General features: G+C 73.0%; 48 protein-coding genes and 1 pseudogene (2 of these 49 running past the window's edge). 26 read left to right on the plus strand and 23 right to left on the minus strand.

Annotated features, from left to right (window positions below):
- On the plus strand, positions 1-384 hold the 3' portion of the coding sequence (locus B4N89_RS28950) for an ABC transporter ATP-binding protein (RefSeq protein WP_078978711.1). The gene continues 474 nt to the left of window position 1, outside the view; 384 of the gene's 858 nt are visible here — the last part of the coding sequence; the start codon falls outside the window, past its left edge; the stop codon is at positions 382-384.
- 2 nt (positions 385-386) lie between these two features.
- Entirely contained in the window at positions 387-2,855 is a 2,469-nt protein-coding gene (locus tag B4N89_RS28955) for an FtsX-like permease family protein (protein WP_201260927.1), read from the plus strand.
- A 1,060-nt stretch (positions 2,856-3,915) separates the two neighbouring features.
- On the opposite strand, the gene B4N89_RS28960 is transcribed toward B4N89_RS28955, so the two are convergent.
- The gene (locus B4N89_RS28960) at positions 3,916-4,590 is read right to left on the minus strand and encodes a response regulator (protein WP_078978712.1); all 675 of its coding nucleotides are present in this window, start codon (positions 4,588-4,590) and stop codon (positions 3,916-3,918) included.
- Positions 4,587-5,972 carry a sensor histidine kinase gene (locus tag B4N89_RS28965; protein ID WP_078978713.1) on the minus strand — a complete coding sequence of 462 codons (1,386 nt, stop codon included), beginning with the start codon at positions 5,970-5,972 and terminating at the stop codon, positions 4,587-4,589. The genes B4N89_RS28960 and B4N89_RS28965 overlap by 4 nt, the downstream gene beginning before the upstream one ends.
- A gap of 317 nt (positions 5,973-6,289) precedes the next feature.
- Between B4N89_RS28965 and B4N89_RS28970 the strand changes: the two genes are divergently transcribed.
- Genes B4N89_RS28970 through B4N89_RS52715 form a run of 3 tightly spaced genes read left to right on the plus strand, consistent with a single transcriptional unit; the run spans position 6,290 to position 10,305 of the window.
- Positions 6,290-6,916, plus strand: a complete 627-nt coding sequence (locus tag B4N89_RS28970; RefSeq protein ID WP_078978714.1) for a DUF2269 family protein — start codon at positions 6,290-6,292, stop codon at positions 6,914-6,916.
- A 59-nt stretch (positions 6,917-6,975) separates the two neighbouring features.
- On the plus strand, positions 6,976-7,758 hold the full coding sequence (locus B4N89_RS28975) for an ABC transporter ATP-binding protein (protein ID WP_078978715.1): 783 nt from the start codon (positions 6,976-6,978) through the stop codon (positions 7,756-7,758).
- 6 nt (positions 7,759-7,764) lie between these two features.
- Positions 7,765-10,305: an FtsX-like permease family protein gene (locus B4N89_RS52715; protein ID WP_078978716.1), complete on the plus strand. Its 2,541-nt coding sequence runs from the start codon at positions 7,765-7,767 to the stop codon at positions 10,303-10,305.
- Between the two features lie 2,806 nt (positions 10,306-13,111).
- On the opposite strand, the gene B4N89_RS28990 is transcribed toward B4N89_RS52715, so the two are convergent.
- A complete protein-coding gene (locus tag B4N89_RS28990) occupies positions 13,112-16,930 on the minus strand; it encodes an ABC transporter ATP-binding protein (RefSeq protein ID WP_078978718.1) in 3,819 nt (1,272 codons plus the stop codon).
- Positions 16,931-17,075: 145 nt separating this feature from the next.
- Between B4N89_RS28990 and B4N89_RS28995 the strand changes: the two genes are divergently transcribed.
- Positions 17,076-18,428 carry a GH1 family beta-glucosidase gene (locus tag B4N89_RS28995; protein ID WP_078978719.1) on the plus strand — a complete coding sequence of 451 codons (1,353 nt, stop codon included), beginning with the start codon at positions 17,076-17,078 and terminating at the stop codon, positions 18,426-18,428.
- A 251-nt stretch (positions 18,429-18,679) separates the two neighbouring features.
- Positions 18,680-18,898 carry a hypothetical protein gene (locus B4N89_RS48005; protein ID WP_101897204.1) on the plus strand — a complete coding sequence of 73 codons (219 nt, stop codon included), beginning with the start codon at positions 18,680-18,682 and terminating at the stop codon, positions 18,896-18,898.
- Positions 18,899-19,727: 829 nt separating this feature from the next.
- Here the strand turns inward: B4N89_RS48005 and B4N89_RS29005 are convergent.
- Complete coding sequence (locus tag B4N89_RS29005) at positions 19,728-20,285, minus strand: GlcG/HbpS family heme-binding protein (RefSeq protein WP_078978721.1); 558 nt, start codon at positions 20,283-20,285, stop codon at positions 19,728-19,730.
- Positions 20,286-20,552: 267 nt separating this feature from the next.
- Between B4N89_RS29005 and B4N89_RS29010 the strand changes: the two genes are divergently transcribed.
- The 7 genes from B4N89_RS29010 (at position 20,553) to B4N89_RS29035 (ending at position 29,293) form a co-directional block, all read left to right on the plus strand.
- Positions 20,553-21,764: a sensor histidine kinase gene (locus B4N89_RS29010; RefSeq protein ID WP_078979714.1), complete on the plus strand. Its 1,212-nt coding sequence runs from the start codon at positions 20,553-20,555 to the stop codon at positions 21,762-21,764.
- The gene (locus B4N89_RS29015; protein WP_078978722.1) at positions 21,761-22,393 is read left to right on the plus strand and encodes a response regulator; all 633 of its coding nucleotides are present in this window, start codon (positions 21,761-21,763) and stop codon (positions 22,391-22,393) included. Before B4N89_RS29010 ends, B4N89_RS29015 begins: the two co-directional genes overlap by 4 nt.
- A 95-nt stretch (positions 22,394-22,488) precedes the next feature.
- Positions 22,489-23,394 (plus strand): SDR family NAD(P)-dependent oxidoreductase, encoded by a 906-nt coding sequence (locus B4N89_RS29020; RefSeq protein WP_078978723.1) that lies wholly within the window; start codon positions 22,489-22,491, stop codon positions 23,392-23,394.
- Positions 23,391-24,413, plus strand: coding sequence for a TIGR03617 family F420-dependent LLM class oxidoreductase (locus B4N89_RS29025; RefSeq protein ID WP_078978724.1), 1,023 nt, complete (start codon positions 23,391-23,393; stop codon positions 24,411-24,413). The genes B4N89_RS29020 and B4N89_RS29025 overlap by 4 nt, the downstream gene beginning before the upstream one ends.
- A 354-nt stretch (positions 24,414-24,767) precedes the next feature.
- The gene (locus B4N89_RS52720; protein WP_268812529.1) at positions 24,768-24,896 is read left to right on the plus strand and encodes a hypothetical protein; all 129 of its coding nucleotides are present in this window, start codon (positions 24,768-24,770) and stop codon (positions 24,894-24,896) included.
- A 287-nt stretch (positions 24,897-25,183) separates the two neighbouring features.
- Positions 25,184-26,746: a putative Ig domain-containing protein gene (locus tag B4N89_RS29030; RefSeq protein WP_078978725.1), complete on the plus strand. Its 1,563-nt coding sequence runs from the start codon at positions 25,184-25,186 to the stop codon at positions 26,744-26,746.
- A gap of 318 nt (positions 26,747-27,064) precedes the next feature.
- Positions 27,065-29,293 carry a HelD family protein gene (locus B4N89_RS29035; protein ID WP_078978726.1) on the plus strand — a complete coding sequence of 743 codons (2,229 nt, stop codon included), beginning with the start codon at positions 27,065-27,067 and terminating at the stop codon, positions 29,291-29,293.
- A gap of 105 nt (positions 29,294-29,398) precedes the next feature.
- Here the strand turns inward: B4N89_RS29035 and B4N89_RS29040 are convergent, their stop codons facing one another.
- Positions 29,399-30,334 (minus strand): alpha/beta fold hydrolase, encoded by a 936-nt coding sequence (locus tag B4N89_RS29040; protein WP_078978727.1) that lies wholly within the window; start codon positions 30,332-30,334, stop codon positions 29,399-29,401.
- A 35-nt stretch (positions 30,335-30,369) separates the two neighbouring features.
- On the minus strand, positions 30,370-31,293 hold the full coding sequence (locus B4N89_RS29045; RefSeq protein ID WP_201260928.1) for an SDR family NAD(P)-dependent oxidoreductase: 924 nt from the start codon (positions 31,291-31,293) through the stop codon (positions 30,370-30,372).
- Positions 31,294-31,670: 377 nt separating this feature from the next.
- Here B4N89_RS29045 and B4N89_RS29050 point away from each other — a divergent pair, with 377 nt between their 5' ends.
- A complete protein-coding gene (locus B4N89_RS29050) occupies positions 31,671-31,994 on the plus strand; it encodes a ubiquitin carboxyl-terminal hydrolase 14 (protein WP_078978728.1) in 324 nt (107 codons plus the stop codon).
- A gap of 110 nt (positions 31,995-32,104) precedes the next feature.
- Positions 32,105-33,094, plus strand: coding sequence for a sigma-70 family RNA polymerase sigma factor (locus B4N89_RS29055; protein ID WP_078978729.1), 990 nt, complete (start codon positions 32,105-32,107; stop codon positions 33,092-33,094).
- Here B4N89_RS29055 and B4N89_RS29060 read toward each other — a convergent pair.
- Positions 33,005-33,427, minus strand: coding sequence for an STAS domain-containing protein (locus B4N89_RS29060; protein WP_078978730.1), 423 nt, complete (start codon positions 33,425-33,427; stop codon positions 33,005-33,007). The two genes, B4N89_RS29055 and B4N89_RS29060, sit on opposite strands and share 90 nt — an antisense overlap.
- Before the next feature lie 177 nt (positions 33,428-33,604).
- Here B4N89_RS29060 and B4N89_RS29065 point away from each other — a divergent pair, with 177 nt between their 5' ends.
- Positions 33,605-34,420 (plus strand): SAM-dependent methyltransferase, encoded by an 816-nt coding sequence (locus B4N89_RS29065; RefSeq protein ID WP_078978731.1) that lies wholly within the window; start codon positions 33,605-33,607, stop codon positions 34,418-34,420.
- Positions 34,421-34,507: 87 nt separating this feature from the next.
- Here the strand turns inward: B4N89_RS29065 and B4N89_RS29070 are convergent, their stop codons facing one another.
- The 4 genes from B4N89_RS29070 to B4N89_RS29085 all read right to left on the minus strand — a co-directional run bounded on the left by B4N89_RS29070 (position 34,508) and on the right by B4N89_RS29085 (position 37,957).
- A complete protein-coding gene (locus B4N89_RS29070) occupies positions 34,508-35,617 on the minus strand; it encodes a methyltransferase domain-containing protein (RefSeq protein WP_235618837.1) in 1,110 nt (369 codons plus the stop codon).
- Positions 35,614-35,745, minus strand: coding sequence for a hypothetical protein (locus B4N89_RS52725; RefSeq protein WP_268812530.1), 132 nt, complete (start codon positions 35,743-35,745; stop codon positions 35,614-35,616). Before B4N89_RS52725 ends, B4N89_RS29070 begins: the two co-directional genes overlap by 4 nt.
- Positions 35,746-35,906: 161 nt before the next feature.
- Positions 35,907-36,428 (minus strand): hypothetical protein, encoded by a 522-nt coding sequence (locus B4N89_RS29080; RefSeq protein ID WP_078978733.1) that lies wholly within the window; start codon positions 36,426-36,428, stop codon positions 35,907-35,909.
- A 155-nt stretch (positions 36,429-36,583) separates the two neighbouring features.
- Positions 36,584-37,957 (minus strand): CoA transferase, encoded by a 1,374-nt coding sequence (locus B4N89_RS29085; RefSeq protein WP_078978734.1) that lies wholly within the window; start codon positions 37,955-37,957, stop codon positions 36,584-36,586.
- 197 nt (positions 37,958-38,154) lie between these two features.
- On the opposite strand from B4N89_RS29085, the gene B4N89_RS29090 reads away from it, so the two are divergent.
- The gene (locus tag B4N89_RS29090; RefSeq protein ID WP_078978735.1) at positions 38,155-38,514 is read left to right on the plus strand and encodes a hypothetical protein; all 360 of its coding nucleotides are present in this window, start codon (positions 38,155-38,157) and stop codon (positions 38,512-38,514) included.
- Positions 38,515-38,536: 22 nt separating this feature from the next.
- On the opposite strand, the gene B4N89_RS29095 is transcribed toward B4N89_RS29090, so the two are convergent.
- On the minus strand, positions 38,537-39,343 hold the full coding sequence (locus tag B4N89_RS29095) for an enoyl-CoA hydratase/isomerase family protein (protein ID WP_078978736.1): 807 nt from the start codon (positions 39,341-39,343) through the stop codon (positions 38,537-38,539).
- 99 nt (positions 39,344-39,442) lie between these two features.
- Between B4N89_RS29095 and B4N89_RS29100 the strand changes: the two genes are divergently transcribed.
- The gene (locus B4N89_RS29100; RefSeq protein ID WP_078978737.1) at positions 39,443-39,907 is read left to right on the plus strand and encodes a DUF4442 domain-containing protein; all 465 of its coding nucleotides are present in this window, start codon (positions 39,443-39,445) and stop codon (positions 39,905-39,907) included.
- A gap of 76 nt (positions 39,908-39,983) precedes the next feature.
- Positions 39,984-42,263 (plus strand): hypothetical protein, encoded by a 2,280-nt coding sequence (locus B4N89_RS50045; RefSeq protein WP_414646431.1) that lies wholly within the window; start codon positions 39,984-39,986, stop codon positions 42,261-42,263.
- Positions 42,264-42,292: 29 nt separating this feature from the next.
- Here the strand turns inward: B4N89_RS50045 and B4N89_RS29110 are convergent, their stop codons facing one another.
- The 3 genes from B4N89_RS29110 to B4N89_RS29120 all read right to left on the minus strand — a co-directional run bounded on the left by B4N89_RS29110 (position 42,293) and on the right by B4N89_RS29120 (position 44,178).
- Positions 42,293-42,757, minus strand: coding sequence for a hypothetical protein (locus B4N89_RS29110; RefSeq protein WP_078978739.1), 465 nt, complete (start codon positions 42,755-42,757; stop codon positions 42,293-42,295).
- Between the two features lie 111 nt (positions 42,758-42,868).
- Entirely contained in the window at positions 42,869-43,459 is a 591-nt protein-coding gene (locus B4N89_RS29115) for a hypothetical protein (protein WP_078978740.1), read from the minus strand.
- The gene (locus B4N89_RS29120) at positions 43,456-44,178 is read right to left on the minus strand and encodes a DUF3558 family protein (protein WP_161500851.1); all 723 of its coding nucleotides are present in this window, start codon (positions 44,176-44,178) and stop codon (positions 43,456-43,458) included. Before B4N89_RS29120 ends, B4N89_RS29115 begins: the two co-directional genes overlap by 4 nt.
- Before the next feature lie 138 nt (positions 44,179-44,316).
- Between B4N89_RS29120 and B4N89_RS29125 the strand changes: the two genes are divergently transcribed.
- Positions 44,317-45,063: a nucleotidyltransferase family protein gene (locus B4N89_RS29125; RefSeq protein ID WP_078978742.1), complete on the plus strand. Its 747-nt coding sequence runs from the start codon at positions 44,317-44,319 to the stop codon at positions 45,061-45,063.
- 193 nt (positions 45,064-45,256) lie between these two features.
- Here the strand turns inward: B4N89_RS29125 and B4N89_RS29130 are convergent, their stop codons facing one another.
- Both B4N89_RS29130 and B4N89_RS29135 read right to left on the minus strand, forming a co-directional pair.
- Positions 45,257-45,766: a MarR family winged helix-turn-helix transcriptional regulator gene (locus tag B4N89_RS29130; protein WP_235618838.1), complete on the minus strand. Its 510-nt coding sequence runs from the start codon at positions 45,764-45,766 to the stop codon at positions 45,257-45,259.
- Positions 45,767-45,920: 154 nt separating this feature from the next.
- On the minus strand, positions 45,921-47,120 hold the full coding sequence (locus B4N89_RS29135) for a DegT/DnrJ/EryC1/StrS family aminotransferase (RefSeq protein WP_078978744.1): 1,200 nt from the start codon (positions 47,118-47,120) through the stop codon (positions 45,921-45,923).
- 118 nt (positions 47,121-47,238) lie between these two features.
- Here B4N89_RS29135 and B4N89_RS29140 point away from each other — a divergent pair, with 118 nt between their 5' ends.
- Together B4N89_RS29140 and B4N89_RS29145 are read left to right on the plus strand one after the other, a co-directional pair.
- A complete protein-coding gene (locus tag B4N89_RS29140) occupies positions 47,239-48,174 on the plus strand; it encodes an aldo/keto reductase (protein ID WP_235618839.1) in 936 nt (311 codons plus the stop codon).
- Positions 48,171-48,947 (plus strand): FadR/GntR family transcriptional regulator, encoded by a 777-nt coding sequence (locus B4N89_RS29145; RefSeq protein ID WP_078978745.1) that lies wholly within the window; start codon positions 48,171-48,173, stop codon positions 48,945-48,947. The genes B4N89_RS29140 and B4N89_RS29145 overlap by 4 nt, the downstream gene beginning before the upstream one ends.
- A 78-nt stretch (positions 48,948-49,025) precedes the next feature.
- Here B4N89_RS29145 and B4N89_RS29150 read toward each other — a convergent pair whose 3' ends face one another.
- The 3 genes from B4N89_RS29150 to B4N89_RS29160 are packed head-to-tail and all read right to left on the minus strand — an operon-like array spanning position 49,026 to position 52,473.
- Positions 49,026-49,772: a succinate dehydrogenase/fumarate reductase iron-sulfur subunit gene (locus B4N89_RS29150; RefSeq protein ID WP_078978746.1), complete on the minus strand. Its 747-nt coding sequence runs from the start codon at positions 49,770-49,772 to the stop codon at positions 49,026-49,028.
- Positions 49,769-51,754 (minus strand): fumarate reductase/succinate dehydrogenase flavoprotein subunit, encoded by a 1,986-nt coding sequence (locus B4N89_RS29155; RefSeq protein WP_201260929.1) that lies wholly within the window; start codon positions 51,752-51,754, stop codon positions 49,769-49,771. Before B4N89_RS29155 ends, B4N89_RS29150 begins: the two co-directional genes overlap by 4 nt.
- Before the next feature lie 5 nt (positions 51,755-51,759).
- A complete protein-coding gene (locus tag B4N89_RS29160; RefSeq protein ID WP_201260930.1) occupies positions 51,760-52,473 on the minus strand; it encodes a succinate dehydrogenase cytochrome b subunit in 714 nt (237 codons plus the stop codon).
- Positions 52,474-52,561: 88 nt separating this feature from the next.
- Between B4N89_RS29160 and B4N89_RS29165 the strand changes: the two genes are divergently transcribed.
- Positions 52,562-53,488 carry a LysR family transcriptional regulator gene (locus B4N89_RS29165; protein ID WP_078978747.1) on the plus strand — a complete coding sequence of 309 codons (927 nt, stop codon included), beginning with the start codon at positions 52,562-52,564 and terminating at the stop codon, positions 53,486-53,488.
- Positions 53,489-53,506: 18 nt separating this feature from the next.
- Here B4N89_RS29165 and B4N89_RS29170 read toward each other — a convergent pair whose 3' ends face one another.
- Positions 53,507-53,956 carry a PaaI family thioesterase gene (locus tag B4N89_RS29170; protein ID WP_235618840.1) on the minus strand — a complete coding sequence of 150 codons (450 nt, stop codon included), beginning with the start codon at positions 53,954-53,956 and terminating at the stop codon, positions 53,507-53,509.
- A 69-nt stretch (positions 53,957-54,025) separates the two neighbouring features.
- Between B4N89_RS29170 and B4N89_RS48020 the strand changes: the two genes are divergently transcribed.
- The gene (locus B4N89_RS48020) at positions 54,026-54,376 is read left to right on the plus strand and encodes a helix-turn-helix domain-containing protein (protein ID WP_161500852.1); all 351 of its coding nucleotides are present in this window, start codon (positions 54,026-54,028) and stop codon (positions 54,374-54,376) included.
- Positions 54,310-54,756 (plus strand): TetR-like C-terminal domain-containing protein, encoded by a 447-nt coding sequence (locus B4N89_RS48025; protein WP_101897207.1) that lies wholly within the window; start codon positions 54,310-54,312, stop codon positions 54,754-54,756. Before B4N89_RS48020 ends, B4N89_RS48025 begins: the two co-directional genes overlap by 67 nt.
- Positions 54,757-55,153: 397 nt before the next feature.
- Here the strand turns inward: B4N89_RS48025 and B4N89_RS29180 are convergent, their stop codons facing one another.
- Positions 55,154-55,729 (minus strand): TerD family protein, encoded by a 576-nt coding sequence (locus tag B4N89_RS29180; RefSeq protein ID WP_020548622.1) that lies wholly within the window; start codon positions 55,727-55,729, stop codon positions 55,154-55,156.
- 706 nt (positions 55,730-56,435) lie between these two features.
- Positions 56,436-57,324 (minus strand): annotated as a pseudogene (locus B4N89_RS51730) (histidine kinase); its annotated part runs 632 nt beyond the window's last position; the annotation flags it as partial.

The following is a 57,324-nucleotide window of genomic DNA, read 5'->3' on the forward strand; positions in this document are numbered from 1 at the left end:
GCCGAGGTGCTGGCGATGGTCGGACTGGACCGGCACACCCGGCGGCGGCCAGCGCAGCTGTCCGGTGGTCAGCAGCAGCGGGTGGCGATCGCCCGTGCCCTGGTCACCCGGCCCGACGTGCTGTTCGCGGACGAGCCGACCGGCGCGCTGGACACCACCACCGCCGCCGAGGTGCTGGCGCTGCTGCGCCGGGCCGTCGACGACACCGGGGCCACCGTCGTGATGGTCACCCACGACCCGGTCGCCGCCTCCTACGCGGACCGGGTGGTCTTCCTGGCCGAGGGCAACCTCGCCGGGGAGCTGTACCGGCCCACCCCCGAGGCGATCGCGGCCCGGATGGTCGACCTGTCCCAGGGCAACACGCGGCAGCGACAGGCGGCCTGATCATGTCGCTGCTTCGACCCAACGGGCTCGCGCGCACCTCCGTGCGCTTTCGGCCCGCGTCCTTCGCGGGCTCCTTCGTGGCGCTGGTGTTCGCCGCGATGCTGGTCACCATGTGCGGTGTGCTCCTGGAGAGCGGGGTCCGCGCGCACTCCACGCCCGAGCGGTACGCCGACACGCCGGTCCTGGTCACCGGGCCCGCCAAGGTGAGCAAACAACTGGGCAAGGGCGAGGGCAAGTACACCGAGTCCGCGCCGCTGCCCGAGCGCACCCGGATCGACGCCGGACTCGCCGGTCGGATCGCCGCCGTACCGGGGGTGCGCGGGGTCATTCCCGACGTGACCTTCCCGGCGCAGACGGGGCGCGCCGTGCTGGACGGGCACGGCTGGTCCTCGGCGACGCTGGCGGGTACCCGCGAGGGCACCGCGCCGGGCGCCGGGCAGGTCGTGCTGACGAGCGCGGCGGCCGATGGCGCGTACAAGGTCGGCGACACCGTATCGCTGACCACGCCCGGCGGTGAGGCCGAGCTGCGGGTGAGCGCGGTGGTGCCGGGTCGAGGCGCGCACCTGTACGTGTCCGACGTGGACGCGCAGCGGCTGGCCGGGCATCCCGGCTCGGTCACCGCGATCGGCGTACTGACGGCCGCCGGCGCGGACCCGGGCACGGTGGCCCGCGACGTCCGCGCCGCGGTGACCGGCACCGACGCCAAGGTGTCCACGGGGGACGGCCGCGGCGCGGCCGAGGACATCGCGTTCGGCGACACCCAGGAGATGCTGACCTCGATCGGCGGCACCCTCGGCGGCATCGTGCTCCTGGTGGCGGTCTTCGTGGTCGCCGGCGCCACCGCGCTGTCCGTGGGTCAGCGCCGGCGCGACATCGCGCTGCTGCGTGCGGTCGGGGCCACGCCCTGGCAGATCCGCCGGATGATCGCCACCGAGACCGGCCTGGTGGCGCTCGCGGCGGGTGTGGTCGGGGTGCTGCCCGGCGCGCTGCTCGCCCGCTGGTGGTTCGGCGCGATGGACAGCCGGGGCCTGATCGCGCACGGCGTCACCGTGTCGGTGAGCTGGATTCCGATGGTGGTCGCGATCGGGGCGGGGGCGCTGACCGCGCTGGGCGCGGGACTGCTCGCGGCCCGACGCAGCGCGAAGATCAAGCCGACCGAGGCGCTGGGTGACGCGGCCTCCGAGCGGGTGTTCGTCGGCTGGTTCCGGCTGCTGCTCGGACTCGGCACGCTCGGCGGCGCGATCGCGGTGACCCGGTTCGCGCTGCACGCGACCGGCGAACAGGCGGTCGCCGCGTCCGGCGGCGTGATCATGCTGTTCATGGTCGCGATCGGGCTGCTCGGGCCGATCCTGGCGCACGTACTGGTGTCGGTGATCGGCTGGTTCGGGAGCCGGTTCGGCGCCATGGGGCAACTCGCGTTCGACAACGCCCGGGCCAACTCGCGGCGTCTGGCGTCGGCGATCACCCCGATCGCCCTGGCCGTCGCCTTCGCGGCCACGCTGACCTTCATGTTCGCGGCCGAGGACCACCACGCGAGCGTGCAGTCCCGGGACGCGGTCACCGCCGACCGGGTTGTGGCCGGGCCGGGCTTCGCGCCGCAGACCACCCAGCGGGTGGCCGCCGCTCCCGGAGTCGCGTCGGTGACGTCGGTGCTGAACACCTCCGTGGTGGTCGTGCGCGACGGCGGCCTCCAGAAGGAGAGCGCCCAGGGCGTCGGCGGCACCACGCGGGATCTGGCGACCACCCTGGACCTCGGGGTGCGCGAGGGCAGCACCGACGCGCTGCGGGCCGGTGCGCCGCAACCCGAGGGCGGGGCCATCGCATTGGATCGGCAGTTGGCGTCGGCGCTGCACGGCAAGATCGGCAAGCCGGTGTCGTTGTGGCTGGGCGACGGTACGCCGATCACGCCGGTCCTGGTGGCGATCTACGACCGGGGCCTGGGCACCGCGGCGGCGACCCTGCCGCGCGCCGCGGTGGAGCGGCACGTGGAGACGCCGTGGGACGCGCGGCTCCTGGTGCGGTTCGCCCCCGGCGCCGACGTACGGGCCGCGGACGCCGCGCTCGCCGGGCTGACCCGGCAACACCCGGGGACGTCGGTCGACGACCGGGCGGGCTACGCGGCCCGGGTGGACAAGGACCGCGAGGTGAACAAGTGGCTGAACTACATCATGCTGGTCATCCTCGCGGGGTTCGCGACGATCGCCGCGATCAACACGATGATCGTCACCACGGCGGCCCGCAGCCGGGAACTGGGCCTGATGCGGATGATCGGCAGCACCCACGGCCAGGTCCGAGCGGTGATCCGGCGTGAGGCGATCCTGGTCGGGGTGATCGGCCTGGGTCTGGGCCTGTCGGTGGCGATGGCCAGCCTGGTGCCGTTCAACAAGGGCGCGTTCGACACCACGACCCCCTACGTCCCGCTCCCCCTGTGCCTGGCGATCAGCGCGGCAGCCCTTCTCCTGGCCCCCTGACGGTGGCCCCGGTGACCCGCAGACTCCTACGCGCCACCCCGATCGACGCAGTAGGCGCAAAGGAGTAACCCACCCAAACCCGTAAGGGCGAGGCGGCGGCCGAAGGCCCCCACCTCGCCCTTCCGGGCACCCTCCACCGAACACACGCCAACACAGCCACTTCGCCCCACCACCACCTGCGCCCCGCGATCCCCACACCCGCCCGCAACCGCCGACCCGCTCGCGCACCCACCCGCCGGCACGCGCGACCACCAGCCGCCCACCGCCCATCCGGCCCACCTGCCTGCCGGCCCAGCCCGCCCACCTGCCCGCCCACCTGGCTGCTGGCCTGCCGGCCCACCTGCCTGTCTGCCGGCCCGCCTCCCTGCCGGTCGGCCTGGCCGGGCCACCTTGTCCGCCTGCTGCTTGCCGGCCCGCCTCCCTGCCGGCCTGCTCGCTCCACCACCACCTGCGCCCCGCGATCCCCACACCCGCCCGCCCGCAACCGCCGACCCGCTCGCGCACCCACCCGCCGGCACGCGCGGCCACCAGCCACCCACCGCCCAGCCCGCCCACTGCCGGCCCAGCCCGCCCACCTGCCTGCCGGCCCGCCTCCCTGCCGGTCGGCCTGGCCGGGCCACCTTGTCCGCCTGCTGCTTGCCGGCCCGCCTCCCTGCCGGCCTGCTCGTTTGCTTGCCTGCCCATCGGCTCGCCCGGTGGTCACCCGCTCGCTTGCCCGCTTGCTTGTTTGCGCACCGGCTCGCCCGCTTGCCCGCTCGCCCAGGGGCCGCCCGCCCACCCGCGCGCTTGCCCGCCCCCTGCCTGCTCGCTTGTCCGGCCGCCCATCGGCTCGCCCGGGGGCCGGGTCGCTCGCTTGCCTGTCCACCCACCCACCCACCCACTCGCCCGCCCGTTTGCCTGCTCGCTCGTCTGGCCGCCCTCCGGCCCACTGGCACCCCGGCCCGTTCGCTTGGTTTGCGCCCGCACGCCCGGACACCCGCCTGCCCCTCTGCCTGGTTGTGGGCCTGCGGGCGGGTGTCTGTTTGCTTGGCTGTTGGTTCGGTTGGTGGGGCCGTGGGGGTCAGGGGGTGGTGTGGCCCGGGGTGACCAGGGCGGTTTCGTAGGCGAAGACCACGAGTTGGGCCCTGTCGCGGACGGACAGTTTGGTCATTGCCCGGCTTACATGGGTTTTGGCGGTGAGGGGGCTGAGCACCAGGCGTTCGGCGATCTCGTCGTTGGACAGACCACGGCCGACCAGGGTGACGATTTCCCGCTCCCGATCGGTCAGCAGCGCGAGTTCGGCCATCGGCGCGGCGGTCGGACGCAGCGCGCCGGCCGCGTATTCCTCGATCAATCGGCGGGTCACGTTCGGCGACAGCAGCGCGTCGCCCGCCGAGACCACCCGGACGCCGCGCAGCAGTTCGGCCGGTTCGGTGTCCTTGACCAGGAAGCCGCTCGCGCCGTTGCGCAGCGCCTCGAAGACGTACTCGTCGAGGTCGAACGTGGTCAGGATGACCACCCGCACGGCGGTGAGCGCCGGATCCGCCGCGATCAGCCGGGCCGCCTCCAAGCCGTCCATGCCCGGCATGCGGATGTCCATCAGCACCACATCGGGGCGCAGTTCGCGGGTGAGCCGCAGCGCCTCGCCGCCCTCACCCGCCTCGCCGACGACCTCCATGTCGGGCTGTGCGGAGAGCAGGGCCCGAAAGCCCGCGCGCACCAGCGCCTGGTCGTCGGCCAGCACCAACCTGATCATGCGTCCCCCTCGTTGGGCCGCGCCGCACCGCCGGCGGTCGCCGCCGACTCGACCGGCGAATCCGCGTCGCCATCATGCCCGTCGGCGCGCTCACCGTAGGGGAGGTGTGCCTGCACGTGGAAGCCGCGCCCCGGCACCGGCCCGGCCACGCAGCGCCCGCCGAGCGCGGCGGCCCGCTGGCGCATGCCGTGCAGACCGTTGCCACCGGAGGTGAGCGCGTCGTCGTCGGCCGGCCGCGGCGCCCCGACGGCGCCCCGGCCGTTGTCCCGGATGGTCAAATCCAGGCCGGACTTCCCATAGCCGACCCGCACCACCGCCTCGCTCGCCGCGGCGTGCCGCAAGGTGTTGGTCAGCGCCTCCTGGACGATCCGGTACGCGGCGAGGTCCACCGCCGCGATCAACGGTCGGGTGGTGCCGGTGCGCTCGACCCGCACGGTGAGGCCGCCCGCCGAGGTGCGCGCGACCAACTCGTCGAGCAGGTCCAGCCCCGCGGTGGGCGCACGCGGGGCGCCGTCGGGACCCGAACGGTCCACCGCGTCGCCCTTGAGGATCTCCAGCACCGAGCGCAGTTCGCCCAACGCCTCGCGACTGGCGTACTTCACCGCGGTCAGCGCCTCACGCGCCTGCTCCGGGGACGAGTCCATCAACTCCAGTCCCACCGACGCCTGCACGTTCATCAGCGAGATGTGATGGGCGAGCACGTCGTGCAACTCACGGGCGATCCGCAGCCGTTCGTCGCCCGCCCGGCGGCGCTCGGCCTCGGCCAACCCGAGCGACTGCACCCGGGCCCGCTGTTCCTCGGCGGCGAGGTAGGCGCGGCGCAGTCGCACCACCTCGCCGATGCCCGCGAGCACCAGCATCCACGCGGCGAGACCCAGCGCGAGGCCCGGTGCGGGTATCGACTCGGCGGTCACCAGCGGGGAGATCCAGACGAAGCTCGTGTAGCCCACCGCGAGCACCACATACGCCAGCAGGCGCAGGCCGGCGGCGAAGGCGCTCCACAGCGCGATGATCATCGCGAGGAAGAGCGGCCCGCGCGGATAGTCGAGCATCGTGTAGAGCAACCCCGCGCCGACCGCCACCAGGAGTACCGCGGCCGGATACCGCCGGCGCACGATCAGCGCCAGCGGACCGAGCGCGACCAACAGCACGCCCCACGCGTCCAGGCCCCGGGGGGCGTCCGACTGGTGTCGGGCCGCGAACACCATCGTGACCACCTGGATCGCACAGACCACCAGCGCGAGCGCGACATCGCGCGCCGCGCGGGGGATCGGGCGCAGGGCGTGTGCGAGCCAGCGCGCGCCTGGGCCGGAAGCGCGCAGCCACGGCGGCCCCGGGCGGGAGCCCGGGTGCCGGGGCGAGAGGTTCGAGGGGCTCGTCATGTGATCAACGGTAGGGGGAGTCGGGGGCGTCGCGCGTCGGCTGAGCGTGGGCTTGTCGGATGCTCCCGAGGGAGCAGATCAAGCCCCGTGGACTGCTTCCCAGGGAGCAGGAAATCACCGGTCGACCCGCCCTTCGACCTGCCGGCGCAGCAGGCACGGTGCATCCCCCGGCCGGACGCCGGCCGGCCCGCGAATCGGAAGAGTTGAACCCGTCGACGAGGCCGCGAATCCCACCGGATCCCACCCCTCGCCGGCGCTGCCCGGGCCTACCCGCCCGACCGCGCGTCCCCAACCGTCGGCCTGCCAGGAGGCACACCGTGAACGCGTCCCCGACAACCGGGACCAGGCGCTACTCGAAGTCCGTCCGTCGAGGCGTCAACTCCGCACACGTCGTCTTCGCCGTCGGGCTCCTGGGCATCGAGTGGGTGATGCTGGCGATCGCGGTCGTGGGCCGCACGACCGACGACCGCGCGCTGCAACACAGCGCCTATCGGCTCATGCGCGTCTTCGTCTTCACCGGCGGCATACCGTTCGCCGTGCTCGCGCTGGTCACCGGCGTGCTGTTGTGCCTGAAGACGCCGTGGGGGCTGTGGCGCCACCTGTGGATCAAGGTCAAGATCGTGCTGCTCATCGCGGTGATCGTGGCCGGAGCGGGCGTGATCAGCCAGTTCGCGCACCGGATGATCGCGCACAGCGCCCCCGACGGAAACGCGGACGCGCTGCCGCCGCTGCAGACCTGGCACATCGTCCTGGTGGTCTTCCAGGTGATCGCGCTGATCGTTGCCACGGCGCTGTCCGTCTTCAAGCCGTCCGGCGATCGATCCCGCGGCCGGTCCGGGCCGCGTCGACGCCCCGGCGGCGCCGAGGGCACGACCACCGCCGCGGAGCGATCCGGCCCGACCTCCGCCTCCATCCCCACGCGCCGGCGCGTGGGCGCCGGCTGATCCGCGCCGCACGCCACCCGTTCCTTTCCGTCCACCCGCAACTCCTCGCGAGGATCGTCATGACCACGAACATCGACCCCACCGTCGTCCCCGACGCGGCCCGAGCCGTGCGCGTGTCCCGCGTACACGGCGAAGGGGACACCACCGTGCGCGCCCTGGACGACATCACCATCGGCTTCCCCCGCGGCAGATTCACCGCCGTGATGGGCCCCTCGGGATCCGGGAAGTCCACGCTGCTGCACTGCCTGGCCGGCCTCGACGCCGTCACCGACGGCGCGGTCTACCTGGGCGACACCGAACTCGGTTCGTTGAGCGACCGACAGCTCACCCGGCTGCGCCGGGACCGGATCGGCTTCGTCTTCCAGGCGTTCAACCTGCTGCCGACCATGACCGCCCTGGAGAACATCGTGCTTCCCGCGTCGCTCGCCGGGCGCAGGTCCGACCCGGCCTGGCTGGATCGGGTGGTGGCCGCGGTCGGACTGGAGCAGCGGTTGCAGCACCGACCCGGCGAGTTGTCGGGTGGCCAGCAGCAGCGCGTCGCGGTGGCCCGGGCGCTGGTCGGCCGGCCGGAGATCGTGATGGCGGACGAGCCGACCGGCAACCTCGACTCGCGCGCCGGCGCCGAGGTGCTGGCGCTGCTGCGCAACGCCGTGGACGAACTCGGGCAGACCGTGCTGATGGTCACCCACGACCCCGTCGCGGCGGGCTACGCGGACAGTGTGGTGTTCCTGGCCGACGGTCGCATAGCGGACCACATGGAGGCGCCGACGCCGGACCGGGTGCTGGACCGGATGAAGGCGTTCGATCGAGTCGCCGCCGGTGCCGGCAGCCGAGGGGAGTGACGTCCGATGCTGATCCGTCTCTCGCTCGCCAACCTGTGGGCCCGCAAACGCCGGCTCGTGGGACTGTCCCTCGCGGTGCTGCTCGGCACCGCGTTCCTCTCCGGCGCGCTCGTGCTCGCCGACACCTTGAGCTCGTCCATCGGCGGGCTGATCCGTGACAGCGGCGCCGGCACCGACGTGGTGGTGCGCAACGCGACCGCGGTCACCGACCGGCCCGGCAGCCAGCGCGGCGGCATCGACGCGGCGCTGGTGGACCGGGTCCGGGCGGTGCCGGGGGTCGCCGCCGCCGAGCCGGTCATCCAGGGCTACGGCCAGGTGGTCGGCAAGGACGGCAAGGCGCTCACCGGCAACGGCCCCCGGACGGCGGGCAATTGGGTGCCGGATCCGGCACTGACGCCGTACCGGCTGGCCACCGGGCGCGCCCCCGCCAAGCCCGACGAGGTGGTGATCGACCGGGCCACCGCCAAGCAGGGACACCTCGCCCCCGGCGACCGGGTCACCGTGCTGACCCCGGGGCCGGTCCCGGTCACGATCGTCGGCGTCGCCACCTTCGGCGACGAGGATGCCTTCGGTGGCGGCTCGTACACCGCCTTCGACCTCGAGGGCGCGCGGCAACACGTGCAGCGCGATCCGGGCAAGGTCGGCACGATCGCCGTGCGGGCCGTGGCCGGCACCGACCAGAAGGAATTGGCCGCGCGGATCCAGCGGGCACTGCCCGCCGACACCCAGGCACTGCCCGGCAAGGCGGCCACGGGGGAGGCGGTCGATGCCGTCGAGGACGGCTTCCTGAAGGTCTTCCGCACCTTCCTGACCGTGTTCGCGGTGATCGCGCTGGTGGTCGCGGCCTTCTCGATCAACCACACCTTCTCCGTGGTGGCCGCGCAGCGCACCCGCGAGGTCGCGCTGATGCGGGCATTGGGCGCGAGTCGAGGGCAGGTGCTGCGGCAGGCGCTGATCGAGGCGTTGCTGATCGGTGTGGTGGCGTCCGCCGCCGGGCTGGCCGCCGGGCTCGGACTGGCCGCCGGGCTGAGGGAGTTGTTCGCCTCGATCGGCTTCACGCTGCCCGCTCGGGGGCTGGTGTTCAAGGCGGCCACGGCGCTGACGGTATTGCCGGTGGGCATCCTGGTGACGGCGTTCGCGGCGCTGGTGCCGGCCCTGCGCGGCTCGCGGGTGGCGCCGGTGACGGCGCTGCGCGGTGCGGGAGCCGAGCAGGTGCGGTTGCCGCGGCGTCGACTCGTCGCGGGGCTGGCGCTGCTCGCGGCCGGGCTTGGAATGGGCATTGTCGGCGGTGGCATGGTGGGCCTGGCCGTCGCGGCGCCGGCGGTGCTCGCGGGGGTCCTGCTGGTCGCCCCGGCGGGGATCCGGGCCGCGGGCGGACCGCTGACCGCTCTGCTGCCGCGACTGCGCGGTGCGCCCGGTGCGTTGGCGCGGGGCAACCTGCTGCGCAGTCCGCGTCGGACCGCCGGTGCGGCGACGGCGATGCTGCTCGGGATCGCGATCGTGACGGTGTTCGCGGTGTTCGCGGCCTCGTTCAAGGAGGGCTCCGGGGCGGAGACCCGCAAGGTGGTCGCCGGGCAACTGGTGATCGGCGGCTCCTCGCCCGCCGGCTGGGCCGGTGGCGGACACAGCCCCGAACTCACGCGCCGGACGGCGCAGATACCGGGTGTCGAGGCGGTGAGCGGGCTGCGCAACGCGACCTCGCTCGTGGACGGGCAGAGCCGGCAGATGCTCGCCGTCGACTCGGCCCGGCTGGACCGGTTGTTCAACCTCGACGTGACCCGCGGGCGGGTGACGGCACTGGGCCCGGCCGGGATGGCCGTGTCGGAGAGCGCCGCGAAGGATCGCGGCTGGGTGCTCGGCTCGACGACCGAGGTCACCTTCCCCGACGGCGCCCGGCAGCGCTTCACGGTGACGGGGCTGTACGACCGCACGGCGATCGTCGGCGACTACCTGATCGATCGCACGGCGTGGGAGTCGCACGCGGACGCGGCCCTGGACGCGGCGACGGTGTTGCGGCTGGCGCCGGGTGTGGCCACGGGGACGGTCAAGGCCGAGGTGCAGCGGATCGCCAAGGACTACGGCGCGCCCACGGTACGTGACAAGGAGGGGTTCGTGGCGGCCCGGGCGAAGATGCTGCAGACGCTGGTCGCGGTGGTCTACGTGCTCCTGGCGCTGGCGCTGCTGATCGCGCTGGGCGGGATCGCCAACACACTGTCCCTGGCGGCCCACGAACGCACCCGCGAACTGGGCCTGTTGCGCGCGATCGGCGCGGCCCGGGCCCAGGTGCGGTCGGCGCTGCGCTGGGAGTCGACGCTCGTGGCGGTGATCGGAGCCGCGACCGGGCTCGTGGTCGGACTGTTCCTGGGATGGGTGGCGATCCGCGCCATCGGCGGCCCGAACGCGGGGGCGGCACTGCCGTTCGCGGTGCCCTCGACGCAGTTGGCGGTGCTGGTGGTGGTGGGCGCGCTCGGCGGATTGCTGGCCGGAGCACGTCCCGCCGCACGGGCAGCCCGACTGCCGGTCCTACGCTCGATCTCGGCCGAGTAGACACAACCCCGACCGCCGGCCGAGCCGAAACACCTCGGCCGGCGGTCGGGTTTTGCTCGACTTCGGCCTCAAGCGCCGGCCGGGCTGGGATGTGTCGGCCGGCGGTTGGGTTTTGTTGGGCTTGGCTTCGGGTGCCGGTCGGGTTGGGGTGTGTGGGCCGGCGGTTGGGTTGTGGTTTGGCTTTGGCCGCAAGCGCCGGTCGGGCTGGGATGTTTCGGTAGGCGGTTGGGTTTCGCTTTGGCTTTGGCTTTGGGTGCCGGCCGGGTTAGGTGGGTCGGTCGGTGGTTGGGTCTTGTTCGGCTTTGGGTTCGAGTGCCGGCGGCCGGGTTCAGGTGTGTCAGCCGGTGGTTGGGTTGTGGTTTGGTGCCGGTACGGGTCGATCCGGCACGTGTGATGGGCCGCCGCCGGCGTTCGGGGCTCCAAGACTCCGGGCCTCCGGCGAGACGGGTGCATGGCCTGGCGAAAACCGGCCGGCAGCGGGGAGCGGGTGGGTGGTTGGGTCCGGTTCCCCGGAGGGCCTTTTCGAGTGGGTCGGGCGCTTCCGGCGAGAATCGTGCTTCGGCTGCGTGGGCCGGTGCGGGGTCTGTCCGAGTCGGTGGTGGGTTGCGGCCGGCGTTCGGGGCTCCGGGTTTTGGGGCTTTCGGTGAGGCGGGTGTGTTGGTTGGGGAAAGCGGCCAACGGCGGCCGGCCGGGGAGGGGACTCGGGTTGTGTCTGCCGGGCTTGCGCTCCCGAGTGGGCCGGCTGTTCTCGACGGGCGTCGCGCCTTCGGCTGCGGGTGGCCGGTCCGGCGCCGGCCCGAGTCGGTGGCGGGTTGCCGCCGTCGTTCGGGCCCGAGAGACTGCGGCTTTCGGCGAGGCGGGTGCGTTGGTTGGGGAAAAGCGGCCAACGGCGGCGGGCGGGGTGGGCGCTCGGGTCCTGTTTGCCGGGCTTGCGTTCGCGAGTGGATCGGGTGGTCCTCGGCGGGCGTTGCGCCTGTGGCTGCGTGCAGCTGGTGCGGGGTTGGTCCGAGTCGGTAACGGGTCGCCGCCGGCGTCCGGGACTGCGGGCTTCCGGCGAGACGGGCGTGTTGCTTGGCGAAAACCGGCCGGCAACAGGGAGCAGGGAGGGCGCTCGGGTCGAGTCCTCCGGAGAGGCTTCCCGGGTGGGCCGGTGTTTCCGGCGGCCGGTGGCATGTGGGTGGCGAAGGTTCACGAACCCGGATCGTGTGGGGTGTTGTTTCCCTGTTCTGAGAGAAAACCGCAGGTCGATGCAGGCGGGCGGCTGTTGGGGGTGTCTCGGGATCCGGGTTCGGCTCCTACTGGGCACTTTCGGTCTTCTCGACGGCCTCTGTGGGGTCGCAGTGCCTGAATCTGGCTCCGATCGGGCGGTTTCGGTCGCCGCCCCTGCGTGGAGGGGGGCCGGAGCGTACGAAACCGGCACTCGACACCCGACTTTCCATCCCGGCCGCACAAAACCGCAGGTCACCGAAGCTCGAAGCCCGCAACCACCCCGCTGGGATCCGGTTTCGAGCCCCAACTCCTTTCCAACACCCCCCGAAACGCCCAGACCCACTCGGAAAGGCTCCCCGACGGACTCAACCGGCCCCCCCGCCGCTGCCGGCCGGTTTTCGCCGAGTAACGCACTCGTCTCGCTGAGAGCCCCCGGTCTTGGAGCCCCGAACTCCGCGGCGGCCCACCACCGACCCGGACCGGCCCCGAAACGGCCCCGGAACGGCCACCCGCAGCCACAGGCCCAACGCCCGCCGAGGACTACCGGCCCTCTACGGAACGCAAGCCCGGCGGACACGACCCGAGCCCCCTCCTCGGCCCGCCGCCGTTGGCCGCTTTTCCCCAACCAACACACCCGCCTCGTCGAAAGCCCCAGATCCCACGCCGGCGGCGGCACACCACCGACTCGGACAGACCCGCATTGGCTCCTCGTCACCGAAGCGCAACGCTCGTCCAGAACACTCGGCCCATTCGGGGAGGCTCTTCGGCGGACTCGACCGGACCGCCCTCCCCGCCCGCCGCTGCCGGCCGGTTTTCGCCGACCCACGCGCTCATCTCGTCGGGAGCTCTGTGTCTTGGAGCCCCGAACGCCGGCGGCGGCCCACCTCCGACTCGGGCAAACCCCGCACCGGCCACCCGCAGCCAAGGCGTAACGCCCGCAGTGGACTACCCGGCCCACTCGGGTACGCAAGCCCGGCAGGCGCGACCCGAGCCCCCTCCTCGGCCCGCCGCCGTTGGCCGCTTTTCCCCGACCAACACGCCCGCCTCGTCGAAAGCCCCAGGTCCCGGAGCCCCGAACGCCGGCGGCGGCCCACCTCCGACTCGGACAGACCCCGCTCCGGCCACCCGCAGCCCAAGGCGCAACGCTCGTTGGGGACACTCGGCCCACTCGGGAAGGCTCTTCGGCGGACGGGACCGGACCGACCGCCCTCCCGGCCCGTCGCTGCCCGCCGGTTTTCATCGAGCAATGCACCCGTATTGTCGGGCACCGCTTGGTCTCGGAGTCCGGGACGTTGGCGGCGTTCCACGACCGTACTCGGGCGGACCTCGCGCCGGCCGCCGCAACCAGAAGCGCGCAATTCGGTAAGCGCGGACTGGGCTGGTGGGGGTGTGTCGGTCGGTGGTGGCTCGGGTGGTGCTTGGGGGTTGCCGATGTTTGGTTTCAAGTGCCGGTCAGGGCTACGTGGTTCGGCGGGGGAGCGTGGGCTGCTGCTTGGGTGGGGTGATGTGGTGTGTTTGTCCGAGGGGGACTGTGTTTGCGTGGGGCGCTCCGGGGTTTTCGGGACCATTGGGTGGTACTTATTTGGTGGGGTTTGGGTCAGGCGGCGCGTTTGGTGGTGGCGGTGAAGGCTGCCCATAGGGAGGCGTAGGGGCCGGATTTGGTGAGGAGTTCGGTGTGGGTGCCGAGTTCGACCAGGCGGCCGCGGTCGATTACCGCGATGCGGTCGGCTCGGGCGGCGGTGGTGAGGCGGTGGGCCACGACCAGGGTGGTGCGGCGGCCGGTGAGGGTTTCCGTGGCTCGGGTGACCGCGGCCTCCGTGGCGAGGTCGAGGGCGGCGGTGGCCTCGTCGAGCAAGAGGATGTCCGGGTCGACCAGATAGGCCCGGGCGAGCGCGATCAACTGGCGTTGCCCCGCCGACAGGTTGCGGCCGCGTTCGCCGACGTCGTGCAGATAGCCCCCGGCCAGGTCGGCGATCGCCGCGTGTGCGCCGACCGCGCGGGCCGCCGCCTCGACCTCGGCGTCGTCGGCGTCCGGGCGGCCGTACGCGATGGCGTCCCGGACGCTGCCGGGGGCCAGATACGCCTCCTGTGGGACGATGCCGAGCCGGTGTCGGTAGGCCGCGAGGTCGTAGTCGCGGACGTCCACCCCGTCCACCGTCACCGCACCGGACGTCACGTCGTAGAACCGGGCCACCAGCTTGACCAGCGTCGACTTGCCCGCACCCGTCTGTCCGACCAGCGCGAGCGTCTCACCCGGCTCGATCCGCAACGTCACTCCCGACAACACCTCGGGCGACCCCGCGGCCACCGACCCCGCCTCCGATCCGGCCTCCGCCTCCGCGAACGCGGGTGCGTTGTACGCGAAGTGCACGTTCTCGAAGGCGATCGCGCCCTTGAGCCCGCCCACCGGCACCGGCACCGCGGTGGCCGGCGGCGGTGTCGTGGTGGGCGTACGCAGCAGATCCCGGATTCGGCGCAGCCCCACCGCCGCCTGCTGATACCCGTCGAACACCTGCGACAGCTGCTGGATCGGCGAGAAGAACATGTCGATGTAGAGCAGGTACGCGATCAACGCACCGGCCGACAACGTCCCGCCGCCCACGCGATGCGCCCCGACGATCAGCGCGAGCGCCGCCGCGAGGCTGGACAGGAACTGCCCGAACGGGAAGTACAGCGCGATGTAGCGCTGCGCCCGAAGCCGGGACGCGCGGTAGTCGTCGCTGCGCTCGGCGAACCGCTCCGAGTTGCGCCCCTCGCGCCGAAACGCCTGCGACACCCGCAACCCCGCGACGTTCTCCTGGAGATCGGCGTTGACCACGCTGACCTTCTCGCGCGCCTCGGTGTACGCCTTCGACGACCGCGACCGGAACACCACCGTCGCCGCGATCAACACCGGCAGCACGCTCATCACGATCAGCCCGAGCTCCCAGTCGAGCACGAGCAGCGCGACCATGATCCCGAAGAAGGTCAGCACACTGACCACCGCGCTGATCAGCCCGGTCTGCAAGAACGTGGACAGCGCGTCCACGTCGGTGGTCATCCGGGTCATGATCCGCCCGGACAACTCGCGTTCGTAGTAGTCCAGACCGAGCCGTTGCAGATGCGCGAACGTCTTCACCCGCAGCGTGTACAGCAACCGCTCGCCGGTACGGCCCGCGACCATCGCCTGTCCGACGTTGACGAACCAGTCCGCCATCACGATCACGATGGCGATCAGCGACACCGTCATGATCGCGCCGGTGGCCCCGTCGTCGATGCCCCGGTCGATCCCGTCCCGGATCAGCGCCGGCAACGCGAGCTGGGCGCCGGTGTCCAGGATCACCAGCACGAACCCGAGCAGCAGCGCCCAGCGGAACGGCCGCAGCAGCGACCGCAGATCGAACGCCGTGTCCGAGCGCCGCGCCGCCGCGTCGTCCACATCGGGCGTATCCGTCGCCGGGGGCAACTTCTGCACCTGGGCCAGCAGTTCGGGCGTGGCCTGGAGCATCGCCGCCCAATTCCCCGGACCACCACCGGTCCGGGTACGGGCCATCGCACTCGTACTCGGCGCCGGGCGATCGGACGACGCCGTCGCGCGATCCCACAACCCGGGCGTCACCCCGTTCGCGCCGCCCGAGGCCGCCCCCGCCTCGGCGAGCGGCGACGGAAGGTGCGCGTCCACCCCCTCGGCGTCGTCGCCCGGACCGGACAGCAGCAGGCGATACAGCGAACACCGCGCGGTCAACTGGTCGTGCGTGCCCACGTCCACCAGCCGGCCCCGGTCCAACACCGCGATCCGGTCGGCCAGTTCCAACGTCGAGCGGCGGTGCGCGACCAGGATCGTGGTCCGCCCCGCCATCACCCGGTGCAGCGTGGCGTGGATCTCCGCCTCGACCTTGGGGTCCACCGCCGAAGTGGCGTCGTCGAGCAGCAGGATGCGCGGGTCGGTGAGCAACGCCCGCGCCAGCGCCACCCGTTGCCGCTGCCCGCCGGACAGGGTCAGCCCCTGCTCGCCGACCACCGTGGCGTAGCCGTCGGGCAGTTCGCGGATGAACTCGTCCGCCTCGGCCGCCCGCGCCGCCGCGCGCACCTGCTCGTCGGTCGCGTCCGGCCGGCCGTAGGCGATGTTCGCGCGCACCGAGTCGGAGAACAGGAAGCTGTCCTCCATCACCAGCCCGATCGCCGCGCGCAGCGAATCGAAGGTCAGGTCCCGCACGTCGCGCCCGTCCACCCGGATCGCGCCCGACTGCACGTCGTAGAACCGGGGGAGCAGCATCGACACGGTGGACTTGCCCGATCCGGACGTGCCCACAAGCGCCAAGGTCTCGCCCGGCTCCACCCGCAGCGACAGCCCGTCCAGCACCGGCCGCGAGGCGACGTAGCCGAACCGCACGTTCGCCAACTCGACCGAGGCGGCGACCGCCGGCAACACCTCGGCGTCCGGCCTCTCGGTCACGACCGGCTGCGAGTCGATCACCTCGAAGATGCGCTCCACGCTGGCCCGCGCCTGCTGGCCGAAGGTCAGCAGGCCGGACAACATCCGCACCGGGCCGACCAACTGGCCCAGATAGGCGGAGAACGCGAGGAACGTACCGAGGGTGATCTCGCCGCGCACCGCCAACCACCCGCCGAGCGCGAGCACGCCGACCTGACCGAGCGCGGGGATCGCGGACAACGTCGGGGTGTACCGGCTGTTCAACCGCACCGAGCGCAACCGGGACGCGAACAGCGTGCGGCCGGCCGCCTCGAGCCGGGCCAACTCCTGCTCCTCCTGCCCGAAACCCTTGACCACCCGCACCCCGGTGACCGCGCTCTCCACCACCCCGGCCAGCGCGGCGGCGTCCTGCTGGGCCTGCCACGTGGCCGGGAATAGTCGCTTCCTGGACAGGTAGGCCACCGCGAACAGCCCCGGACCCACCGCCAGCGAGACCACCGTGAGCAGCGGGGACAGCCAGAACATCACGCCGAGCGAGATGACGAACAGCAGTACGTTGCCGGTCATCATCGGGATCATCGCCATGAAGCCCTGGACCATGGTCACGTCGGAGATGCCCCGGCTGACGATCTGTCCGGTCTGCAACTCGTCCTGCCGGGCCCCGTCCAGGCGGGAGAGCGCGCCGAAGATCCGGGTGCGCAGGTCGTACTGCACGTCGAGGGACAACTTGCCGCCGACATAGCGCCGGGCGTAGGCACACCCGAAGGTCACCAGGGCCGCGCCCACGAGCAGGATCGACAGCGGCACGAGGCCGCCCGTCTCACCCGCGACCGCGTCGTCGACCACCCGGCGCTGGACGAGCGGTACGAGCGCGGTCACGGCCATTCCCACGAGGGAGGCGCCGAACGCGATCAGAACGCTGCTCCGATACCGCCACGAGGCCGCCATGAGTCGGCGGAGCCAGCCGTGTTCGGGGCGGCCTGGCGCGGGTCCGGTTGTCATAGCCAACCATTCTAATTGTTAACCCAGGAAACGATGTTCGGACAAGCACACCGAGCCCTGGACCCCGTACACCCACCGGGCCATCATGGGCCGCGCCCCGGCGCGCCGGGCCGACCTCCGCCCACCGCCGACCCACGGAGCCGCCATGACGTCCCCCGCCACGTCCCCCGCCACCCCCTGGGACCTGCCCGCCGGATTCTCCTGGGGCACCGCCACCGCTGCCTACCAGATCGAGGGCGCGGTCGACGAGGACGGCCGCGGCCCCTCGGTCTGGGACACCTTCTGCGCCGAGCCCGGCCGGATCCGCGACGGCCACACCGGCGCGGTGGCGTGCGACCATTACCACCGCTGGGCCGAGGACGTCGACCTGATGGCCGGCCTGGGCGTGGACGCCTATCGCTTCTCCATCGCCTGGCCCCGCGTACAACCCGACGGCCGGGGCCGGCCCAACCCGGCCGGCCTGGACTTCTACGACCGTCTCGTCGACGCGCTGATCGCCCGCGGCATCACCCCCACCCCCACGCTGTTCCACTGGGACCTGCCGCAGGCCCTGGAGGACGACGGCGGCTGGCTCGCCCGGGACACCGCCACCCGATTCGCCGACTACGCCGGACACGTGGCGGACCGCCTCGGCGACCGGGTGCGCACCTGGATCACCCTCAACGAGCCCTTCATCCACATGGCCTGGGGCTACGCGCTCGGCGTGCACGCACCCGGTCACGCGCTGCTCCTGGACGCGCTGCCGGCCGCGCATCACCAACTGCTCGGTCACGGACTGGCCGCACGGCTGCTGCGCGAGGCCGGCGCCGAGCGCATCCTGGTGTCCAACAACCTGACCCCGGTGACCGCCGCGAGCGAGAGCGAGGCCGATCGCGCCGCCGCGGCCGCCTACGACACCCTGCACAACCGGCTGTTCACCGATCCGCTGCTGCTCGGCCGCTACCCGGACCTGGCCGCCTACGGCCACGACCGCGACGCGCTGCCGTTCGTCGAACCCGGCGACCTCGACCTGATCGGCGGCTCGCTCACCGGCCTGGGCGTCAACTACTACAACCCGACGGTGATCGCCGCGGCCGAGCCGGACGCGGCGCTGCCGTTCACCACGGTGGAGATCACCGGTGTGCCGCGCACCGCGTTCGACTGGCCGGTGGTGCCGGAGGGGCTGACCACCCTGCTGACCGGACTCGGGGCGCGCTACGGCGACGCGCTGCCGCCGATCTGGATCACCGAGAACGGTTGCTCGACCGCCGAGGGCCGGGACGATCCGGAACGCATCGCGTTCCTCGACGGCCATATCGCCGCGGTGGCGGCGGCGGGCAAAGCGGGAATCGACGTGCGCGGCTATTACGTGTGGTCCCTGCTCGACAACTTCGAATGGGCCGAGGGCTATTCCCAGCGCTTCGGCCTGATCCATGTCGACTTCGCGACCGGGACCCGCACGCCGAGGGCGTCGTATCACTGGCTGCGCGAGCGCATCGGCGCCGGGCGGCCCGGATAACGCCCGGCACGGGACATGGACACGTGTGGGAGCGCGCAGGCGCACAATCCTCACCCTTCCGAGTGAAATTGCGTGTCCTGGGCCCTGGGCCAACCGATGACGTCACCCGGGAGGGCGAACGGCGTCTTTTTCTTCGCCGACAAAACCCTAGAGTTGCCGCGCCGCCATGAAATCCCCGGGCGGCGCGGCGGAGCCGTGCCCGGAATTCCCCGGTGCGGCGGGACGCCGATTCGATAACCCCGACGTCCCCGGTGAAGGGCAATTCCATGGTCAAGCACGGATTTCGCAAGGCGGCAGTGATCGCGACCGCGGTCATCTTCGGCTCGATGGCCTCGCTCTACATTCCGGCGGCACGCGCCGCGCAGACGCCCCGAGAGCCGCTGACGCCGGACAGCTTCCTGCCCGCGCAACTGCTGTTGCCCTTCCAGAGCGCGGTCTTCAACACCCAGGGGGCGGTGCGCTTCGGCTGACCGCCCCGGGTGGCGGGGGGCCACGATCCGGTGTACGGGCGGGGGCCGACGGCGCGCGGGCCGGCGTGGGCGGTGCGCGGATCGGCGTGCGCGGACCGGGGGCGGCGTGCGAGCCGCCGCGGGCGGTGCGGGGCCGCCGCCGTCGGTGCGGGGCCGCCACCGGCGGTGCGCAGGCCGACCCGGGTGGTGCGCGGGCCGGTGTGGGCGGTACGGGCCGGTGTGGGCGTCGTGCGGGCCGGTATGGCGGTGTGCGGGCCGGCGTTGGCCGTGTGCGGGCCGACGCGGGCGGTGCGCGGACCGTGGTCGGTGTTCGGGCCGATGCGGGCGGTGCGCAGACCGGTGTGGGCGGTGCGCGAGCCGACGTGGGCGGTGTGCGGGCCGGTGGGCGGTGCGCTGGCGGGTGTGGGTCGGTGTTCGGGCCGACCCGGGCGGTGTTCGGGCCGGTGTGGGCGGTTCAGGCCGGTGTGGGCGGTGCGCGAGCTGACGTGGGCGGTGTGCGGGCCGGTGGTCGGTGTTCGGGCCGGCCCCGGCGGTGCGCGGGCCGTGTGCGGGCCGGTGGGCGGTGCGCCGGCGGGTGTGGGTCGGTGTTCGGGCCGACGCGGGCGGGGCGCCGACCGGTCTGGTTGGTGTTCGGGCCGACCCGGGCGGTGCTCCGGCCGACCCGGGCGGTGTGCGGGCCGGTGTGGGCGGTTCAGGCCGGTGTGGGTGTTGGGCGGACCCACGCCGGTCGGGCCGGTTGCGCCAGGCGGGCGATCCCGGTGTCGGGGAAGTCGCGGCGGTGCGGGCCGCGACCTCCCCCACCACCCCGGGATCGCCCCGCGCCGGTCGGCTACTTCAGCTGACCGGCGATCGCGGCCAGGCCCTCGGCGGCGTACTTCTCGTCCAGGTCGCCGGCGGGGGCACCGGCCACCCCGATGCCCACGATCGGGGCGCCGTCCACCGCCACCGGTACCGCGCCGGCCAGGAACAGCGTGCCGGGGATGTCCCGGAGCGAGGCGCCCGGCGCGGTCACCCGCTGGGCCAGCGCCGAGGTCGGCGCGTTCCACGACACGGCGGTGTACGCCTTGCGCCGGGCCGACTCCTCCGACTGCGGGCCCGCGCCGTCGCCCTTGAGCACCACGCGCGTCGAGCCGTCGCGGGCCACCACGACCACGGTGACCTTCTGGCCGTCCTTCTCGGCGGCGTCGAGCGCGGCCTGCGCGGCCTTGCTCGCGGCGTCCACGCCCAGCGTCTTGACCTGCACCACGGCCGGCGCCGGCCGCGCGTCGTGCCGGGCCTCGGTCGCGCTCGGCACCTGGGCCGCCGCGACGCCGGCGGTGACCGCGCCGACCGCCGCCAGCGAGAAGACCCCGGTCAGTACCCGACCACGCGTGGAAAAGTTGCTCATCGTCCTACCTCTTTCGCATCTCCCGCGACAGTCCCGCGCCGTTCCCGAGCGGTCGTCGTCGGGTTGTTGTCCCGATGCCTCCACCCTCCCGGCCGCGCGCCCGCCCGCCATCGGCAAAGCCGCCGGTCCCGGCACGCCGGTCGGGGGGTGCGAAGATCAACCGATCGGCCGATCCGCGCCCGGGCGAGCCGGCCCACGGTGGAGACGACCGTCGGTCCGCGCGCGTCGCGCGTGATCGAGCCGACCGGGACAGGGAACAGGTACGTCGTGCCCCGACAGCGAACACAACCGTGGCCGGTCCGGCACGCCGGACTGGTGATCCACGCGGGATTCCTGCTGCTGCTCACCGCGTCGCTGGGCCGCTACACGGTCCGGCACGGCACCGACGGCCGGGCCCCGTGGGTGTTCGCGCTGGCCGCACTGCTCGCCGCGCTCTACCTGGCCGGCCTGGCGCTGCCGCCGGAGCGTTCGCCCGCCCGGCTGGCCTGGCTGGCCGCGGTGCTCGCCGCGTGGCTGGCGCTGGTCACCGCCGCGCCCAGCTTCGCGTGGTGCGCGGTGCCGCTGCTGTACACCGGTCTGCGGGTGCTGCCGACCCGCGCGGCGATCGGCACGGTCGTCCTGCTGACGACGGCCGTGGTGATCGCCCAGTATCGGCTCGCCGACACGATCGACCCCAGCCTGTTCCTCGGCCCGCCCGCGGTCGCCGCGATCGCCACCGCCGTGTTCACCCGCATGCGCAGCGACCAGGAACGGCTGCGCGCCACGGCCGCGGAACTCGCGGTCAGCGAGCGCCGGGCGGGCACGCTGGCCGAACGCGAGCGGTTGTCCCGGGAGATCCACGACACCATCGCCCAGGGCACCTCCAGCCTGCGCATGTTGCTCCAGGCCGCCGACCGCGCCTGGGACACCGACCCGGCGGCGGCCCGCGCGCACGTACGCCGGGCCGAGCGGGTGGCGGCGCTCGGCGTGGAGGAGACCCGCCGCTTCGTCCGGGACCTGGCGCCCGTCGAACTGGCCGACGCACCCGGCCTCGCGGGCGGCCTGGCCCGGGTCGTCGACCGCTTCCGGGCCGACGACGGGCCCGACGTCACGCTCGCCGTGGACGGACGACCCCGCCCGCTGCCCGCGCCGGTCGAGGCCGCGCTCACCCGGACCGCCCAGGGCGCGCTGGCCAACGTGCGCGAGCACGCCGGGGCCCGGTCGGTGCACGTGACCCTCACGTACCTGCCGGACCGGGTCGCCCTGGACATCCGCGACGACGGCGACGGCTTCGACCCGACCCTGCCCCGCGGCGGCGACCTGCGCGGCTACGGCCTGCCCTCGCTGCGCCGCCGCCTGGCCGAGGTCGGCGGCGAACTCACCGTCGAAAGCGCCCCCGGCGAGGGCACCGCCCTGGCCGCCACCGTCCCGGACGCCGCGGCCCCCACGACCCGCACCTCGCCCCCGCTCGCCGACCCCGACCCCGGAGCCGCCCCGTGACGCCGATCCGTCTCGTCGTCTGTGACGACCACGCCGTGGTGCGGGCCGGGCTGCTCGCCCTGTTCGCCGGTGAGGACGGGATCGAGGTGATCGGGGAGGCGGCCGGCGGCGAGGAGGCGGTCCGGCTCGCCGCCGCGCTGCGCCCCGACGTGGTGCTGATGGACCTGCAACTGGTCGGCGGGATCGACGGCGTGGAGGCCACCGGGCGACTGCTTGCGCTGCCCGAGCCGCCACACGTTCTGGTGTTGACCATGTACGACACCGACGCGGACGTCTCGCGCGCGATCGAGGCGGGCGCGGCCGGCTACCTGCTCAAGGCGGGCAGCCCCGAGGACCTGTTCCGGGCCGTGCGCGACGCCGCCGCGGGCCGCACCGTACTGGCCCCGGAGGTGGCCGCCCGCCTGTTCAGCCGGATGCGCAGGCCGGACGGCGCGCTCACCGTCCGCGAGGTGGAGATCCTGCAACTGCTCGCGCGCGGCGTGGGCAACGCGGAGATCGCCCGCCGATTGTTCATCTCCCAGGCCACGGTGAAGACCCACCTGGGCCACATCTACGCGAAGCTCGGCGTGGACACCCGTACCGCCGCGGTCAGCGTCGCCACCGAGCGGCGCCTGATCCGGCTCACCTGACGACCCGTCACCCGCGGCCCCGACGGCCTTGCCAAGGCAACTTCCACACTCCATAGTGCTAAACACAGTCAAGCATCCAGTGTGCGGAGTGTGCCATGCCTTTCGGACCCGACACCACCACCGACGAGGTCCTGGCCGGCCTCGACCCGAGCGGTCGCACCGTGCTGATCACCGGCGGCACCTCCGGCCTGGGCCGGGAGAGCGCGCGGGTGCTCGCGGCGGCCGGGGCGCGCGTGGTGGTGACCGCGCGCGACGCGGACAAGGGCCGGGCGGCGCTCGCCCAACTGCCCGACGGCGTCGAGTACGCCGTGCTCGACCTGACCTCGCTCGCCTCGATCCGCGCGGGCGCCGCGCAGGTGCGCGAGCGCTTTCCCCGGGTGGACGTGCTGATCAACAACGCGGGCGTGATGGCCACCCCGTTCGAGCGCACCGTCGACGGCTTCGAGCTCCAGTTCGGCACCAATCACCTGGGCCACTTCCTGTGGACCAACCTGCTCGTGTCGACCCTGGGCGCGGGCGCGCGCGTGGTCAACCTCAGCTCCGCCGGACACGTCGCCTCGGACGTGCGCTGGGCCGACCCGAACTACGAGAGCGCGCCGGAGGAGTACCACCCCTGGACGGCGTACGGCGCGTCCAAGACGGCGAACATCCTGTTCACCGTCGAACTGGACCGCCGGCTGCGCGAGCGCGGCGTGCGCTGCTACGCGGTGCACCCGGGCATGGTCGCGACCAACCTCGGCCGATACCTGACCCCCGCCGCCGGGCGGGAGTTGCACAAGAAGGTCACCGCCGCGAAGATGCCGCCGCTCAAGCGGGTGGAGAGCGGCGCCGCGACCCAGGTATGGGCGGCGACCGCGCCCGAACTCGCGGACGTCGGCGGGGTGTACCTCGCCGACTGCGCGATCAGCGCCGAGCACGCGCCGTGGGCGCTCGACGTCGCCGCGGCGGCGCGGTTGTGGACGCTCTCCGAGGCGCTGGTCGGCCAGGACTTCCCCGGGTGAGGGTCTACACCGGGATGGACCCCCGGCTGCCGCTGCGCGAGGTGCCGGCCCACGCGCGGCGCGTCGAGGCGGCCGGGTTCGACGGACTGGGCGTGGCCGAGACCGTGCACGACGCGTTCGCCGCGGCGCTGCTCGCGCTGGAGCACACCGAGCGGATCGTGGTGCGCACCTCGGTGGCCCTGGCGTTCGTGCGCTCGCCACTGCTGAGCGCGTACGGCGCGTGGGACCTGGCCCGGTTCTCCGGCGGACGGTTCGAACTCGGCCTGGGCAGCCAGGTCCGGCAGAACATCGAGGACCGGTACGGGATGCCGTGGTCGGCGCCGGTGGCGCGGATGCGGGACTACCTGGGCGCGGTCCGGGCCGCGTTCGAGGCGTTTCGCACCGGCGAGCCGCCCGCCCACCACGGCCCGCACCACCGACTCACCCGGATGCAGCCCTACTTCAACCCCGGCCCGGACCGGGAGACCGCGCCGCCGAGGATCCTGCTCGGCGGGGTCGGCCGGGGGATGTGCGCGCTCGCGGGCGAACTCGCCGACGGGCTGGTCACCCACCCCACCAACTCGAACCCGCGCTACCTGCGGACGCTCGCCCGCCCGGCCGTGGCCGAGGGACGCGCCCGCGCGTCGGCCCCGCGCCGGTTCGAACTCGTCGCGGGCACGCAGGTGATCGCCGGTCCGGACCGGGCCGCGCTCGACGCGGAACGCGAGCGGCAGCGGCGGCTGTTCGCGTTCCTGTACTCCACGCCCGCCTATCGCGGCACGCTCGAGCTGTACGGCTGGGGCGAACTCCAGGACCGGCTGGGGGAGATGATCCGCCGCGACGCGTGGGCGGAGTCGGGTCGGCTGGTCACCGACGAGGTGCTGGACACGCTCGTCCCGATGGCCACCTACGAGGAGTTGCCCGACCTGATCACCGCGCGCTGGGCCGGTCTGGCGGACGCGGTCACCGTGCCGCTGCCGGGTGATCCGGCGCACGACGGGCGGATCCGGGACGTGGTGCTCGCGCTGCGCCGGGCGTGAAAGGGCGGCCCCGGCGCGGCGGTTCGCCGTTTTGCCCAGGGGGTGGAACGGGGGCGACGGACCCGCGAGCGGGGGGAATGCCCGCGGGCCCGTCTTCCTCGGCGGCGCACTGGGGGGAGGTGCACGCCGCCGGCCACCCCGCCGGTACCGTCCCGGGCCCGGCGGGAGCTTGAGGCCACGATGCCCGGTCGACGGCCCTCCGCGCCGGAGGATCGCCGATTCCGGTCCGCAGCAATCCACAAACACAGTCCACCTGACGAGGATTGGACCTTTCAGGGCGGTCCGATCATGCACAGAATGGGAAGTGGCTCGTCGTTTTGCGAGCCGATTCCTTGGTGTCGTCCGGAGGATTTCGTGAACGCGTCCGTCGCCTGGTTCCTCTTCCTGTTCTCGGCGGCCATCGTCCTGCTCGGGCCCCGATACGGCGCCGACTCGCGCGACGGCGCCGACCGGTCCGCGCTCGGGAGGCGCCGCCGACCGTGAGTGCTGCCGCCCGAGAGTGGGCAGTGCTTCGCGGGCGAGATATCTGACGGATGGTCAGAATTGCCGGGTCGCACCCGTACAGGCGGTCTACGGCGGCGAATTCCATCGAGTGATCTTCCGGCGGGGGGCACTCCCGGTCCTTCGCGACGACCGCTAGCATCCGCGCTGAGGAGCTGCCGGAAAGCCGAGCGCGCGGAATCCGCCGAACCCGGGAAAGCGGGGGTCGGGGTGGGCCGTCCGGTGCCGTCCGGTATCGAGAGCCGCAGCCCACCCGGGGGTCCATCTCCATGCACAGCGTCATTCGCCGTCGTCGCCCGCGCCCTCGGTCCCTCGGCACGGGCCTGCTCGCGGCGGCGATCGTGCTCGCCGCGCTCGCCCCGGTGGCCGCCGCGGCGCCGGCCGGCATCCGCTCCCGACCCGCCGCCCCGACCGCGCCGGGCGGCAGCACGCAGGTGCAGACCCCCGTCGCCGGGGCCGGCGACCATCGGGTCACCGTCCCGGCCGGCGCGACCGCGATGACCGCCACCGTGTACGGCCGGGCGGTCGGCGGCACCCAGGGCACGTCGGTGGCCGGCTCCGCCGCGGTGAGCGCGGGCGGTCCGCTCCAGGCCGGCGCGACGCTGGTGGTACGGATCGCCGACGACGGCACCACGCTGTTCTCGGCCTCGACCCCGCTGCCCTGGCTGCACGCCCCCGCCGCGGCCGCCGGTCTGCCCTACGCCGATCCGCTCGTCTTCCCCGGCGCGCAGGCATCCGCCACCGGCGGCGTCGGCGACGGCCACGCGCTGCTGTCCTTCACCGTGCCCGCCGCGCAGGTGGGCGACGTGCTGCCGGCCATCGACTTCGGCGCCTCGCCCGTCGGGCAGAAGGCCACCCGCAACCTGCCGATCACCGCGAGCGGCGACGTGCCGTTCATGATCTCCGCCGCGACCGCGGACGGCCCGTTCGCGATCGACCCCGGCGGCACCACCTGCGCCTTCGGCCCGGACACCAACGTGCCCGGCGGGTCCTCGTGTTCGTTCGCCGTCGTGTTCACCCCGACCAAGCGCGGGGCCGCCACCGGCAAGCTCACGCTGACCGGCAACATCCCGGGCGGCAGCCGCACGGTGACCCTGGCCGGAGTGGGCAGCGGCAAGCCGGGCGCCCCCGGCGGGTTGTCGGTGACGGCCGGACAGGGCCAAGCCGTGCTCTCCTGGATGCCGCCTGCCGACACCGGTGACAGTCCGCTCACCAACTACCTGATCCACCGCTCGACCAACGGCGAGGCCGCGGCCGGTCCGCCGCTCGCCACCCTCGGCGCGGACACCCTGACCTACACCGATCAGGGCCTGGACAACGGCACGACCTACTCGTACACGGTGAGCGCGGTCAACGCGGTCGGCGAATCCGATCCCTCCGCCGCCGTCGACGGGGTGCCCTCGGCCGCGCTGGTGCTGCCGGCCGCCGCGCTGCCGCCCGCGACCGTCGGCCGCGCCTACACCGCCAAGCTGGCCGCCCAGGGCGGCACCGCCCCGTACCACTGGATCGCCGACGACCCGCTGCCGCCGGGCCTGACCCTGGACCCGGACAGCGGAGGAATCACCGGCACACCGACCGCGGCCGGCGAGACCGGCTTCGGCGTCACCGTCTCCGACAACGCGCCGGCCAAGCACGAGGCCAAGGCCCGCTTCGGGATCACCGTGACCGCCGCGGTCGAGGCCGCCGGGCCCGCGCGCGCCGCCCTCGCGCCGGGTGACGGCGGCGGTGGCGGCAGCGCGGGGACCTCGACCTGGCTGTGGGCGATACTCGGCGGCGTCGGCCTGATCGGCGTGGTGATCGCGATACGCCTGCTCCGGGCCCGCCGCGCCTGAACGACCGCGCGCCCGTGCGGACGCGCGTGCGCCCTCCCACCGGGACAGGGCGCCCGTGTGCCCCGCCCGAAGGGCCTCCCCGCCCCGGTGCGGCGACCGAGGGTCGTCCCGTGCCGGGGCGACCCGGCCGGGCGTCGTGGAGGGTGGCGCGGGTCCCGAATACTGTGTGCTCTGTCCTCCGGGGGAGCACCCCCGACCCCAGCCGCTACCCCCGTGGGCGGATCGGCCCGCGGGAAGACGGCGCCGGCGACACATACGATCGTCGACGCCTCGTCCACCGTGGGCGCAGACCTGTGTCACGTCACAAGGAGCATCTCTATGCCCGCGCCGGCAGGCGACCCCCAGGCCAAGGAACACGAGCTCGCCGCGGAGCAGGGCCACGTCGACCGCTCCTACGCGCGCCTGGAGCACATGCGCGACGAAGCCCAGGCACTGCTGCGGCAGGGCTACCGGCAGGCGCAGGTCGGCACCCGCGCGGCCCTGGTCGAGCGCGACGTCATGGTCTACCGCGCCGAACTGTGGGCCCGCTCACTCGACGCCGCCGACGACGGCCTCGTCTTCGGACGGCTCGATCAGCTCGACGGCGAGACCCGGCACATCGGCCGAATCGGCATCCGCGACGAGGACAGCGAGGTGCTGGTCGTCGACTGGCGCGCCCCCGCCGCCGAGGCCTTCTACCGCGCCACCCCCGACGACCCGCGCGGGGTGGTCCGCCGCCGCGTCCTGCACTGCCGGGGCCGCTCGGTCGTCGACATCGAGGACGACCTGCTCGACCCGGACGCCGCCGGCGACATGGTGATCATCGGCGACGGCGCCTTCCTGGCCGCGCTCTCCCGCACCCGCGACGGCTCGATGCACGACATCGTGGCCACCATCCAGCGCGAGCAGGACGAGGCGATCCGGGCGCCCATCGACGGCTCGGTCCTGGTCCGCGGCGGCCCGGGCACCGGCAAGACCGCCGTCGCGCTGCACCGCGTCGCGTACCTGCTCTTCCAGTACCGCCGCCGGTTCGGCTCGCGCGGCGTGCTCGTGGTCGGCCCCAACCCCCGCTTCACCGCCTACATCGAACGGGTCCTGCCCTCCCTCGGCGAGGGCGGCGCGGTGCTGCGCTCCCTCGGCGACCTCGTCGACGGGGTCGATGCGGCCTACCACGACGACGCCGCGGCGGCCCGGCTCAAGGGCGCCGCCATGATGAGCGGCCTGCTCCGCCGCGCGGTGGCCGACGTACCGGCGGGCGCGCCGACCGAGTTCGCCGTCTCGCACCGCGGCACCCGGATCGTGCTCGACCACAAGGCGCTGCGCCGGATCCGCCGCGAGGTGCTGGCCAAGAACCGAGGCGGCCCGAACACCGCCCGCCTCCAGGTGGCCCGGCAACTGCTCACCGAGCTGTGGGGCCGGCTGCTCTCGCGCGGCGCCGGCCGCGGCGAGAAGGACGCCTTCCACGAGGACGTGGCCGCGCGCGACGAGTTCGCCGCGTTCCTGCGCGCGTGGTGGCCGCTACAGCGGCCGGTGGACGTGCTGGCGGGGCTGGCCGACCCCGAGCGGCTGCGCCGCTTCGAGCGCGACCTGACGCCCGAGCAGGTGACGGTGCTGGCCGGCTCCTGGGCGCGGACCGCGCGCACCGGCGAGGTCTCCTTCCACGACGTGGCGCTGATGGACGAGCTGACCGGCCTGCTCGGACCGCTGCCGCGCAAGCGCACGCCGGCGCACGGCAGCCCCGACGAGGACAACCCGTACGTGGTGGACGGCCGGGACATCTTCAGCGGCGAGACGGTCGGCCGGGACGTGCCCGACGAGATCACCGAGGTGACCACCTACGCCGACCGCATGTCCGGCGGGCGCGGCGCGCGCCGGGCGCGCGACGAGGACGAGGACGAGCCGGTCGAGTACGCGCACATCGTCGTCGACGAGGCCCAGGACCTGACCCCGATGCAGTGGCGGATGCTCGGCCGCCGCGGCCGGCACGCGACCTGGACCATCGTCGAGGACCCCGCGCAGAGTGCCTGGGAGGACCCGAGCGCGTCGGCCGAGGCGATGGCCGGGGCGCTGCGCGAACGCCGCCGGTACGAGTTCGAGCTCACCACCAACTACCGCAATCCGGTCGAGGTGGCCGACGTCGCGGCCCGCGTGCTGGTGCGCGCGGTGCCCGGGGCCCGACCGTCGCGGGCGGTGCGCAGCGGCGGCGAGCCGCCGACGGTGCACGCCACGGCGGGGGAGCGGGCCGGCCCGGTGGTGCGCAAGCTGGTGCGCGAACTCCTCGACGCGGTCGAGGGCACGATCGGCGTGGTCACCCCGGTCGGCGCGACCGAGGACCTGGCGGCCGACCTGGCCGGCCTGGAGGCGCGCGTGCAGCTGATGGACGCGCTCGACGCCAAGGGCCTGGAGTTCGACGTCGCGGTGATCGTCGACCCGCGCGGGATCGTGGAACAGTCCCCCAACGGCATGCGCACGCTCTACGTCGCGCTGACCCGGGCCACCCGGCTGCTGGCCGTGGTCACGGGGGACCCGGACTGGACCGCCGAACTGCTCGGCGTCGAGCCGAGCTGACACTTCCCGGCCGTGCCCGGACGCCGGGCCCGCGGCCGGTCGTTCGCGAACGCCGGACGGGCCCGATCGCCTCGGTCCGTCCGGTGTCTCGCGGCCGGACACGTCTCAGGCGGCCCGGTCCGCGCACAGTTCGCGCAGCGGGGCGATGACGCTGTCCGGGCGTTCGGTGCAGACCATGTGGCCGCAGTCCGGGGCGATGTGCAGTGTGGCGTCGGGCAGTTCGGCGGCCAGTGCCCGGCTGTGGGCGAGCGGGGTGAGGCGGTCGTGGGCGCCCACCACTATGTGCACGGGTATGGTGCCCAGCGCCGCCAGCGCACCCGCCTTGTCGTGCCGTACCAGTGCCGGGAAGAAGCCGCACACGGTGGTCATGGGCGCCGCGAACAACATCCGCGCGCACTCGCGCACCAGGATCGGATCGGCGTCGGGACCGAACAGGCTCCGGCGCACGATCCGCAGGTGACGCGGTCGGTCCGGGCCCGGGAGCAGCGTGCGACCCCGGGTGAACACGCGCGGATACCGCTGTCCGAACGCGAAGAACCGGGTCTGCGCGACCGACCTGAGCCGCACCGACGCGGGGAACCCGCGGCCGGTCGGCACCAGGTCGCCCGCCGACGTGCCGACCAGGACCACCCCGGTGATCCGCGACCCGAACAGCTCCGGCCGGGCGGCGGCCAGGGCCATGATCGTCATACCGCCCATTGAGTGCCCGCACAGCACCACCGGGCCCTCGGGCGCCACCGTGTCGATCACGTCGGCGAGATCGTCGCCGAGCAGGTCGATCGTCCACGGCGAGGCCCGTCCGGCGGTGGATCGCCCGTGGCCGCGATGGTCGTAGGTGACCACCCGGACACCCGCCGCCACCAGCGCCTCGACATGGGGCCGCCACACCTCGCCGTGCAGCGTCCAGCCGTGTGCGAAGACCACCGTGACGCTCGCGTCCGGCGCCCCGGCCACCCGCGCGACGAGCGCCGCGCCGTCGCCGGTGTGGATCGTGATGTCGTGCCGAAGGAGAGTCCCGGTGTCCCCGGTGTCCGTCGCCATGTCCGCCTCCCGCGCGTGCGCCCCTCCGTTACTTTCTACCCACCGGTAACGGGGCCCGAATACCCCTCCGCCGACAAAGCCGGCGCCGATCCCACCCCGTCCGGCGAGAGCGCGGGCCCGGCCGGGACCAGCGTGCTCGCCTGCCGCCGTCGGGACACCACGCGCACCAGCGGTTCGAAGACCGAGCCGAGCAGCCGCGAGCCGACGTCGATCGCGGTGGCGTCCGCGCCGACGAACACCCGGGACCGGCCGCGCCGCACCCCGCTCAGGATGATCCGCGCCGCGCGCTGCGCCGAGGTGCGCGAGACCGAGTCGTGCAGGGCCACCACGCGGCCCTTGTCGTGTCCGGCGGCGGCGCGCGAGTTGCGCACGATGTTCGTCCGGATCCCGCCCGGGTGCACGGTGGTCACCCCGACCCCGGAGCCGGAGACCCGCTGCTCCTGGCGCACCGACTCGGTGAAGCCGCGCACCGCGTACTTGGCCGCGCAGTAGGCGCTCTGCGAGGGCACGCCGAACAGGCCGAACACCGAGGAGATGTTGACCAGGTGCCCGTCGGGCGAGCGGCGCAGGTGGGGGAGGAAGGCCTTGGTGCCGTACGCGACGCCCCAGAAGTTCACGCCCATCAGCCACTCGAAGTCGTCCCAGGACATCTCCTCGACGCCCGCGGTCAGCGCCACGCCCGCGTTGTTGACCACCAGGTCCACCCCGCCGAAGCGCGCGGCGGTGGCGTCGGCCCAGGCCAGTACGGCTGCCCGGTCGGCCACGTCGAGGACCTCGGTGTGCACCTCGCGAGCACCGAGCCGGACGGCCCGTGCCGCGGTCTCGGCCAGTCCCTCCGCGTCCACGTCGGCCAGTGCGAGGCGCGCGTCGTGCGCGGCCAGTTCCGTGGCCAGTGCCCGGCCGATGCCCGATCCCGCGCCGGTGACGACGCACACCCGTCCGGTGAAGTCCCGTATCACGCGCACTCCCTGGGGTTAATCGGATAATCCGATAACTGGCCTGTGCATCCCGTCGAGACACCGTCCGCGTGGGCCGGCGCCGCCATCCGGAGGCTACTGAGAGCCCTGATCGGCACGGAAGACCGGGTCCGGACCGGCCGATGGGCGGCCGGGGCGGGCGGCCGGGAAGCGCGTCGTGACCGAGGCGCGGACCCGGGAAGCGTCACCGAGACGCGTGATCGGGGGGTGCGGCCGAGACGCGTGGCCGGAGCACGCCCAGGTGCATGATCGCGGCACGCGTGGCGGTCCGCGTGCCGGGGAAGGTCCGCGTGGTAGGCAAAGGACGATCGGGCGCACGCAAGGGGTGTCGCCCGCCGCGCCGGATGAGGAGTACGACGATGGCCGGGACGCAGTACCAGGTGGTTCAGGACGGTGCCGGGCGGCCCACGGACGCGCCCTGTTCGCACCTCGACACACTGCCCGACAACGTGCGGCCGGGGTCGACCGAGGGCTGCGAGGACTGTCTGCGCGACGGCACCCGGTGGGTGCATCTGCGCGAGTGCCTGACCTGCGGGCACATCGGCTGTTGCGACAGCTCGCCGAACCGGCACGCGACCGCGCACTGGCACGCGGCCGACCATCCGCTGGTGCGCTCCTTCGAGCCCGGCGAGGAGTGGGCGTGGTGCTACGCCGACGAACTGGTCGCGGTGCCCGTGGACTGACCCGCCGTCGCCCGGGCGCGGGTGGGCCGCGTCGCGCCCGGGCGATTGTCGGTGCGGCTGCCTAGACTCGGCCGCGTGGTCGATGAAGCCCCAATCCGCGGGAGATTCCGATGAGTGACCTGGTCGCGACGGACGGCGCCGACGTGGTCGAGGAGCAGTTCGAGCCGTTTCGGGTCGAGCTCACCGGCTACTGCTACCGCATGCTGGGCTCGGTCTTCGAGGCGGAGGACGCGGTCCAGGACACCATGGTCCGCGCCTGGAAGAGCTTCGACCGCTTCGAGGGCCGCTCGTCGGTGCGCTCGTGGTTGTACCGGATCGCCACCAACGTGTGCCTCGACAGCCTCAACGGACGCGAGCGCCGGGCCCGCCCGATGGACCTGTCCTCGCCGGTGCCCGCCTCCTCCGCGCTGACCCCGGCCCGACCCGAGGCCACCTGGATCGAGCCGATCCCCGACGGCCGGGTCGTGCCGAGCGTGGCCGACCCGGCCGAGGTGGCGGTCGCGCGCGAGAGCGTACGACTGGCGTTCGTCGCCGCGCTCCAGCACCTGCCCCCGCGCCAGCGCGCGGTGCTGATCCTGCGCGAGGTGCTGGCCTGGAAGGCGAGCGAGGTGGCCGAACTGCTCGGCAGCTCGGTCGCCTCGGTCAACAGCGCGTTGCAGCGCGCCCGCGCCGCGCTCGCCGAGGGCGAGATCACCGCGACCGACCCGGTCCGGCCGATGGACGAGGAGCAGCAGTCGCTCCTGGCCCGCTATGTGGACGCCTTCGAGCGCTACGACCTCGACTCGCTCACCGCCCTGCTGCGCGAGGACGCGACCCTGTCGATGCCGCCGTACGAGCTGTGGCTGCGCGGGCACGCCGACATCCGCGAGTGGTTCCTGGGCACCGGCATAGGTTGCCGGGGTTCGCGTTTGGTACCGATCGTGGCCAACGGCACGCCGGGCTTCGGCCAGTACCGTTCCAGCGGTCCCGGCGGCAGCTTCGAGCCGTGGGCGCTCCAGGTCATCGAGATCTCAGAGGGGCAGATCATCGGCCTCAACGCGTTCCTGGACGTGCCACACCTGTTCCCGCTGTTCGGCCTCCCGGCGACACTCGACGCCTAGCCCCGCCGCCCTCGGGCCGGCCCGGACGATCTCGTCCAGGCCGGTCAGGGCGAGCAGGTCGCGCAACTCGCCCGACGCGCCGCGCAGACGGATGCATCGGCCGAGTCCGCGCGCGGTCAACTGGAGGCGGGCCAGTGCCTCGATCACGGCCAGATCCGGGCGGACCAGGGCGCTCACGTCGCACGGGAAGGGGTCGGTCCGCTCGCGGTGGAGCAACTCGACCAGGCGCGCACACAGGCCGGGCACATCCGCGCGGGTGAGCGGGGCGTACACGATCAGGGCGGCGGCGGGCTGCGGGGCGGCTGGTTCGGGTGGCTCGGGTGGTTCGACCATCGACGACCTCCTGTGACGACGCTGTACCCGGTTATGACCGTTGCGCCGGGCAAAACTCATCACGAGCCGTGGGCCCGGGGCCGCGCGGCGAGTGTGAAGGTTTGATCAAATCCCTTGTGAAGTCGTCGGTTTGGGTGTCGTAGGCTGACGCCGTACCGACTTCGAGGGGATGACACGTTGTCCGAGCAGGACTGGGCGCCCACCGGGATCGACATCAGTCGTCCCCACCCCGCCCGTGTGTACGACTACCACATCGGCGGCAAGACCAACTACCCGGTCGATCGTGAGCTTGCCGAACGGTTCATCGCGGTCGCCCCGCAGACCTCGGTCACCGCCCTCGACAACCGGGCCTTCCTCGGGCGCGCGGTCCGCTACGCGGCCGAGCAGGGCATCGACCAGTTCCTCGACATCGGCACCGGGATCCCCGCGCCGGGCAACACGCACGAGGTGGCCCAGGAGATCGTGCCCTCGGCCCGGGTGGCCTACGTGGACAACGACCCGATCGTGCTCGCGCACGCCCGCGCGTTGATGCCCGCCACCGATCGGGGCCGGACCACGTTCACCATGGGCGACGTGCGCGAGCCGGAGAAGATCCTGGCCGCCCCCGAGGTGCGCGAGGTGATCGACTTCGACCGCCCCGTGGGGCTGCTCCTGGTGGCGATCCTGCACTACGTGGCGGACGCCGAGGACCCGGCGGGCATCGTGAACCGACTGCTCGACGCGGTGCCTTCGGGCAGCCTGCTGATCGCCTCGCACACCACGTCGGACTTCCTGCCGCCGATCTCGGCGGAACGAGTGCTGGAAATCAACGACGACGCCGAATTCATGCTGCCCCGCCCACACGCCACCATCGCGAGCTACCTGACCGGCGTCGACCTGGTCGAACCCGGCCTGGTCCAGGCCCCGTTGTGGCGCCCGGAGGAAGGTACCGACCTTTCCCCCGAGCGCCTGTCCCAGTCCTGGATCTACACCGCGGTCGGCCGCAAGGCGTAACCGCCGCGCGCTGTGCGCTGCGCGCCAACCGGGTGCGAACAGCCCCGACCCCTGATGCCCGGGGCCGGGGCCGGGGCTGCCACGGTGCTAGGTGGTCGGCGCCGGTCCGATCTCCACTCTGCCGCCGCCGGGTTCGTCGAGCCATGCCCACTGGTCGTCACCGGTCACGGTGACCCCGTGCCGTTCGCGTGGCGGCTCGCCCTGATCGCGCCACGCCGCGTAGGCGGCTTCGATCTCCGCCCACAGGTCACGTGGCCCGTGCTCGTTCACCTCGTAGGTGTCCACGCCGGGTTTGTAGTCGATGGCTGCCCATGACGTTCCGTCGGCGTACCAGACCGTGAACTGTTCGGCTCTGTCGCCCGATCCGAAGAACGTGCGGTGCTCCACCTCGGGCAGCCGCAACCCGATCGCGAAGTCGGCGTGCTCCTCCCGGATGGGTCGCGGATCCGTCGTGGTGTGTCGCACCCGGGCCGTGTCCGGGTCCGCGATGACGTCGCCCACCAATCTGCGGTCCTCGAACCGGCGGCGCTGCGACCGGGCGAACATGAACGCGGCGTTGCCGACGAACCGGCCGCTTGCCGTGCCGTCGCCCGCGACGACCAACCGCAACAGCGAGCTGTTGTTGTACGGCGTGCCCCAGGGCGTCACGATCACCCCACCGGGGCGTACCTGCTCCACCCACTCGTACGGCACGCGTTGAACCGCCATGGTCGCGATGAGGCGGTCGTACGGCGCACCTTCCTTGTGCCCCCGCAATCCGTCGCCGACGATCAGCGTCGGTTCGAAGTCACGGGCGGACAGGGACTCTCGGGCTCGGCTTGCGACGGTCGGGTCCACCTCGATGGATGTCACCCGACCGTGCGTCAGTGCCGTGGCCAACAGCGCTGTCGACCATCCGGTTCCCGTGCCGATTTCGAGCACGTTGTGATCGGTGTGCGGATCGAGCCGTTCGAGCATGAGCCGAACCAGGAACGGCATCGACACGGACGACGTGGGGATCATGTGGCCGGCGTCGGTCCCGTCGTCCACCTGGGTAACGAGGGGGATGTCCGCCGCTACGGCTTCCTCCCATGCGTTTGGGTCGGTGCCGCGGTCGATCCGTGCGTCGTCATCGCCCGCCCACACCACGTCGGGGACGTAGGGGCGACGGGGTGTGTCCGCGAACACGCGATCCCACAGGGGGCGAGTGTCCGTCACTCGTCCTTGTCCTTCGGGTCGGTGGGGTCGTTCGACGGGATCGGCTTGTCCTTCGGCCATCGGCCGTCCTTGTCACGATGGGGGGTCTTGCCGTCCCCGTCGTTGCCGGGCCTTCCGTGCTCAGCCATCGTCGTACCTCCCGAGGTGTCGAGTCGGTACCCATGCTGTGCCTGCCCGGCGGCCGCAGGAGGCCGAATACCCGAAAGTGTTGGGTTTGTTCGGCTTGGTGCCCGCCCGCCGGAGGCGGTGGGCGGGCACCGGGACTCGATGGGACTTGGGTGCGGGGGAGTCAGCGGGACGGGGACGGCGGGAGGGTGTCCTCCACCGCGGCTACCAGGGCGCGCAGGAGTGGGGTTTCGTCGATCCAGGCGACCGCGTCGCCGCGGCGACGCGGGTCTGCGTCGGCGCGGATCGCCGCCGCGTTGCGTTGGAGCCAGGCGGCGGCGTTGGCGCAGTGGTACGGGTGCATGTCGGCGATCTCCAGCACGTCGCCGCCCGCGGTGGTCCAGGTCAGCTCCTGGTTCAAGAGCGCGGCCCACGCGCCCTTGCGGTGCCGGCCGCGGGCGATCAGCGCCTGGCGGCCGGCGCGGGTGATGCCCATGTTCCGGCCGCGCAGCGGTACTTCGGTGCCGAGGCGGACCAGTCGGCCGCGCTGGAGGGTGGCCAGGGTGCGCAGCGAGATGCCGGGTGCGCCGGGCCGCCCGCCGTCGGGGTGGGTGCGCACGGTCTTGGTGTCGATCCGGGTCAGGGCCCGGCGCACGGTCGCGGGTTTCACGGGGGTCAGCCGGGTCATGGTGTTGATCGTGGACATGGAGGATCCTCCTCTGCGTCGAGCCGCGGCGGGTCGGCCGCGGTGGCGCTCAACCCATGTGTCGAGCATCCCATCCGGCACCGACACCGGGCCCGCTGCGACCTGCGCGTATGTGGGGCCAAGTCCGGCTTGTGGGACGGGAGTTACCGCCGGGGTCAGGTGGGTTGCCAGAGCGGTTCGGCGGAGCCCCACGGGGTCGGCGGGTGCGGCCGGGCGGCGGGCAGGCCCGGGAGTTCGAACGGCGGCCGCGCGTGGACGAGTCGACCGATCGCGGTGTCGGTTACGCCGAGGTGCGGCGCCGGGTCGAAGGGTTCGGCGACCTCGGGTTCGCCGGGCGCGTACCCGGACATCAGCCAGTGCGCGGTCCGGGCGAGGGCGAGGTCGATCCGGCTGCCCCGATGGCTCGCCCGACGCACGCTCAGCGCGCGCAGCACCGCCGCCGCGAGCAGGTAGCCGGTGGCCCGGTCGAGCACCTGGGTGGGCAGTGCGCCCGGGTTCGGGTCCTCGCCCGCCTCGATCCGGGCGATCCCGCACGCGCCCTGGACCAGGCTGTCGAAGCCGCGCCGGTTCACCCATGGGCCGGGCCCCCAGGCGTTGAACGCGGCGGTGATCAGGCCGGGGTGTCGGGCGGCCAGGGTGTCGTGGTCCAGGCCGAGCGCGGCCATCGCGTCGGTGCGGTATCCGGTGATCACCACGTGTGCGCCGGCGAGCAGTTCGTCGAAGCGGGCCCGGTCGCCGCGCTCGCGCAGGTCGAGCAGCGTGGAGCGTTTGCCGAACGCGTTGTCCCAGTATTCGCCCGGGTTCTCCGGCAGGTGCGGGGAGTCCACGCGCAGGACGTCGGCCCCGAGGTGGGCGAGGGTACGGGTGCCGGTGGGGCCGGCGAGGACCCGGGTGAGGTCGAGTACGCGGACCCCGGCGGCGGGCGCGGCCGCGGGCCCGACGCACCAGGGGTCGCCGACGTCGGTGGGGGAGAGGTCGAGCAGCGGCAGGGCGGCCGTCGCGGCGCCCTGCGGGTGGGCGGCCCACTCGGCGGGTGTACGCACCGCGAAGCCCAACGCGCCGTGTGCCGCGAGCAGTTCCTCGATCTCGGCGCCGGTGCGCTCGGCCAGGGCCTCGATCGCCGCCGCCGGAGTGTCCACGCCGAGCGCGGCGAACGCGGCCGCGCGGTGGTGCGGGTAGTTCCCGTGCAGGCGCACCCAGCCGTCGGCGCAGCGGTGGAAGCGGGAGAGCGGGTGCATCGACACCAGCGGTTGCCCGGCCAGGCGCAGATGGCGGTCGCTGCCCACCGCGACGGCCGCGGCCCGGCTGTCCAGGACCACCGGTGCGGGGTCGGATCCGCCGCGGGCGACGGCGAGTTCGCGGGCGGCCAGGGCGGCGGCGCCGATCGAGGCCTGGGCGAGCGCGGTCACCGGCAGCGCGGAGGACAGCGTGTGCGCGGGGCCGGTGAAGATGATGTGCGCGCGGTCGGCGGGGTCGCCGCCGAGGGCGCGCCAGGCCTGGTCGAGGAGTTGCGCGGGGGTGCTACGCATCGAGACCTCACAGTTCGGCGAACCTCACAGCCCTGGGTTGCCTGTTCGAGGCGTCCCGAGGGCAAACTAGCGGGTCGGCGATCTCCGAGCGTGGCCGCGTCCGCACTGTGGGCGGCCGAGCAAACCTTTGGTCACTCGTTTGTGTAGGGGTTGTGCGGTTTGCCCCCTGGGGGTGGACCGTATTCGAGACTCGAAGCATGAGGCGGATCTGGGGTGGGGACGGCGATTCGGGGCTCGGGTCCCACGACGCCCTGCTCAAGGACGCCCGGTTGAGTGTGTCGGCCCGCGGTCTGGCCGTGTATCTGTTGCTGTTGCCCGACGGGGCCCGGCCCGATCCCCGGGTGCTGGGTTCGCGGCCGGGACAGAGCGTGGCGTCGATCGCGGGCTGTCTGGACGAGTTGGCCGAGGCGGGCTATCTGACCCGGTCCGCCGCGGGGCGCGACGCGCACGGGGGGCTGCTGGAGCAGGTGCGGCTCGCGGCGAATCCGGGCGAGCACGCGGCGGCGGCCGGCCGGGTGTTCCGGTGGCCGGTGCCGGGCCCGGCCGGGGCCGGGTGAGGCGCGGGTCGTCGTTTGCGGCTCACATGTCCCGCCATACGGGCGCGCGGCGTTCGCGGAAGGCGACGGCGGCCTCGGTCATGTTGCCGGTGAAGGTGCCCAGGACCTGGGTGCGGTTCTCCAGTTCGATCTGTTGGCGCAGCGAGGCGGCGCCGATTCCGGACCACAGGCCCTTCTTGGTCATCCAGACGCCGTATTCGCTGTTGGTCGCGATCGCGCGGGCCAGGTCGAGGGCGGCGGACACGTGTGCGCCCGCCTCGGTGCGGGCGTTGAGCAGGCCGTACCGGTCCGCCTCGGCGGCGTCGAAGTGGCGTCCGGTGAGCATCAGTTCGGCGGCCCGGGTGGGGCCGACCAGGCGCGGGAGCAGGTAGCTGGTGCCGACGTCGGCGGAGGACAGGCCGACCTTGATGAACACCGAGCCGAAGCGGGCGCTCGCGTCCGCCACGCGCAGGTCGCAGGCCAGTGCCAGGGCCAGTCCGCCGCCCACCGCCGCGCCGTGCACGGCCGCGATCACCGGCTTCTCGCACTCGTGGACGGCCAGGATCAGCTCGGACAGGTGTTCCTGCGAGCGGTAGACGTGTCCGACCGGGCCGCGGTCCTCGGCGTCGGGCGCGTGGTCGGGGTCGCCCGACAGGTCGGCGCCCGAGCAGAAGCCGCGCCCCTCGCCGGTCAGCACGATCGCGCGGATCCCGCGCTCGCGGTGCAGCGTGCCGAACGCCGTCTTCAGGTCCGCGACCATGGTCGCGGACAGGGCGTTGAGGCGGTCCGGGCGATTCAGGCGGACCACGGCGAGGCGGGGTTCGGGGTATTCGACGCGCACGTATTTCATGTGACTCAGTCAAACAGATTGACCCGGTGAAGGAAATGCCCGCACCTCGGGCGCGAGGCGCCGTCCCGGGTGAAGTTACCTGCGGGTAGCATCGCGCCCATGAGCGAATCGACGATCGACTTCGATGCCGTCGCCGAGGGCCTGCGCGCCTCGGTGCCCTTCGTACGCACCCTCGGCCTGGAGTTCGTGGAACTCGCCGCCGACCGGGCGGTGCTGCGCCTGCCGGACGAGCCCGCGCACCACAACCACATCGGCGGCCCGCACGCGGGCGCGATGTTCACCCTCGCCGAGTCCGCCTCCGGCGCCATCGTGATCGCCGCGTTCGGCGACCAATTGGCCCGGGCCACCCCGCTCGCGGTGGACTCCACCATCCGCTACCTCAAGGTCGCGCGCGGCCCGGTGCTGGCCGAGGCCCGGCTGGGCCGGCCCGCCGCCGAGGTGATCGCCGAACTGGACGCGGGCACCCGGCCCGAGTTCGTGGTGGCGATCACCATTCGGGACGAGGCGGGCGTGACCACCGCGGAGATGACCGTCACCTGGACGCTGCGTCCCCATCGCGCGTAAGTCCCGCACACTCGGGCAGGCAAGGCCCCGTACCCGGTCGGGAAGATCCCGATCACGTGCTTGCTTCGGGTTGGTGATGATTTCCTATCGTACTGAGACGACCGGTCCGATCGTGGTGGGCAAGGTGTCCCGCCGAGTCCGGATCCGCGACGCCTGGCTGCGGTGGCGCCGGGTGTGGCGGGCCCTGCTGACCGCGCTGGTGGTGCTGTCCGTCACGGTGATCACCGGGCTCGGGGTCGCCCGGACCACCGTGCTGTCCGCGGACTGGTACGACGGCGTGTTCGAACGCGAACACGCCTACGACCGGCTCTACGACGAGGTCCTGGTCGACCCCCGGTTGGCCGGCGTGCGCAACGACCTGCTCGGCCGGCTGCCGATACCGCCCAACCAGGTCACCGCCAACCTGCGCCTGGTGCTGCCGCCGTCCACGCTGCGCGGCATGGTCCGGGTGCAGGTCGGCCACATCGTCGGCTATCTGCGCGGCGACGAGCGCGAGTTGCGGCTGAGCGTCGACCTCAAACCGGTGATCAACAACCTCGGCAAGGCCGCCGACGTCTACGTCGGCGACCTCACCGGCGACGTGCCCCGGGTGACCCAGGACAACGCGCCCGCGCTCGTGGACAACGTCTCCAAGGCTTTGGACGCGCTGGCCCAGGGCCGACCGCCCGAGGCGCTGCCCGCGCTGAACCTGGACCCCGCGGCGGCCCCCGAGGTGGCCGACCTGATCCTGGCCCGGCTGCCGGTCGAGGCGCGCGAGGCGATCCGCGGGCAGGTGGTGGCCTCGCTGCGCGCCGACGACCTCGGCGGGGTGCTGGTCGCCGTCGTCCCGGTGATCTTCGGCGAGAAGGTGCGCCAGGCCCAACTGGGCCTGACCGGCCTGTCGCACGGCGGCAGTTGGGACCTGACCCTGGACCTGCGGGCGGACCGGGCCAAGCAGACCGAGATGCGCCTGGGCCAGCTCGAACAACTGCGCGCGATGACCGTGTTCGGGCTGGGCAGGCTGCTGATCGCGGCCGGTGTCACCGCGCTGCTCGGGCTGGTGCTGCTGTGGTGGACCGCCCCCACGCGCGGCGCGGCCCGATTGCGGCTGCCGGCCCTGGCGCTGGCGGGCGGCGGGCTGCTCGCGGGGGTGGGCTGCCTGATCGGCTGGGGCCTGCTGCCGCACGTGGTACCGGAGCACCGTGACGGGTGGGCGCCCTCGGTGACCCGGCTCACCGGCGACCTCCAGGAGGCGGCGGCACGGGACGTGGTCGGGGTGTGGCTGGCCGCCGCCGCGGTGCCGCTGGTGTTCGGCGGCGTCACCTTCGGCGCGGTCGCGCTGTGGGAGCGACACCGCCACCGGCGGGCCGCACCGGTGCGCCACACCACCCGCCGTGTGCTCACCACCGGTGCGGCGGTGGCCGCGGCCGGGGCGCTCGCGCTGACCGTCTTCGTCCCGGTACCCACCTCCGGCTCGAAGTCGCAGGCCAAACGCTGCAACGGGATGACCGAGCTGTGCAATCGGCGCTACGACCAGGTCGCCTACCTGGCCACGCACAACTCGATGTCCTCGACCGCGGCGCGCTTCCTCAGCCCGCTCCAGGACGCGGACATCGTCACCCAACTCGACGCGGGCGTGCGGGGCCTGCTGGTGGACTCCTACACCTGGGAGGCACCCGAGGAGGTGGCGGGCCGGCTCGCCGAGTCGGACCTGGACCCCGACTCGCGCCGGATCATCGCCGGGGTGGTCAACGACGTCGCCCCGGCCCGGCCCGGGTTGTGGTTCTGCCACTCGGTGTGCCGCGGCGGCGCGCTGCCGATGGTGGAGACGCTGCGCGCGGTGGGGCAGTGGATGGATCGCAACCCGCAGGAGGTGGTCACCCTGATCGTGCAGGACGCGATCAGCGCACAGGCCACCGAATGGGCCTTCCGCGAGGCCGGGTTGGACCGACTGCTGTTCACCCCGGCCGCGGATCCGAGCGAACCGTGGCCCACTCTCGGCACGATGATCGAGCGCGGCCGACGCCTGGTGGTCTTCGCCGAGCGCGCCGACGGCCCCGCCCCGTGGTACCGCAACTTCTACCGCTACGGCATGGAGACGCCCTACGAGTACGCGAACCCGGCCGAGATGAACTGCCTGCCCAACCGCGGCGGTACCGACAAGCGGCTGTTCCTGCTGAACAACTTCGTCACCGCCACCGGCGGCAGTCGCACCGACGCCGCACAGGTCAACGCGCGCCCGTTCCTGCTGGATCGGGCCCGGCGGTGCGAGCGCGAGCGCGGCGCGCCGGTGAACTTCGTCGCGGTCGACTTCGCCGGCATCGGCGACGCGAAGGGCGCGGTGGACGTGTTGAACATCACCCGGAAATCACACTGATGGTCCGTCAATTTATCGACAATCGACGGTCAATAGGACAGGCCGTGCCCGGTTTCGAAGAGCGGTTCCGCGTCCGCCGGCAGCGCGTCGACCAGCCGGCCGGCCGGCGCGTAGCGGCCGAACACCACGTCGAGCACGCCCTCGTCGTCGGCGCCCCTGGTACCCAGCAACGCCGCGCAGTAGCCGACCAGATCGGCCACCGCGGCGGGGCGGTACAGGTCGATCACGGCCACGGTGGGCACCGACGCGGCGATGTCCACGATCCGGTCGAGTTCGGCGTCGGCGTGCTCCTCGGGCAGCCGCAGCAGGGCCACGTCGGCGTCGGCGAGATCGCTCACCACGGTCGCGTAGCGGGCCGCGACGCCGATGTCCAGGTGCTCGGTGTACACGCGCAGCGCGTCGCGCAGCGGCAGGGCCGGGCCGCCGCTGGTGCTGATCCGTGAGCTGGTGCGGTTCGTGAGCAGCACGACGGCGTGCGGGTCCCGATCCGGCATGGGTGAGCCCTCCTCCTGGCCGCGGCACGCGCCGCCCTGACCCCGGACCCTACGCGCCGGGGACGACGTCTCGGGCACCAGGTTGCCGGCGCCTACCCCGAATCGGCCCGCTCAGCCGGTCGTCTCCAGCGCCGCCGCGGCGGTCCGGGCCAGTGCGACCAGGCGCTCGCGGTCGGCGTCGGGGACGGTGATGTCGACCGCGACGACCAGGTCGCCCCGGGCCCGGGCGAAGGCCAGGCCCAGGCCGCGGACGGGGTCCTGGTACAGCACCGCGGCCTCGGCGATCCCCGGCAGCGTCTCGCGCGGGCCGCTGCCGGTGGCCGACGAGCGCGCGGCGTCGGCCGGCCCGCCGACCATCGCCTGGGGCAACTGCCCGACGGTGACGGTCAGTACCCGCCGCTCGCGCCCGTCCAGATAGTCGCAGGTGCGGCCCGCCTCCGCGGGGCGGGTGTGCACGGGGCCGATCGCGAGCACCTCCTCGACCCGGGTGAGCGAGAGCAGGTCGCAGCCGCTGCCCGGCGGCGCGTTGGCGGCCGGCGCCGCGCGGGTGGGCCGGGGCGGGGCGCCCGCGGGATCGCCTGGAGTGGAGGTGGCCGAGGCCGTGTGCCGCGACGCCGGGTCGTCGCCGTCGCAACCGCCGAGCAGGCACGCCAGGCCCACCACGGCCACCAGGCCGGCGGTGGACCCGACGCGCCCGGTCACACCCGGCCGATCATCGTCCGGGCGATCGTGGCCAGCACATCGGGCGGGACGTCCTTGTCGCTGCGGGTGACGTAGACGTCGGCGTCCAGGTAGATGTCGCCCACGCGCTTGGCCCATACCACGCCGTTGGCGGTGGAGTCGCGGTAGGTGAAGGCCGCGTCGCCCACGCCGGCGAGCGCCACGGGGCTGTCGCTCGCGCCGATCGTGCCCTTCGCGGCCTGCTCGGCGGTGCTGTACCGGGGATCGCTGGTCGACATCATCACCGTCATCATGGACAACCCGCGCGAATCGCGGTAGTCGCAGAACGAACTGCTCGAAGAGTGGAGTTTCTCGTCCACTTCGGCCTTGACCACCGGAAGCCCGATGAACGAGGCCACCTCGGCGACGGTGAGCAGCTTGCACGGGTCGTTCAGATAGGGCGCCGCGGGCCCGGTCGCGGGAGCGGCGGTGCCGCTCGACGACGAACTCGCGGAGGCGCTCGGCGAGGACGACGTGCCGCCGGTGGGCGGCGCGGTGGTGCGGCGCGGCGGGCGGGTGGCGCTCTCGCTGGGGCGATCCGTGGGCCGGTCGCTCGTCCGAGGGCTCGACGCGGGCGGGCTCTCCAGCGCGCGCACGGTGTCCAGTGGGGATCGGCCGTTGCCCCCACAGCCGGCCACCGTGCCGGCCGTGGCCAGGGCGAGGAATACCGCGACGCCGGCGCGGACGGTCCTGATGCGCACTTTGGTGTTCCCCCCGATGTTCGAAGTGCAGTCGTCCATGAGATGAACCTAGGCCCCCGAAGGTTCCCCGAACGAGCGGTACCTCCCTTGCCCGTGCCCGGGGACCCCGAGGCGACTCCCGCACGGGATAATGCGCCCATGACTTCCGCTCCACACTCGACCACCCATCCGGGGGCCCGCGCGGTGACGCAGGCCGTGATCCTCGCCGGCGGGCAGGGTTCACGGTTGCGCCCCTACACCGACGATCGGCCCAAGCCGATGGTGGAGATCCCGGGCACCGGCACCCCGATCATCGGGCACCAGCTGCGCTGGCTGGCCGCCGAGGGCGTGACCGACGTGGTGGTCTCCTGCGGACACCTCGCCGAAGTGCTGCAGGACTGGCTGAAAAGCGCCGAGCTGCCGGTGCGCGTGGAGACCGTGGTGGAGACCGAACCGCTGGGCCGGGGCGGCGGGTTGAAGTTCGCCGCCGCCGCGCTGCCGCGTCCGGACGAGCCGTGGTACGCCACCAACGGCGACATCTGGACCAGGTTCTCGCTCACCGAGATGGCCGCCTTCCACCACGAGCGCACCGCGCTGGCCACGCTCGCGCTGGCCCGGCCCAGGATCCCGTGGGGGGTGGTGGAGACGGACAAGTACGGGCACGTCCTGGACTTCATCGAGGCGCCGCCCTCGCCCTACCTGATCAACGCCGGCGTGTACGTGTTCGCGCCCGAGTTCACCGCGCTGCTGCCCGACGTGGGCGACCACGAGCGCACCACGTTCCCGGGCCTGGCGCGGGCGCAGAAGCTGGCCGGGTTCCCGATTCCGCAGGGTGCGTACTGGCGGGCGATCGACACCGCCAAGGATCTGTCCGAGGCGGCCCGGGAGTTGCGCGCCGAGGGCTGAGCCGGCTCGGAGTACCGCGTCGGAACGGCCCCGGCCCCGGTCGCGGTCGCGACCGGGGCCGGGCTCTTCTCCCCGGAAATATCGGCGGTTTCCTCCGGTGGTGCGTGTGTGGTTCGGGATCTCGTCGCGCTTCCCGTGACCCCCGCGGCCACGGGTCTGGGCGGTTTCGAGTTACCGCTTCAAGGCCGCGGAATCAGGACGTGATGCCCGCTCGCGCACCCGGGTTGGCGGTGTCGCGCACCACCCGGAGGCCGTCGAGCAGGCCGTCGAGCTGACCGTCGGCCAGCGGATCCAGCAGCCAGGTCTGGATCAGTTCGACGTGGCCGGGCAGGACACCGCCGATGCGGTCCGCGCCGTCGCGGGTGAGCACCGCGAACAGGGCCCGGCGGTCGGTGGGACAGTTTTCGCGGGCGACCAGTCCTTCCTTTTCCAGGCGGTCCACCACTCGGGTCACCCCCGAGGTGGACAGCGACGTCTGTGCGGCGAGATCGCTCATCCGCAGGCGCTGCTCCGAGGAGCGGGCCAGGCGGACCAGCACGTTGAAGTCCACCGTGGACAGACCGTGCTCGCCCAGCTGCGGGCTGAGCCGATCCATCAGGCCGGTGTAGACCTCCACGAGCAGGCCCATCGCGGTGATGCGAGGGTCGTCGAAGGGCGTGGTCGTCGTAGGGGTGGGGGATGCGGCTCTCGGGGGAGTGTGCATCCCTCCATCATAGCAAGTAGTTGAGAAGTGGAATATGTCATCTCGATATGTTGTCAAGTCAGATATCCACTGAGCAACTAATTGCTGTCGCGGCGGCGCCGCGACGGCGGGCACACGGCCACCGGTGCCGCCCCGCGCTGCCCGCGGTGCCGTGTCAGCGGCTCGCCAGGAACGCGTCGACCTGTTCGTGGATGTAGGCCACGTCGCCGGCGTCCATCCGGTGGTTCATCGGCACGATCAGCGCGCGCTCCATCACCCGGTCCGCGTGGGGGTAGCCGGCCGGGTCGGCGCGGTGCACGATGTCCTTGAAGCCGGGCTGGCGCAGGATGTTGCCCGACCACACGGTGCGCGTGGACACCCCGCGCCGCTCCAGCCAGGACTGCATCTCGCCCCGGCTGAACGGGACATCGTCGTTCAGCAGGATCGGGAAGTTGAGCCAGCCCGTCTCCAGGCCCTCGGTCTGCCTCGGCGCGGTGAACTCCGGCCGCGCGTCGAAGTAGGCGTGATGGGCCGCGAAATGCTCCCGGCGGCCGGCCAGGAAGCGGGGCAGCTTGGCGAGTTGGGCCAGACCGAACGCGGCGCCGAGCTCGGACGGCTCGAAGTTCCAGCCGATCTCGTCGAAGATGAACAGGTTGTCGTACAGGACGCCGTCGATCTCCTCGAAGAAGTCGCGGTTGCCGCGCTTGGAGCCGAACAGCTGCACCTCGCTGCGCCGACCCCAGCGACGCAGCAGCAGGCCGCGGTCGCGCAGCTCCTCGTCGTCGGTGAGCACCATGCCGCCGTTGCCGGCGCAGGTGATGATGTGCGACATCGCGAAACTGGTCACCGAGATGTCCGAGCGGGTGCCGGTGGGCGTGCCGCGCAGGGTGGCGCCGAGTGCGTCGCAGGAGTCCTCGACCACCTTCAGGCCGTGCCGGTCGGCGATCGCCCGGATCGTGTCCCAGTCGGGGGCGTTGCCCGCGAGGTTGGGGGTCAGGATGGCCCGGGTGCGCGGGCCGATCAGCGCCTCGATCCGGGCCGGGTCGATCTGGTAGGTGTCCGGCTCGACGTCGACGAGCACGGGTACCAGGCCCGCCTTGACCATCGGCGCGATGTCCGTGGAGAAGGTCAGCGTGGAGGTGATGATCTCGTCGCCGGGCGACAGGCGCAGCAGTTCGATCGCCAGATACAGCGCGGAGGAACCCGAGTTGCACATCAGGCCGTTGTGTTTGCCGAACAACTCCGCGACGCGCGACTCCATGGCCGCGACGTTGGCTCCGATGCCCATCGCCGAGGGAGGTCCGTTCAGGACCGCCAGCATGGCGTCGATCTCGGCCTGGTCGTGCACGCTGCCGGCGTACGGGATCTTGCGCATGGGTGTGCCTACCCTCGTGGTGGTGCCGCGATCGCGGGTGTGGCTGACGGGGCGTCAGTTGACGATGTGTCATAGCTATCATGGCTATGATGGGCGAACAAGACGACGGGAGCAGAGCGTGCGATACGCCACGGTGGGCAGGTCGGGCCTGAAGGTCTCCGCGATCGGCCTGGGCTGCAACAACTTCGGTATGCGCATCGATCAGGACGACGCCGACAAGGTGGTGGGCGCCGCGATCGAGGCGGGCGTGACCCTGTTCGACACTGCCGACAGCTACGGCGGAGGGCAGTCGGAGGTGCTGCTCGGCAAGGCGCTGGGCAGCCGTCGCGAGGACGTGGTGGTGGCCACCAAGTTCGGCGCCAAGGTGGCCGAGGGGCCGTACGGCCGCGGCTCCTCGCGCCGGCACGTGGTGCGCAGTTGCGAGGCGAGCCTGCGGCGCCTGGGCACCGACCACATCGACCTGTACTACCAGCACTACGCCGACCCCGACACCCCGATCGAGGAGACGCTGGGCGCGCTCGACGACCTGGTCCGGGCGGGCAAGGTGCGCTACGCGGCCACGTCCAACCTGGCCGCGTGGCAACTCGCCGACGCGGCGCACCTGGCCGGCGGTACCCGGTTCGTCGCCGCGCAGTTGCAATGGAGCCTGCTCGACCGCACCATCGAGCGCGAACTGGTGCCCGCCGCCCGGCACTTCGGCGTCGGGATCATCCCCTACTTCCCGCTCGCCTCCGGTCTGCTGACCGGCAAGTACCGGCGCGGCGAGGCGTTTGCCGCGGACACCCGGCTCGGCGCCATCCCGCGCTTCGCGCAGGCGGTGGCCACGGACGAGAACTTCGCCATCGTGGAACGGCTCACCGACTACGCCGAGGGGCAGGGGCTGACCCTGCTCGAACTCGCCCTGTCCTGGCTCGCCGCGCAGCCCGAGGTGGCCTCGGTCCTGGTCGGCGCGACCCGCCCCGAACAGATCGCGGCCAACACGGCGGCGATCCGCGAGCTGACCCCGACCCAGGTCGCGGAGGCGGCCGCACTGGCCGCGGCGGTACCGGCGTGAACCCCGCGGCGCAGCCGGTCCGCGCCGGCACCGAGCGGTCCCTGCACAACGCCGGCATCGCGGACGAACTGGCCCGCCGGCTGCGCCGCCGGATCCTGGACGGCCCGCTCCGGGACGGCGACATGCTGCCCAAACAGGACGACCTGATCGCCGAGTTCGGCGTCGGGCGCACCACGCTGCGTCAGGCGTTCCGGATCCTGGAGACCGAGGGCCTGATCACCGTCAAGCGCGGCAACACCGGCGGCGCGGTGGTGCACGTCCCGCAACCGGCCGACGCGGCGCACATGTTCGGCATGGTCATGCACGCGCGCCAGGTCCGGCTGGACGACCTGGCACAGGCGCTTCGGCGGCTGGAACCGGTGTGCGCGGCATTGTGCGCGGCGCGGCCGGATCGGGCCACCGAGGTGGTGCCGTGGCTGCGCGAGGTGCACACGCGGATGGAGCGGGCGCTGGCGGACGGGCCGGCGTTCATTCGGGCGGCGCGCGACTTCCACGAGGCGCTGGTCCTGCTGTGCGGGAACGAGACGATGAAGATCCTGCTGGGCGCGGTCGAGGTGTTGTGGGCGCAGCAGGAGCAGGAGTGGGCGCGGGACGCGTTGGCCGACACGGGTGAGCGGGTGCGCCGCGCGGGACTTCGCGAACACGAGCACCTGATCGCGCTGATCGAGGCCGGCGACGAAACCGAGGTCTACCGCGAATCCGTCCGCCACCTGGAAGCCGCCCAGGACTACCCCCTCAAGTCCCACTCCGCGACCCCGATCACGTCCCCGTGACCGGCCCGGCCGACAGGTGAGGTCACCCGGCCGGGCCGACGCGCGAGGCCCCGTGGCGCGGCCCGCCGGTGAGGTTGGTCACCGGCCGCGCCACGCGGCGCCGAGTACGTCGGCGTTGAAGCGGCCGATGACGCCCAGGGGGATGCCCTTCGGGCAGACCGCCGTGCATTCGCCCGTGTTCGTGCAGCCGCCGAAGTCCGCCTCGTCGTGGGCGTGGATCATCGCGTCGACCCGGGTGTCCTGTTCCACCTTGCCCTGGGGGAGCAGGCCCAGGTGGGTGGCCTTGGCGGCGGTGAACAACATCGCCGAGCCGTTCGGGCACGCCGCCACGCACGCCCCGCAGCCGATGCAGGTCGCGGCCTCGAACGCGGCGTCCGCGTCGGCCTTGGGGATCGGCGTGGCGTGCGCCTCGGGCGCCGCGCCGGTGGGCGCGGTGACGTAGCCGCCCGCCTCGATGATCCGGTCCAGGCCGGAGCGATCCACCACCAGGTCCTTGACCACCGGGAAGGCCGCGGCGCGCCACGGTTCGACGTCGATGCTCTGTCCGTCGCGGAAGTGGCGCAGGTGCAACTGGCAGGTCGTGGTGGCCTTCTGCGGCCCGTGCGGCACCCCGTCGATGACCAGGCTGCACGCCCCGCAGATGCCCTCGCGGCAGTCGTGGTCGAACGCCACCGGCTCCTCGCCCGACGCGGTGAGCCGTTCGTTGAGCACGTCGAGCAGTTCCAGGAACGACATGTCGGCGGACGCGTCGGGCACGTCGTAGGCGACCATGCCGCCCCGGTCCTCGGGACCCTTCTGGCGCCAGATGCGCAGGGTGAGCTTCATGCGTAGTTCCTCGTGGCCAGGGTGACGTTGTCGAAGGCGAGTGGTTCGCGGTGCAGGACCGGCGGGCCGTCCGTGTACTCCCAGGCGGCGACGTAGGCGAAGGAGTCGTCGTCCCGGGCCGCCTCCCCGCCCGGGCTCTGGTGCTCGGCGCGGAAGTGGCCGCCGCAGGACTCCTCGCGGTGCAGCGCGTCCAGGCACATCAGTTCGGCCAACTCCAGGAAGTCGGCCACCCGGCCGGCCTTCTCCAGCGACTGGTTCAGCCCCGCCCCGCTGCCCGGCACCCGCAACCGGGCCCAGAACTCGGCCCGCAACTCGGGGATCCGCGCCAGCGCCTCGCGCAGCCCGGCCGCGTCGCGCTCCATCCCGCACTTCTCCCACATCAGCAGGCCCAACTCGCGGTGGAAGTGGTCGGCGGACAGGTCGCCGTCGACCGCGAGCAGCCGCTTGACCCGGTCCTGGACGCCCTGTTCGGTCGCCACCACCTCCGGATCGTCCGCGTCCACCGCCCCGAACGGCCCCGCCGCCAGGTAGTGGGTGAGCGTGGTCGGCAACACGAAGTAGCCGTCGGCCAGCCCCTGCATCAGCGCCGAGGCGCCCAGCCGGTTCGCGCCGTGGTCGGAGAAGTTGGCCTCGCCGACCACGAACAGCCCCGGGATCGTGGACTGGAGGTCGTAGTCGACCCACAGGCCGCCCATCGTGTAGTGCACGGCCGGGAAGATCCGCATCGGCACGGTGTACGGGTCCTCGCCGGTGATCCGCTCGTACATCGCGAAGAGGTTGCCGTACTTCTCCTCGACCGTCGCCGCGCCCAAGCGCTCGATGGCGTCGGCGAAGTCGAGGTAGACGCCGAGTCCGCCCGGACCCACGCCGCGCCCCTCGTCGCAGACCCGCTTGGCCGCGCGCGAGGCGATGTCGCGTGGGACGAGGTTGCCGAACGCCGGATACATGCGCTCCAGGAAGTAGTCCCGCTCCGCCGCCGGGATCGCGCCCGGCGCGCGGGTGTCGCCGCCGGCCACCGGCACCCACACCCGGCCGTCGTTGCGCAGCGACTCGCTCATCAGGGTGAGCTTGGACTGGTGCGCGCCCGAGACCGGGATGCAGGTCGGGTGGATCTGGGTGAAGCACGGGTTGGCGAACAGCGCGCCGCGCCGATGCGCCCGCCAGATCGCGCTCGCGTTGCACCCCATCGCGTTCGTGGACAGGAAGTACGCGTTGCCGTAGCCGCCGGTGGCCAGCACCACGGCCTCGGCCAGGTGGGTGGACACCTCCCCGGTGACCAGGTCGCGCACCACCACGCCGCGTGCCCGCCCGTCCACCACCACCAGGTCCAGCATCTCGGTGCGCGCATGCACGGTGACGTTGCCGGCCGCGACCTGGCGCGACATCGCCTGGTACGCGCCGAGCAACAACTGCTGACCGGTCTGCCCACGCGCGTAGAACGTCCGGGAGACCTGGGCCCCGCCGAACGAGCGGGTGTCGAGCAGGCCGCCGTAGTCGCGCGCGAACGGCACACCCTGGGCCACGCACTGGTCGATGATCTGCGTGCTCAACTCGGCCAGCCGGTGCACGTTGGACTCGCGGGCGCGGAAGTCGCCGCCCTTGATCGTGTCCTTGAACAGCCGGGCCACGCTGTCCCCGTCGCCCCGGTAATTCTTCGCGGCGTTGATCCCGCCCTGCGCGGCGATGCTGTGCGCCCGGCGCGGCGAGTCCTGGTAGCAGAACGAGACGACCGGGTGGCCGAGTTCGGCCAGCGTCGCGGCGGCGGAGGCGCCGGCCAGGCCGGTGCCGACCACGATCACCGGCAGTCGGCGCCGGTTGGCCGGGTTGATCAGCCGCGCGCCCAGTCGGCGCCGCTCCCAGCGCTCGGCCAACGGGCCCTCGGGTGCGGCGTGGTCGGCGATCTCGGCGCCGACGGTGTACCGCGCGTACTCGCCGTGTCCGGTGTGCTCGGTGTGCTCGCTGCCTTCGGTGTGCTCGGTCATCTCGTTCACCCCACGATTCCGACGGTCACGGCGAACGGCACGGACAGGAATCCGGCCGTCATCAACACGGCGTAGCCGGTCGCGACGCGACCCATCAGCCGCTCGGTGCCCGGTCGTTGCCGGCCCAGGGTGCGGGTCATGCTCCACACGCCGTGGCGCAGGTGGAACCCGACCGCCACCACGGCGACCGTGTAGATCGCGGTGATGTACCAGTGCTCGAAGTCGGCGGTGACGTTGGTGTACGGCTTGCCGGCGGCGCCGGTCGGGTTGGCCACCCCGACGGTCAGGTCGAGCAGGTGGTAGACCACGAACAGGGCGATGATCACCCCGCCCCAGCGCATCGTGCGGGCCGCGTAGGAGCCCTGCACGGGCGGGCGGTGTACGTACTTGACCGGCCGGGCCCGCCTGGCCCGCCGGGTGAGCAGGATCGCCATCGCCATGTGCACGACCACGCTCACGGTCAACCCGACACGGATGATCCACAGGGTGCCCTCGTGCGGCACCAGCGGCTCGCCGATGGTGCGCAGCCAGTGCGCGTAGTGGTCGAAGCTCGACTCGCCGAAGAAGATCTTCAGATTGCCCAGCATGTGGGCGGTCAGGTAGGCAAGGAGCACGGCACCGCTGAGCGCCATCGCGATCTTCATCATCACGGTGGAGCGGTGCGACGCTCCCTGCCTGCGCCGTCCGGCGGAGCCGGGAGCGCGGGTCAGGGTCGCCATGTCGTCGACGGTAGGCCGACCGAGGTCATGCCGTCCAAGATCGGAAATGCCTTGTTTCGATAGCCACAGGCTATGCAAGGCTTGATCCATGCAGTTCCAGCAGCTCGTCTACTTCGTCGCGGTCGCCGAGACCCGGCACTTCACCCGCGCGGCGGCGCGCACGCACGTCGCGCAGCCGTCGTTGTCCAAGCAGATCCGGGCCCTGGAGCACGAGTTGGGGGCCGAGCTGTTCACGCGGGTGCGCGGCAACATCGCGCTCACCCCGGCGGGGGAGCGGCTGCTGCCGATCGCGCGGCGGATCCTGGCGGACGTGGACGTGGCCCACCTGGAGGTGGCCGAGCTGGTCGGGCTGCGCTCGGGGCGGGTCCGGATCGGAGCCACACCGTCGTTGTCGGCGAGTCTGCTGGCCGAGGTGCTGCGCGGTTTCCAGGACCGCTACGCCGGGATCCGGCTGCTGGTCGACGAGAACGGCTCGCGCGATCTGGTGCGCGCGCTGCTGCGCGGCGATCTGGACCTGGCGCTGATCGTGGTGCCGCCGCAGGGGGTCGGCGCGGCGCTGACCACCGAGCCGCTGCTGCGCGAGGACCTGGTGCTCGCGGGCCGCCCGCCGGTGGCCGGCCCGGCCGTGCCGATCGCGGCGCTGCGGGGGGTGCGGCTGGTGATGTTCCGGGACGGCTACGACCTGCGCGAGGCGACCCTGACGGCATGTCACGAGGCGGGGTTCGAACCGGAGTTCGCGATCGAGGGCGGCGAGATGGACGCGGTCCTGCGGTTCGTCGAGGTGGGGTTGGGGCCGGCCATCGTGCCGAGCATGGTGCTGGCCGGGCGACCCGGCCTGACCGCGACGCCGCTGGCGCCGCCGGGCCTGTCCCGCACCATCGCGCTCGCGCACCGCAGCGACGCCGCGCTCACCCACGCGGCGCGGGCGTTCCGGGAGGAGCTGGTGGCGTTCCTGACCCCCGAGCGACTGCCGGCGGGCGTCGAGCGGATCGGGCGGGCGACCCCGGGCGGGTGACGCCCGCCGCGGGCGGTCTCAGCCGAGCGCCATGACCAGGCACGTCGTGGTCGCCGTCGCGAGCAGCCGGCCCCGGTCGTCGGTGAGTTCGGCCTCGGCGGTGCGGATGGTGCGGCCCCGGTGTACGACCCGGCCCTCGGCGCGCAGCGTGCTGCCGTCCAGCGGACCCGGGCGCAGGTAGCGCACGGAGATGTCGAGTGAGGTGTAGCCGGTCGCGGGCGGCAGCGTGGTGTGCACCGCGCAGGCCATCGCCGAGTCGAGCAGCGTGGCGGCGATGCCGCCGTGCATGGTGCCGATGGGGTTGGCGAACTCGGGTCGCGCGTTCGCGCTGAAGACGACCCGGCCGTCCTCGACCTCCTCGGGCGCCATCCCGATGAACGGGCCGATCCCCGTGGGCATGCCGTGGTCCCGCAGGGCCAGCAGCTGTTCCAGACCGGTCGGTCCCGTGGTCGACGACATAGTGCTCATCCCGAACCCCTCATCTGAGTTGACGTTGTCAAGTTGACAACGTCAACTCGCCGGCTGTCAACTGGGGACGTGCCCGACACCCGTCGATCTCGCGCCCGCGCCCGACCCGGCGACGGGGCGCTGCTGCGCGGCGAGATCCTGGCCGCCGCCACCGCCCTGCTCGACGAGGCCGGCGACGAGTCCGCGCTGACGCTGCGCGCGGTGGCGGCCCGCGCGGGGGTGACCACGCCCTCGGTATACCTGCACTTCGCGAACAAGCGGGAGTTGGTCGACGCGGTGTGCCTGGCGGTGTGGGAGGACCTGGGGCGGCGGATGCGCGACGCGGGGCGGGGGTGGAGGATCCCTATCAGGCGATGCGTCGACACGGCGCCGCGTTCGTCCGCTTCGGGCTCGAACACCCGGTGCAGTACCGCCTGTTGATGATGCGTCCGCGCTCGGGCGAGGAGGCCGAGTGGAGCGCGGCCGACGCGTGCCTGGACTGGGTCGGCGAGGCGATCCGGCCGTGCCTGGAGGCGGGCGTCCTGGTCGGCGACCCGACCCGGCTGGCGCTGCAGATGCTGGCCGCGCTGCACGGCCTGGTGGCGCTGTACCTGGCCCGGCCGGACTACCCGTGGCCGGACGACGTGGAGACCATGGCCGACGAGGTGACCCGGATGGCGGGGCTCGGCTCGGCGCTGGCCGGGCGGCTGCGCGGGCCCGGTCCGGCGCCCACCACCGGCGCGTTCACGGCGGCGTTCGACGCGCTCGCCGACCGGCTGCGGCGGCCGGATCCGGCCGCCGGGCCCGACGCGCGAGGGTGAGGGCGGCGGGCCGCTCCCGAGGGGCAGGAGGGGAGACGGCCCCGCGTGCGACGGTCGAGGGTCAGCGACCCTTGCGCTTGTCCGCCTGCTTCTTCACCTTGTCGACGATCGACTTGACCTTGTCCGGGTTCTGCTTGGCGTAGTCGGTCGCCTTCTTGATCAGTTTGTCGAAACCGGCCATGACGCCCACTCCTTGTTTGCCGCGGGGCGATCGGGTCGCCACCGCCGTGGTTCGGTGTTGCTCTGGTTCAGGATCAACCGCGGACCGGGGCGAATCGTTCCCCGGAGCCGATTCGTCCCCCGAGCCCGCGGCAGGGCCGCACCGAAAACGGTGCGACCCTGCCGCGCGGCGTGTCCGCGGGCCGTGCCCGAGCGGATCCCCGGACGGGGAGCCGGCTCAGACGTTGACGCCGAAGTCCTTCGCGATGCCCGCGAGGCCGGAGGCGTAACCCTGGCCGACGGCGCGGAACTTCCACTCGTTGCCGTTGCGGTACAGCTCACCGAAGACCATCGCGGTCTCGGTGGACGCGTCCTCGGTGAGGTCGTAGCGCGCCAGTTCGTTGTTGTCGGCGCGGTTGACCACGCGGATGTACGCGTTGCGGACCTGGCCGAACGACTGGTCCCGGGCCACCGCGTCGTGGATGGAGACCGGGAAGACGACCCGCTGCACGTCGGCCGGCACCGAGGCCAGGTCGACGTTGACGGTCTCGTCGTCGCCTTCGCCCTCACCGGTGAGGTTGTCACCGGTGTGCTGGACCGAGCCGTCGGGGCTGGTCAGGTTGTTGTAGAAGACGAAGTGCAGATCGGACAGCACCCGACCGTCGTTGCCGAGCAGCAGCGCGCTCGCGTCGAGGTCGAAGTCCGCACCGGTCGTGCTGCGCGCATCCCATCCGAGACCCACCGCGACGGCGGTGAGGCCGGGCGCGGCCTTGGACAGGGATACGTTGCCGCCCTTGGCGAGACTGACTCCCATGGCAGTGCTTCCTTCCCTCGTGCATATTCGGGGTACGGGCGGATCGGGTGATCACCACGACGGCCGCCCACCGGGGTGAATCTACAGGAATGTAGAAGTCCGATGTGCGCCGCCGTGACACGCGCGGGACGCGCGTCGTGCGATCGCCCATGCAGTGATACCCCATCCCACCACGGGTGGACGACAACGGGCTGCCGAACCGTGGGCGCGGTTTCGTCGATTCCGCCACATCCTCCGCCGTCGTGGGGGCTCGGGACGCCCGCGGATCACCCGAGCACGGGCTCCGTCGGCTCGTCGCCGGGTACGCGCCCGGGGGTCCGGCCCGGTATTCGGGCGGCCAGTCGAAAGCCCCCGTCGACCACCCCGGCGGACAACGTGCCCCCTCGGCCGCCAGTCTGCGTCCGAGCGAGCCCAGGCCCATGCCCGCCGCGGTCGGCGCCGGACCCACCGGGGCGCGGACCCCGTCGTTGGTCAGCACCAACACCACCTCGCCGCACGGGTCCACCGCCGCGGTGATCGCACACCGCCTCGCGTCGCTGTGCCGCAGCACGTTGGTGGTGCCCTCGCGCAACACGGTGGCCAGCGCGGTGTCCACGCCGACCGGCAGCGCGCCGACCTCGACCGAGACCTCCACCACCATCCCGGCCGCCGCCAGCACGTCGCGGGCGGAGCGCGCCTCCACGGCCAGCGACATCCCGCGATACCCGCCCGCGACCGTGCCCACGTCGGCCAGCGCCTGGCGGGCCATGGTCAGCCCCTGGGCGACCCGCTCCGCCGCCGCCTCCGGGTCCCGATCGGCCAGCCGCAGCGCCAACTGACTCTCCAACACCAGCGCGGACAGGCTGAATCCGAGCAGGTCGTGCAGATCGTGCCCGAACCGCAGCCGCTCCCGGGCCACCCGCACGGCCGCCAACTCGGCGCGCGCCGCGTTCAGCGCCCGCGCCACGTCCGCCATCCGCACCAGCCCGTACACCAGCGCGGCCCGCTCCAGGATCCACACCACGTGGTAGACGTGGTCGAGCGCGGTCGGACTCCACGTCCCGAAGTACAGGTCGTGGCAGGCGAACCCGATCACCGCGAGCACCCGCCACGGCCCGCGCAGCAGCACCAGCGCGACGCCGGCCAGGAACAACCCCAGCGACCACGTCTTCGCGTCGAACACCACCAGCGGGACGTACGCGAGCGCGACCTGCGCCGCGAACGTCCACCGCCATCCCCGGGGCCGACCGGTCGAGGCCGGCGTGCAGTTGCGGATGTACAGCGCGACGAAGCCGGCGAGCAGCACCAGGAACAGCGCCTGCCGCGCGGGGGAGTAGTGGCTCGCCGCCAGCACCCGCACCGGCAGCGGCACCACGATCAGCACCAGGATCACCACGCGCAGCACCGACACCGCCCGCGGGGTCGGCTCGACCGCGATGGCCGGCGGCGGCGTGCCCGCGACGCTCTTGTGCGCGTGCGCGTAGGCGCGTACCTCGGTCATCGCGCCCCGGGCCTCGGCCAGCGCCTCGGTCAGCGCCGCCCGGGCCCGCTGCGGACACTCGCGCAACTCGGCGACCAGCGCCTCACCGCGCTCGACGATGCGCGTCAGACTCGCC

This window comes from Embleya scabrispora (assembly GCF_002024165.1).
GTDB classification, from domain to species: Bacteria; Actinomycetota; Actinomycetes; order Streptomycetales; family Streptomycetaceae; genus Embleya; species Embleya scabrispora_A.

Coding starts and splice junctions, on each gene's coding strand:
- B4N89_RS28955 (WP_201260927.1), top strand. CDS start 387: ATGTCGCTGCTTCGACCCAACGGGCTCGCGCGCACCTCCGTGCGCTTT.
- B4N89_RS28960 (WP_078978712.1), bottom strand. CDS start 4,590: ATGATCAGGTTGGTGCTGGCCGACGACCAGGCGCTGGTGCGCGCGGGC.
- B4N89_RS28965 (WP_078978713.1), bottom strand. CDS start 5,972: ATGACGAGCCCCTCGAACCTCTCGCCCCGGCACCCGGGCTCCCGCCCG.
- B4N89_RS28975 (WP_078978715.1), top strand. CDS start 6,976: ATGACCACGAACATCGACCCCACCGTCGTCCCCGACGCGGCCCGAGCC.
- B4N89_RS52715 (WP_078978716.1), top strand. CDS start 7,765: ATGCTGATCCGTCTCTCGCTCGCCAACCTGTGGGCCCGCAAACGCCGG.
- B4N89_RS28990 (WP_078978718.1), bottom strand. CDS start 16,930: ATGACAACCGGACCCGCGCCAGGCCGCCCCGAACACGGCTGGCTCCGC.
- B4N89_RS28995 (WP_078978719.1), top strand. CDS start 17,076: ATGACGTCCCCCGCCACGTCCCCCGCCACCCCCTGGGACCTGCCCGCC.
- B4N89_RS29005 (WP_078978721.1), bottom strand. CDS start 20,285: ATGAGCAACTTTTCCACGCGTGGTCGGGTACTGACCGGGGTCTTCTCG.
- B4N89_RS29020 (WP_078978723.1), top strand. CDS start 22,489: ATGCCTTTCGGACCCGACACCACCACCGACGAGGTCCTGGCCGGCCTC.
- B4N89_RS29030 (WP_078978725.1), top strand. CDS start 25,184: ATGCACAGCGTCATTCGCCGTCGTCGCCCGCGCCCTCGGTCCCTCGGC.
- B4N89_RS29035 (WP_078978726.1), top strand. CDS start 27,065: ATGCCCGCGCCGGCAGGCGACCCCCAGGCCAAGGAACACGAGCTCGCC.
- B4N89_RS29040 (WP_078978727.1), bottom strand. CDS start 30,334: ATGGCGACGGACACCGGGGACACCGGGACTCTCCTTCGGCACGACATC.
- B4N89_RS29050 (WP_078978728.1), top strand. CDS start 31,671: ATGGCCGGGACGCAGTACCAGGTGGTTCAGGACGGTGCCGGGCGGCCC.
- B4N89_RS29055 (WP_078978729.1), top strand. CDS start 32,105: ATGAGTGACCTGGTCGCGACGGACGGCGCCGACGTGGTCGAGGAGCAG.
- B4N89_RS29060 (WP_078978730.1), bottom strand. CDS start 33,427: ATGGTCGAACCACCCGAGCCACCCGAACCAGCCGCCCCGCAGCCCGCC.
- B4N89_RS52725 (WP_268812530.1), bottom strand. CDS start 35,745: ATGGCTGAGCACGGAAGGCCCGGCAACGACGGGGACGGCAAGACCCCC.
- B4N89_RS29080 (WP_078978733.1), bottom strand. CDS start 36,428: ATGTCCACGATCAACACCATGACCCGGCTGACCCCCGTGAAACCCGCG.
- B4N89_RS29085 (WP_078978734.1), bottom strand. CDS start 37,957: ATGCGTAGCACCCCCGCGCAACTCCTCGACCAGGCCTGGCGCGCCCTC.
- B4N89_RS29090 (WP_078978735.1), top strand. CDS start 38,155: ATGAGGCGGATCTGGGGTGGGGACGGCGATTCGGGGCTCGGGTCCCAC.
- B4N89_RS29095 (WP_078978736.1), bottom strand. CDS start 39,343: ATGAAATACGTGCGCGTCGAATACCCCGAACCCCGCCTCGCCGTGGTC.
- B4N89_RS29100 (WP_078978737.1), top strand. CDS start 39,443: ATGAGCGAATCGACGATCGACTTCGATGCCGTCGCCGAGGGCCTGCGC.
- B4N89_RS50045 (WP_414646431.1), top strand. CDS start 39,984: ATGATTTCCTATCGTACTGAGACGACCGGTCCGATCGTGGTGGGCAAG.
- B4N89_RS29110 (WP_078978739.1), bottom strand. CDS start 42,757: ATGCCGGATCGGGACCCGCACGCCGTCGTGCTGCTCACGAACCGCACC.
- B4N89_RS29125 (WP_078978742.1), top strand. CDS start 44,317: ATGACTTCCGCTCCACACTCGACCACCCATCCGGGGGCCCGCGCGGTG.
- B4N89_RS29130 (WP_235618838.1), bottom strand. CDS start 45,766: ATGCACACTCCCCCGAGAGCCGCATCCCCCACCCCTACGACGACCACG.
- B4N89_RS29135 (WP_078978744.1), bottom strand. CDS start 47,120: ATGCGCAAGATCCCGTACGCCGGCAGCGTGCACGACCAGGCCGAGATC.
- B4N89_RS29150 (WP_078978746.1), bottom strand. CDS start 49,772: ATGAAGCTCACCCTGCGCATCTGGCGCCAGAAGGGTCCCGAGGACCGG.
- B4N89_RS29155 (WP_201260929.1), bottom strand. CDS start 51,754: ATGACCGAGCACACCGAAGGCAGCGAGCACACCGAGCACACCGGACAC.
- B4N89_RS29160 (WP_201260930.1), bottom strand. CDS start 52,473: ATGGCGACCCTGACCCGCGCTCCCGGCTCCGCCGGACGGCGCAGGCAG.
- B4N89_RS29165 (WP_078978747.1), top strand. CDS start 52,562: ATGCAGTTCCAGCAGCTCGTCTACTTCGTCGCGGTCGCCGAGACCCGG.
- B4N89_RS29170 (WP_235618840.1), bottom strand. CDS start 53,956: ATGAGCACTATGTCGTCGACCACGGGACCGACCGGTCTGGAACAGCTG.
- B4N89_RS48025 (WP_101897207.1), top strand. CDS start 54,310: ATGCGTCGACACGGCGCCGCGTTCGTCCGCTTCGGGCTCGAACACCCG.
- B4N89_RS29180 (WP_020548622.1), bottom strand. CDS start 55,729: ATGGGAGTCAGTCTCGCCAAGGGCGGCAACGTATCCCTGTCCAAGGCC.